The organism is Ruegeria sp. CDSA193 (assembly GCF_059611885.1).
This window is the reverse complement of the sequence record NZ_JBXWPN010000001.1, coordinates 56,272-112,661: the sequence shown is the minus strand read 5'-3', so window position 1 is coordinate 112,661 and position 56,390 is coordinate 56,272. Positions and strand designations below refer to the sequence as shown.

Annotated in this window: 56 protein-coding genes and 2 tRNA genes (2 of these 58 only partly in view); 25 read left to right on the top strand and 33 right to left on the bottom strand. The window is 55.5% G+C overall.

The genetic code is table 11. The features are described 5' to 3' along the window. A protein-coding gene (locus AC2FLG_RS00570; RefSeq protein WP_496704592.1) for a YicC/YloC family endoribonuclease crosses the window boundary here: on the bottom strand, positions 1-214 show its 5' portion. Its footprint begins 677 nt before the window's first position; the window shows 214 of its 891 coding nt (coding positions 1-214); its start codon is at positions 212-214; its stop codon lies beyond the left edge, outside the window. 243 nt (positions 215-457) lie between these two features. On the opposite strand from AC2FLG_RS00570, the gene AC2FLG_RS00565 reads away from it, so the two are divergent. Then, positions 458-1,132, top strand: a complete 675-nt coding sequence (locus tag AC2FLG_RS00565) for a PAS domain-containing protein (protein WP_282021242.1) — start codon at positions 458-460, stop codon at positions 1,130-1,132. A gap of 73 nt (positions 1,133-1,205) precedes the next feature. Here AC2FLG_RS00565 and AC2FLG_RS00560 read toward each other — a convergent pair whose 3' ends face one another. After that, positions 1,206-2,576, bottom strand: coding sequence for a class II 3-deoxy-7-phosphoheptulonate synthase (locus AC2FLG_RS00560; RefSeq protein ID WP_142633778.1), 1,371 nt, complete (start codon positions 2,574-2,576; stop codon positions 1,206-1,208). 169 nt (positions 2,577-2,745) lie between these two features. Between AC2FLG_RS00560 and AC2FLG_RS00555 the strand changes: the two genes are divergently transcribed. Beyond that, entirely contained in the window at positions 2,746-3,750 is a 1,005-nt protein-coding gene (locus tag AC2FLG_RS00555) for a GlxA family transcriptional regulator (protein ID WP_496691228.1), read from the top strand. On the opposite strand, the gene AC2FLG_RS00550 is transcribed toward AC2FLG_RS00555, so the two are convergent. Continuing rightward, positions 3,747-4,844: a PQQ-dependent sugar dehydrogenase gene (locus tag AC2FLG_RS00550; RefSeq protein WP_496704591.1), complete on the bottom strand. Its 1,098-nt coding sequence runs from the start codon at positions 4,842-4,844 to the stop codon at positions 3,747-3,749. The two genes, AC2FLG_RS00555 and AC2FLG_RS00550, sit on opposite strands and share 4 nt — an antisense overlap. Before the next feature lie 153 nt (positions 4,845-4,997). Between AC2FLG_RS00550 and AC2FLG_RS00545 the strand changes: the two genes are divergently transcribed. The 7 genes from AC2FLG_RS00545 (at position 4,998) to AC2FLG_RS00515 (ending at position 11,047) form a co-directional block, all read left to right on the top strand. Then, complete coding sequence (locus AC2FLG_RS00545; RefSeq protein ID WP_142633772.1) at positions 4,998-6,179, top strand: ABC transporter substrate-binding protein; 1,182 nt, start codon at positions 4,998-5,000, stop codon at positions 6,177-6,179. Positions 6,180-6,309: 130 nt separating this feature from the next. Then, positions 6,310-7,098, top strand: coding sequence for an ABC transporter ATP-binding protein (locus tag AC2FLG_RS00540; RefSeq protein ID WP_271947144.1), 789 nt, complete (start codon positions 6,310-6,312; stop codon positions 7,096-7,098). Further along, the gene (locus AC2FLG_RS00535) at positions 7,095-7,925 is read left to right on the top strand and encodes an ABC transporter ATP-binding protein (RefSeq protein WP_496704589.1); all 831 of its coding nucleotides are present in this window, start codon (positions 7,095-7,097) and stop codon (positions 7,923-7,925) included. The genes AC2FLG_RS00540 and AC2FLG_RS00535 overlap by 4 nt, the downstream gene beginning before the upstream one ends. A gap of 2 nt (positions 7,926-7,927) precedes the next feature. Continuing rightward, positions 7,928-8,299 (top strand): hypothetical protein, encoded by a 372-nt coding sequence (locus tag AC2FLG_RS00530; RefSeq protein ID WP_496704587.1) that lies wholly within the window; start codon positions 7,928-7,930, stop codon positions 8,297-8,299. Beyond that, positions 8,299-9,309 carry a branched-chain amino acid ABC transporter permease gene (locus tag AC2FLG_RS00525; protein ID WP_496704585.1) on the top strand — a complete coding sequence of 337 codons (1,011 nt, stop codon included), beginning with the start codon at positions 8,299-8,301 and terminating at the stop codon, positions 9,307-9,309. Before AC2FLG_RS00530 ends, AC2FLG_RS00525 begins: the two co-directional genes overlap by 1 nt. Then, the gene (locus AC2FLG_RS00520; RefSeq protein ID WP_496704583.1) at positions 9,306-10,619 is read left to right on the top strand and encodes a branched-chain amino acid ABC transporter permease; all 1,314 of its coding nucleotides are present in this window, start codon (positions 9,306-9,308) and stop codon (positions 10,617-10,619) included. The genes AC2FLG_RS00525 and AC2FLG_RS00520 overlap by 4 nt, the downstream gene beginning before the upstream one ends. Before the next feature lie 176 nt (positions 10,620-10,795). Then, complete coding sequence (locus AC2FLG_RS00515) at positions 10,796-11,047, top strand: hypothetical protein (protein WP_142633761.1); 252 nt, start codon at positions 10,796-10,798, stop codon at positions 11,045-11,047. Positions 11,048-11,083: 36 nt separating this feature from the next. Here AC2FLG_RS00515 and AC2FLG_RS00510 read toward each other — a convergent pair whose 3' ends face one another. After that, the gene (locus AC2FLG_RS00510; protein WP_496691226.1) at positions 11,084-12,625 is read right to left on the bottom strand and encodes a helicase HerA-like domain-containing protein; all 1,542 of its coding nucleotides are present in this window, start codon (positions 12,623-12,625) and stop codon (positions 11,084-11,086) included. 433 nt (positions 12,626-13,058) lie between these two features. Between AC2FLG_RS00510 and AC2FLG_RS00505 the strand changes: the two genes are divergently transcribed. Next, positions 13,059-13,676, top strand: coding sequence for an invasion associated locus B family protein (locus tag AC2FLG_RS00505; RefSeq protein ID WP_282027399.1), 618 nt, complete (start codon positions 13,059-13,061; stop codon positions 13,674-13,676). A 40-nt stretch (positions 13,677-13,716) separates the two neighbouring features. Here the strand turns inward: AC2FLG_RS00505 and AC2FLG_RS00500 are convergent, their stop codons facing one another. Genes AC2FLG_RS00500 through AC2FLG_RS00485 form a run of 4 tightly spaced genes read right to left on the bottom strand, consistent with a single transcriptional unit; the run spans position 13,717 to position 17,891 of the window. Then, the gene (locus tag AC2FLG_RS00500) at positions 13,717-14,925 is read right to left on the bottom strand and encodes a beta-ketoacyl-[acyl-carrier-protein] synthase family protein (RefSeq protein WP_271947157.1); all 1,209 of its coding nucleotides are present in this window, start codon (positions 14,923-14,925) and stop codon (positions 13,717-13,719) included. Between the two features lie 9 nt (positions 14,926-14,934). Then, positions 14,935-15,192 (bottom strand): acyl carrier protein, encoded by a 258-nt coding sequence (locus AC2FLG_RS00495; protein WP_142633752.1) that lies wholly within the window; start codon positions 15,190-15,192, stop codon positions 14,935-14,937. A gap of 32 nt (positions 15,193-15,224) precedes the next feature. Next, a complete protein-coding gene (lpxD, locus tag AC2FLG_RS00490; protein ID WP_271947158.1) occupies positions 15,225-16,316 on the bottom strand; it encodes a UDP-3-O-(3-hydroxymyristoyl)glucosamine N-acyltransferase in 1,092 nt (363 codons plus the stop codon). Between the two features lie 36 nt (positions 16,317-16,352). Further along, entirely contained in the window at positions 16,353-17,891 is a 1,539-nt protein-coding gene (locus AC2FLG_RS00485; RefSeq protein ID WP_496704581.1) for a L,D-transpeptidase family protein, read from the bottom strand. 421 nt (positions 17,892-18,312) lie between these two features. On the opposite strand from AC2FLG_RS00485, the gene mepK reads away from it, so the two are divergent. Next, positions 18,313-18,882, top strand: a complete 570-nt coding sequence (mepK, locus tag AC2FLG_RS00480) for a peptidoglycan L,D-endopeptidase MepK (RefSeq protein ID WP_142633747.1) — start codon at positions 18,313-18,315, stop codon at positions 18,880-18,882. A 165-nt stretch (positions 18,883-19,047) separates the two neighbouring features. Here mepK and AC2FLG_RS00475 read toward each other — a convergent pair. From AC2FLG_RS00475 to iscR, 9 genes are all read right to left on the bottom strand, one after another. Continuing rightward, positions 19,048-19,124, bottom strand: a tRNA-Arg gene (locus tag AC2FLG_RS00475). 66 nt (positions 19,125-19,190) lie between these two features. Next, positions 19,191-20,411: a cysteine desulfurase gene (locus tag AC2FLG_RS00470; protein WP_496700390.1), complete on the bottom strand. Its 1,221-nt coding sequence runs from the start codon at positions 20,409-20,411 to the stop codon at positions 19,191-19,193. A 14-nt stretch (positions 20,412-20,425) separates the two neighbouring features. Next, positions 20,426-20,992 carry a YIP1 family protein gene (locus AC2FLG_RS00465; protein ID WP_142633743.1) on the bottom strand — a complete coding sequence of 189 codons (567 nt, stop codon included), beginning with the start codon at positions 20,990-20,992 and terminating at the stop codon, positions 20,426-20,428. Next, positions 20,989-21,474, bottom strand: a complete 486-nt coding sequence (locus AC2FLG_RS00460; protein ID WP_496704580.1) for a YIP1 family protein — start codon at positions 21,472-21,474, stop codon at positions 20,989-20,991. Before AC2FLG_RS00460 ends, AC2FLG_RS00465 begins: the two co-directional genes overlap by 4 nt. Continuing rightward, complete coding sequence (gene sufD / locus AC2FLG_RS00455) at positions 21,474-22,754, bottom strand: Fe-S cluster assembly protein SufD (protein ID WP_271947165.1); 1,281 nt, start codon at positions 22,752-22,754, stop codon at positions 21,474-21,476. The genes AC2FLG_RS00460 and sufD overlap by 1 nt, the downstream gene beginning before the upstream one ends. Next, on the bottom strand, positions 22,754-23,509 hold the full coding sequence (sufC, locus tag AC2FLG_RS00450) for a Fe-S cluster assembly ATPase SufC (RefSeq protein WP_142633737.1): 756 nt from the start codon (positions 23,507-23,509) through the stop codon (positions 22,754-22,756). The genes sufD and sufC overlap by 1 nt, the downstream gene beginning before the upstream one ends. A 70-nt stretch (positions 23,510-23,579) precedes the next feature. Then, positions 23,580-25,100 (bottom strand): Fe-S cluster assembly protein SufB, encoded by a 1,521-nt coding sequence (gene sufB / locus AC2FLG_RS00445; RefSeq protein ID WP_142633735.1) that lies wholly within the window; start codon positions 25,098-25,100, stop codon positions 23,580-23,582. A gap of 18 nt (positions 25,101-25,118) precedes the next feature. After that, positions 25,119-26,198, bottom strand: coding sequence for a cysteine desulfurase family protein (locus AC2FLG_RS00440; RefSeq protein WP_496704579.1), 1,080 nt, complete (start codon positions 26,196-26,198; stop codon positions 25,119-25,121). 48 nt (positions 26,199-26,246) lie between these two features. Beyond that, positions 26,247-26,705, bottom strand: coding sequence for a Fe-S cluster assembly transcriptional regulator IscR (gene iscR, locus AC2FLG_RS00435; RefSeq protein WP_142633731.1), 459 nt, complete (start codon positions 26,703-26,705; stop codon positions 26,247-26,249). A 178-nt stretch (positions 26,706-26,883) separates the two neighbouring features. On the opposite strand from iscR, the gene AC2FLG_RS00430 reads away from it, so the two are divergent. Genes AC2FLG_RS00430 through AC2FLG_RS00420 form a run of 3 tightly spaced genes read left to right on the top strand, consistent with a single transcriptional unit; the run spans position 26,884 to position 28,936 of the window. After that, a complete protein-coding gene (locus tag AC2FLG_RS00430) occupies positions 26,884-27,537 on the top strand; it encodes an alpha/beta hydrolase (RefSeq protein ID WP_142633729.1) in 654 nt (217 codons plus the stop codon). Next, the gene (locus tag AC2FLG_RS00425; protein ID WP_142633727.1) at positions 27,537-27,782 is read left to right on the top strand and encodes a hypothetical protein; all 246 of its coding nucleotides are present in this window, start codon (positions 27,537-27,539) and stop codon (positions 27,780-27,782) included. Before AC2FLG_RS00430 ends, AC2FLG_RS00425 begins: the two co-directional genes overlap by 1 nt. Next, the gene (locus AC2FLG_RS00420; protein WP_496701054.1) at positions 27,779-28,936 is read left to right on the top strand and encodes an HD domain-containing protein; all 1,158 of its coding nucleotides are present in this window, start codon (positions 27,779-27,781) and stop codon (positions 28,934-28,936) included. The genes AC2FLG_RS00425 and AC2FLG_RS00420 overlap by 4 nt, the downstream gene beginning before the upstream one ends. 54 nt (positions 28,937-28,990) lie before the next feature. Here AC2FLG_RS00420 and AC2FLG_RS00415 read toward each other — a convergent pair whose 3' ends face one another. Further along, positions 28,991-29,122 carry a hypothetical protein gene (locus AC2FLG_RS00415; protein WP_271947174.1) on the bottom strand — a complete coding sequence of 44 codons (132 nt, stop codon included), beginning with the start codon at positions 29,120-29,122 and terminating at the stop codon, positions 28,991-28,993. A gap of 175 nt (positions 29,123-29,297) precedes the next feature. Here AC2FLG_RS00415 and AC2FLG_RS00410 point away from each other — a divergent pair, with 175 nt between their 5' ends. Both AC2FLG_RS00410 and typA read left to right on the top strand, forming a co-directional pair. After that, a complete protein-coding gene (locus AC2FLG_RS00410; RefSeq protein ID WP_142633723.1) occupies positions 29,298-29,633 on the top strand; it encodes a DMT family transporter in 336 nt (111 codons plus the stop codon). Between the two features lie 76 nt (positions 29,634-29,709). Continuing rightward, on the top strand, positions 29,710-31,527 hold the full coding sequence (typA, locus tag AC2FLG_RS00405) for a translational GTPase TypA (RefSeq protein WP_271947178.1): 1,818 nt from the start codon (positions 29,710-29,712) through the stop codon (positions 31,525-31,527). Positions 31,528-31,717: 190 nt separating this feature from the next. On the opposite strand, the gene AC2FLG_RS00400 is transcribed toward typA, so the two are convergent. Next, the gene (locus tag AC2FLG_RS00400; protein ID WP_496704578.1) at positions 31,718-31,888 is read right to left on the bottom strand and encodes a hypothetical protein; all 171 of its coding nucleotides are present in this window, start codon (positions 31,886-31,888) and stop codon (positions 31,718-31,720) included. Here AC2FLG_RS00400 and AC2FLG_RS00395 point away from each other — a divergent pair. Further along, a complete protein-coding gene (locus AC2FLG_RS00395; RefSeq protein ID WP_496704577.1) occupies positions 31,887-32,615 on the top strand; it encodes a hypothetical protein in 729 nt (242 codons plus the stop codon). The two genes, AC2FLG_RS00400 and AC2FLG_RS00395, sit on opposite strands and share 2 nt — an antisense overlap. 78 nt (positions 32,616-32,693) lie before the next feature. Here the strand turns inward: AC2FLG_RS00395 and AC2FLG_RS00390 are convergent, their stop codons facing one another. The 4 genes from AC2FLG_RS00390 to recA all read right to left on the bottom strand — a co-directional run bounded on the left by AC2FLG_RS00390 (position 32,694) and on the right by recA (position 37,889). Next, entirely contained in the window at positions 32,694-33,308 is a 615-nt protein-coding gene (locus AC2FLG_RS00390) for a transglutaminase-like cysteine peptidase (protein ID WP_496704921.1), read from the bottom strand. 376 nt (positions 33,309-33,684) lie between these two features. Beyond that, positions 33,685-33,972, bottom strand: a complete 288-nt coding sequence (locus tag AC2FLG_RS00385; RefSeq protein WP_142633718.1) for a DUF1330 domain-containing protein — start codon at positions 33,970-33,972, stop codon at positions 33,685-33,687. A gap of 4 nt (positions 33,973-33,976) precedes the next feature. Continuing rightward, a complete protein-coding gene (gene alaS / locus AC2FLG_RS00380; RefSeq protein WP_496704576.1) occupies positions 33,977-36,649 on the bottom strand; it encodes an alanine--tRNA ligase in 2,673 nt (890 codons plus the stop codon). A gap of 175 nt (positions 36,650-36,824) precedes the next feature. Then, complete coding sequence (gene recA, locus AC2FLG_RS00375; protein WP_142633714.1) at positions 36,825-37,889, bottom strand: recombinase RecA; 1,065 nt, start codon at positions 37,887-37,889, stop codon at positions 36,825-36,827. 192 nt (positions 37,890-38,081) lie between these two features. On the opposite strand from recA, the gene AC2FLG_RS00370 reads away from it, so the two are divergent. Further along, entirely contained in the window at positions 38,082-38,675 is a 594-nt protein-coding gene (locus tag AC2FLG_RS00370; RefSeq protein WP_281972075.1) for a sulfotransferase family 2 domain-containing protein, read from the top strand. Positions 38,676-38,679: 4 nt separating this feature from the next. Here AC2FLG_RS00370 and AC2FLG_RS00365 read toward each other — a convergent pair whose 3' ends face one another. The 3 genes from AC2FLG_RS00365 to guaB form a co-directional block, all read right to left on the bottom strand. Beyond that, positions 38,680-40,971 carry a hybrid sensor histidine kinase/response regulator gene (locus AC2FLG_RS00365; protein WP_496704575.1) on the bottom strand — a complete coding sequence of 764 codons (2,292 nt, stop codon included), beginning with the start codon at positions 40,969-40,971 and terminating at the stop codon, positions 38,680-38,682. A gap of 106 nt (positions 40,972-41,077) precedes the next feature. Beyond that, positions 41,078-42,235: an RsmB/NOP family class I SAM-dependent RNA methyltransferase gene (locus AC2FLG_RS00360; protein ID WP_496704573.1), complete on the bottom strand. Its 1,158-nt coding sequence runs from the start codon at positions 42,233-42,235 to the stop codon at positions 41,078-41,080. 78 nt (positions 42,236-42,313) lie between these two features. Then, complete coding sequence (guaB, locus tag AC2FLG_RS00355; RefSeq protein ID WP_281972072.1) at positions 42,314-43,762, bottom strand: IMP dehydrogenase; 1,449 nt, start codon at positions 43,760-43,762, stop codon at positions 42,314-42,316. A 217-nt stretch (positions 43,763-43,979) separates the two neighbouring features. On the opposite strand from guaB, the gene AC2FLG_RS00350 reads away from it, so the two are divergent. Beyond that, entirely contained in the window at positions 43,980-46,025 is a 2,046-nt protein-coding gene (locus AC2FLG_RS00350; RefSeq protein WP_496704571.1) for an ASKHA domain-containing protein, read from the top strand. A 24-nt stretch (positions 46,026-46,049) separates the two neighbouring features. Beyond that, positions 46,050-46,907 (top strand): class I SAM-dependent methyltransferase, encoded by an 858-nt coding sequence (locus tag AC2FLG_RS00345; RefSeq protein ID WP_496691211.1) that lies wholly within the window; start codon positions 46,050-46,052, stop codon positions 46,905-46,907. A 1-nt stretch (position 46,908) separates the two neighbouring features. Here the strand turns inward: AC2FLG_RS00345 and AC2FLG_RS00340 are convergent. The 4 genes from AC2FLG_RS00340 to AC2FLG_RS00325 form a co-directional block, all read right to left on the bottom strand. Beyond that, positions 46,909-46,982 (bottom strand) — tRNA-Gly (locus AC2FLG_RS00340). Between the two features lie 132 nt (positions 46,983-47,114). Continuing rightward, a complete protein-coding gene (locus AC2FLG_RS00335; protein WP_271947214.1) occupies positions 47,115-48,176 on the bottom strand; it encodes a methyltetrahydrofolate cobalamin methyltransferase in 1,062 nt (353 codons plus the stop codon). A gap of 9 nt (positions 48,177-48,185) precedes the next feature. Next, the gene (locus tag AC2FLG_RS00330; protein ID WP_496704919.1) at positions 48,186-49,112 is read right to left on the bottom strand and encodes a methylenetetrahydrofolate reductase; all 927 of its coding nucleotides are present in this window, start codon (positions 49,110-49,112) and stop codon (positions 48,186-48,188) included. A 26-nt stretch (positions 49,113-49,138) separates the two neighbouring features. Then, positions 49,139-49,435 carry a virulence factor gene (locus AC2FLG_RS00325; RefSeq protein ID WP_142633696.1) on the bottom strand — a complete coding sequence of 99 codons (297 nt, stop codon included), beginning with the start codon at positions 49,433-49,435 and terminating at the stop codon, positions 49,139-49,141. A 241-nt stretch (positions 49,436-49,676) separates the two neighbouring features. Here AC2FLG_RS00325 and AC2FLG_RS00320 point away from each other — a divergent pair, with 241 nt between their 5' ends. Together AC2FLG_RS00320 and AC2FLG_RS00315 are read left to right on the top strand one after the other, a co-directional pair. Then, the gene (locus tag AC2FLG_RS00320; RefSeq protein ID WP_142633694.1) at positions 49,677-50,789 is read left to right on the top strand and encodes a Ppx/GppA phosphatase family protein; all 1,113 of its coding nucleotides are present in this window, start codon (positions 49,677-49,679) and stop codon (positions 50,787-50,789) included. Then, a complete protein-coding gene (locus AC2FLG_RS00315) occupies positions 50,789-51,505 on the top strand; it encodes an RlmE family RNA methyltransferase (protein WP_142633692.1) in 717 nt (238 codons plus the stop codon). The genes AC2FLG_RS00320 and AC2FLG_RS00315 overlap by 1 nt, the downstream gene beginning before the upstream one ends. 2 nt (positions 51,506-51,507) lie before the next feature. On the opposite strand, the gene AC2FLG_RS00310 is transcribed toward AC2FLG_RS00315, so the two are convergent. After that, positions 51,508-51,693: a hypothetical protein gene (locus AC2FLG_RS00310; RefSeq protein WP_142633690.1), complete on the bottom strand. Its 186-nt coding sequence runs from the start codon at positions 51,691-51,693 to the stop codon at positions 51,508-51,510. Between the two features lie 120 nt (positions 51,694-51,813). Further along, entirely contained in the window at positions 51,814-52,677 is an 864-nt protein-coding gene (locus AC2FLG_RS00305; RefSeq protein ID WP_142633688.1) for a YihY/virulence factor BrkB family protein, read from the bottom strand. Positions 52,678-52,851: 174 nt separating this feature from the next. Here AC2FLG_RS00305 and AC2FLG_RS00300 point away from each other — a divergent pair, with 174 nt between their 5' ends. Continuing rightward, positions 52,852-53,913 carry an AI-2E family transporter gene (locus AC2FLG_RS00300; RefSeq protein ID WP_496695524.1) on the top strand — a complete coding sequence of 354 codons (1,062 nt, stop codon included), beginning with the start codon at positions 52,852-52,854 and terminating at the stop codon, positions 53,911-53,913. Between the two features lie 59 nt (positions 53,914-53,972). Then, positions 53,973-55,385, top strand: a complete 1,413-nt coding sequence (gene cls / locus AC2FLG_RS00295) for a cardiolipin synthase (protein ID WP_496691207.1) — start codon at positions 53,973-53,975, stop codon at positions 55,383-55,385. Here the strand turns inward: cls and AC2FLG_RS00290 are convergent. Continuing rightward, positions 55,382-55,816: an ion channel gene (locus AC2FLG_RS00290; RefSeq protein ID WP_271947221.1), complete on the bottom strand. Its 435-nt coding sequence runs from the start codon at positions 55,814-55,816 to the stop codon at positions 55,382-55,384. The two genes, cls and AC2FLG_RS00290, sit on opposite strands and share 4 nt — an antisense overlap. A 160-nt stretch (positions 55,817-55,976) precedes the next feature. Between AC2FLG_RS00290 and AC2FLG_RS00285 the strand changes: the two genes are divergently transcribed. Beyond that, positions 55,977-56,390: the 5' portion of an ABC transporter ATP-binding protein gene (locus AC2FLG_RS00285; RefSeq protein WP_496704569.1), read on the top strand. Its footprint extends 234 nt past the window's final position; 414 of the gene's 648 nt are visible here — the first part of the coding sequence; it begins with the start codon at positions 55,977-55,979; its stop codon lies beyond the right edge, outside the window.

Genomic DNA, 56,390 nt, shown 5'->3' with positions numbered 1-56,390 from the left:
CCTCGCGGCTCAGCTTGAGCGAAAGCGTCACATTCCCCCGGCCCAGGCTTTTCGAAATCCGCGAACGAAGCGCGGCTTCGAGCCCGGTGAGCCATTCAGGCACCCGCAGACGCATATCCAGCCCTTTGCCGTTTACGCTGCGCAACTCCCAGGTCCAGCTATGTGGACCATGTGTTCCCTTGCCCGAGGCAAATCCGGTCATGGATCTGATCATGCCTGTCTTCTCCGCTTTGCCCGCCCAGTGTTCTTGTCCGCACCTAATGCCATCCTCGTGTGCAGGGCAAGAGTTTGCTGAGAATGACAGCGTCGGACAGAGGTTAACCATTCATTAAAGAATTACTCCAAAATTGACTCAACCCGTGCCAATCTCGTCTAGGCAAGTACCGACAAGGCGCAAAAGCTCCCGGTATCTTGCATTTTATGAAAATGACGGTCGATTGCAGTTAGGGTGATGAAAATGAAGATCTTTTTCGGTAACGGTTCCGGGACTAAATTTGGAAAGATCGTCGCAATGGATCGTTTTGACAGTGGGCGCAGTCTATCGCCCATACAACAGGCCGAAGCGTACTGGACAGCCTTGCTGTCCGGCGATGGTGTTCCTATGCGATCTCAGATCGACCCGCGCGGGCTTGAGAATATCCTGCCTAACACCTTCATCCTTGAACGCATTGCACCCGGTCTGGCCCGGTTTCGTCTGGCCGGCAGTCACTTGAACACACTGGCGGGTATGGAGGTTCGGGGAATGCCTCTGACCGCTTTTTTCGAACCCAGCGCGCGAACTCAGGTTACCGAAATCCTTGAACAGGTTTTTGCCGGTCCTGCCATTGCTGAACTTGAATTGGCCTCGACCGGTGGGTTTGGGCGCACGGATCTTCAGGCGCGAATGATCCTTTTGCCGCTGAAAAGCGATTTGGGCGATGTCAGCCGTGTTCTTGGCGTTATGGTCAGTGACGGGGCGATTGGGGCAACCCCCCGGCGCTTTGATGTAAGCCATTATAAACTGCGTGCTGTGTCAGAAATACAGGCGCCGCAACAACCGGTTCAGCCTGTTGTCGAAGGATTTGCCGAAGAACAACAAGAGTACAAACGTCCCGGATCTCACCTTCGATTGGTCGTATCACGGGATAAGTAACGAGTAACGCGTGTTAAATGTAAAGAAGGCGGGCCTATTAGACCCGCCTTTTTAAAATCGTCTGACCAAGTGGTTAGGAGGCTGCGCGTTTGCCGCGGTTCCGGCGCAGATCTGTCAGTTCTTCCGCAACAAGGAAGGCCAGTTCCAACGATTGCGACGCGTTCAAACGTGGATCGCAGGCTGTATGGTAACGGTCTGACAGATCTTCTTCTGTTACAGCGCGTACACCTCCAGTGCATTCGGTCACGTCTAGCCCCGTCATCTCAAAATGCACACCGCCGGGGATCGTGCCCTCGGCCTGATGCACACCAAAGAAGTCGCGAACTTCGCGCAGCACGGAATCAAAGGGCCGGGTCTTATAGCCGGTGGCCGATTTGATCGTATTGCCGTGCATTGGGTCACAGACCCAGGTCACCTTGGCGCCCTCTTCCTTGACGGCTTTGACCAGACGCGGCAGATGCTCTCCCGCCTTGCCTGCACCAAACCGCGCGATCAGGGTCAGACGCCCTTCTTCGTTTTCCGGGTTCAGTTTGGCCATCAAAACTTTGAGGTCTTCGGCAGATGTCGTCGGACCGCATTTCAGACCGATCGGGTTCAGAACGCCGGAACAGAATTCAACATGCGCGCCATCAGGTTGACGGGTACGGTCGCCAATCCAGATCATGTGGCCGGACCCGGCCAACCAGTTGCCCGATGTAGAATCAAGACGGGTCAGCGCCTCTTCGTATTCAAGCAGCAGACCTTCGTGGCTGGTATAGAATTCAACCGACGAGAATTCATGCGTTGTGTCCGCGGTGATGCCCGCAGCCCCCATGAAATCAATCGAATCCTGAATTCGGTCAGCAATTTCAGAGTATTTCTGAACATCCTGGCCATCGGCAAAGCCGAGTGTCCACGAATGCACATGGCTCATATCGGCGAAACCACCGGTCGAAAAGGCACGCAACAGGTTCAATGTTGCCGCTGCCTGCGTATAGGCTTGCAACATCTTGGACGGATTCGGAATCCGCGCCTCGGGCGTGAAATCCAGCTCGTTGATGATATCGCCGCGATAGCTGGGCAGCTCAATGCCATCCACCACCTCTGTTGGTGCGCTGCGCGGTTTGGCGAACTGTCCAGCCATACGGCCCACTTTGACCACCGGCACCTTTGCGCCATAGGTCAGAACCATGGCCATCTGCAGCATCACCTTAAAGGTGTCGCGGATCGCATCCGCGCTGAATTGTTCAAAGCTTTCAGCACAGTCGCCGCCCTGCAGCAGGAAAGCCTCACCCCGCCCCGCAGCACCAAGATGTTGCTTGAGCCGACGTGCCTCACCTGCAAACACCAGCGGCGGATACTGCGAAAGCTGAGCCTCGACTTTTGCCAGCGCGGCTGCGTCGGTATAGTCTGGCATCTGAACCCGGGGCTTGTTGCGCCAGTTCGTTTTTTGCCATTCGGTCATAGCTTTGATCTCCGCTGAAGTATTCAAGTCGCCTCTATACAAAAACGTTTGATGAGAGGCCATATACGATTTGGACCTCTTGACGTCGCAAACAAGCTTTGATCATGGTGGCGGTCAAATCTGTCGCCGGACGTAGGGTCAAACGGCGCCGAATCAAGGACACCTCGCCATGCAAGAGCAACGCCAAGTTGTCACGGTGGAAACCACTGCGGCCAGCCCTCGTCATTTCGTGTTTGTCCTGTTGGACAAATTCTCGCTGCTGTGTTTCGCATCCGCGCTGGATAGCCTGCGCATCGCAAACCGCATGGCCGACAAAGAGCTTTACAGTTGGAGCCTGTCTGGCGAAGGCGGCGAGACGATCAAATGCTCCGCCGGGACCGAGTTCAAACTGGACGCTGATCTAGCCGAGCTGCAGCGCGATGACGTCGTGCTGATCTGCGGCGGTGTCGATGTTCAAGCCGCTACCACCAAGAAAATTCTGAACTGGGTCCGCCGCGAAGCACGCCGGGGATTGCGCATTGGTGGGCTGTGTACGGCAGCTTATACCTTGGCCAAGGCCGGTTTACTGGATGGCAAGCGTGCGACAATTCACTGGGAAAACTCAGACAGTTTCACCGAAGAATTTGATGAGGTCGAACTGACCAAATCCGTATTCCAGATTGACGGAAACCGGATGACAACAGCCGGTGGCACTTCCTCTATCGACCTGATGCTGAAAATCATCGCCGAGGATTTCGGGGAAGACCTTGCCAACGCGGTGGCCGATCAGTTGATCTATTCCTCGATCCGCACCGATCAGGACACCCAGCGTTTGTCGACCCCAACACGGATTGGGGTACGCCATCCCAAGCTGAGCCAGGTCATCCTGATGATGGAGAAAAACATCGAAGAGCCGATCTCGCCTTCGATTCTGGCCAAAGAGGTCGGCATGTCCACGCGGCAGCTAGAGCGTCTGTTTCGCCGTTACCTCAGCCGGTCGCCTAAACGCTATTATATGGAGCTGCGCCTGCATAAGGCCCGGAACCTGCTGATGCAGACCGACATGAGCGTGATCAACGTGGCGCTAGCATGCGGGTTTGCCTCGCCTAGCCATTTCTCGAAATGCTACCGGGCGCACTACAACACCACGCCCTATCGTGAGCGCGGTGCGCAAAGCGGGCGCTTGTCTGTTTAATCGCTGGGGGTCATGCGAAAGACAGCGCCCTGCCCGACGGAAATAAACCAGATTGATCCATCCGGTGCCTCGACAATGTCGCGGACGCGTTCCGTCTGAGGGCCCTTGATCTGCTCGACCTCAGTCAATGGAGTGCCTTCAAGCCGAGCAATGTAGTCGAATTTGAGCGACCCGACGAATAGATCACCCTTCCATTCGGGCCAAAGCTTGCCTGAATAAATCAAAAGGCCGGATGGGGCGATGGAAGGGTCCCAATAGAATTCAGGCTGCACCATCCCCGGTTTCGCCGTCCCCTCGCCGATTGTTTGTCCGGAATAGTGCTTGCCATAGGAAATCACCGGCCAGCCATAGTTCCGCCCCGGCCGGATTAGGTTCACTTCATCTCCTCCCTTGGCTCCATGTTCCGATACCCATAGATGCCCCCGTGCATCCAGCCCTGCACCTTGGGGATTCCGGTGGCCATAAGACAATATCTCAGGCTGAATTCCGGGTTGTCCGACAAATGGATTATCAGCCGGCACCGAGCCGTCCCGGTTCACACGGATCACCGAGCCGTTGTGACTCGATCGATCCTGGGCGGTCGGGCGATCACCACGATCGCCGATAGTGACAAGTAATGTCCCGTCCCTTGCCTCGACAATACGAGAGCCAAAATGACGCCCAGAATCCCCACCATTTTCAGCTTCGAAAATCGTGCGCAGATCGGTCAGCTTTGATCCGTCTTCGGACAGGCGCGCAATCGCAAGTGCAGTGCCTGCCCCCTTTGGTTGAGGCTTGGAATAGGTCAGGAAAACCTCACGGCTTTGCGAAAAATCCCTGGCAACGGTTACGTCCAGCAAACCGCCCTGCCCCTTTGCAACCACATTGGGAGTGCCTTTGACGCGAACTATGTTTCCCTCCGACACGAACAGAAGATCACCGTCGCGCTCAGTTACCAGAAAGGACATGTCAGGCAGGATGCCGACTGCCCAGGGCGTATCGAGCCCCTTCACCATCGCCGTCACACGCGCCGATCCGGAGTTGGTAGTTAGCGATTCTGCCCCTGCCAACCCTGAAACAACAGATAAGATGAAGATCAAAGCTAGTCTAAACATCTCGTTCTCCTTACCGAAAACACCGCGCCGGGCACATCTGAACAACTAGAACTGTGCGCCACAAAAACACGTTTGCGTTAGGACTTTTCTTTTTCGAACAGCTTGCCTAGGGTCGTGCCCAGAACGAATACGTTCACAACTGGGAGTAACCATATGAAAAAGCTGCTTACAGCAACTGCAGCAACCGCCCTTCTTTCGGGCGCAGCTATGGCCGAAGACGTCACATTGGGTGTTCTGTTCGGCTTTACCGGACCGATTGAATCGCTGGCACCCGCTATGGGTTCAGGCGCCGAGATGGCGATGGCCGAAGTCACCGAATCCGGCAAATTGCTGGATGGCTCTACCGTCACTGCATCGCGCGCTGATACCGGCTGTATCGACAACGGCCTGTCCACCTCGAACGGTGAACGCATGATTGCCGACGGCGTTGCCGGCATCATTGGCGGTGACTGCTCTGGCGTGACCGGAGCGATCCTGCAGAATGTCGCGATCCCGAACGGGATGGTCATGATCTCGCCCTCGGCCACCTCGCCCGGTCTGTCGACCATGGAGGATAACGGCCTGTTCTTCCGCACCGCCCCGTCGGATGCACGTGAAGGTCAGGTGATGGCAGATATCCTGAATGATCGCGGGATCACTTCAATCGCACTGACCTACACCAACAACGACTATGGCAAGGGTCTGGCAGACGCGATCCAGTCCTCGTTCGAGGCATCGGGCGGCGAAGTCACAATCGTGGCAGCGCATGAGGATGGCAAAGCGGACTACTCGGCCGAAGTTGGCGCGCTGGCCTCGGCCGGTGGCGACATTCTGGTTGTAGCCGGGTATCTCGATCAGGGCGGATTGGGCATCATTCAGTCGGCGCTGGACAGCGGTGCATTCGACACGTTCGGCTTGCCCGGCGGCATGATCGGTGACTCGCTGCCCGCAAATGTCGGCCCCGACCTGAACGGCTCGTTCGGTCAGATCGCCGGTTCAGGTGGTGAAGGTGCTGAAAAGTACTTTGCCATGGCCGAAGCCGCCGGTTTTGACGGATCGTCGCCCTATTCGCCTGAAAGCTATGACGCCGCAGCGCTGTTCATGCTGGCGATGCAGGCCGCTGGTTCGACCAACCCGGCCGACTACGGCAGCAAGATCCTAGATGTTGCCAACGCTCCAGGAGAGAAGATCTATCCGGGTGAGCTGGCCAAAGGTTTGGAACTGTTGGCCGCTGGTCAGGACATCGACTATGTCGGCGCGTCCGGCGTTGAGCTGATCGGCCCCGGCGAAAGCGCAGGTTCGTATCGCGAGATCGAAGTCACCGACGGCGAAAACAAGACCGTCAACTTCCGTTGATTTTGACCTAAGAAGACCTGAAAATAAGCAGCCCGGACCTTGTGTCCGGGCTGCTTCAGTGAAAAAAGACCGCACCTCTTCAATGAGGGTGTGAAAACAAGAACGCCGAAAACGGCGGCTAGGGGAAAAGATGATCGTCGTCGAGGACGTGCATAAGCATTTCGGCGGGTTTCATGCGGTGGATGGGGCATCGCTGGAAATCCAGAAGGGTTCGATCACCGGCCTGATTGGGCCGAACGGGGCCGGAAAGACAACTCTGTTCAACGTGATCGCGGGTGTGCTCCCGCCCACCTCTGGACGCGTGTTCATGGATGGCGAGGACATAACCGGCTTGCCACCACACGATCTGTTTCACAAAGGTCTGCTGCGCACTTTTCAGATCGCGCATGAATTCTCCTCGATGAGCTGTCGCGAGAACCTGATGATGGTGCCCGGCGCGCAATCCGGGGAATCACTTTGGAACACCTGGTTCGGCCGCAAACGCATCGCTAATGAAGAGCGCGCGTTAAAGGCTAAGGCTGATGAGGTGTTGGAGTTTCTGACCATCGAACATCTGGCCGATCACAAGGCCGGTCAGGTCTCGGGCGGGCAGAAAAAGCTGCTGGAACTTGGCCGTACCATGATGGTCGACGCCAAGATCGTGTTTCTGGACGAGGTCGGCGCGGGTGTGAACCGCACCCTGCTGATGACCATCGCCGACACAATCCTGCGCCTGAACAAGGAACGCGGCTATACGTTTGTAGTCATCGAACACGACATGGATTTCATCGGCAAAATCTGCGACCCGGTCATTTGTATGGCCGAGGGCAAGGTTCTGGCCCAGGGCACTCTGGACGAGATCAAAGCCAATGAGCATGTGATCGAAGCCTATCTGGGCACCGGCCTCAAGAACAAAGACAAGCTGGAGGCCGGGGCATGAGCGATAATCCTTATCAGGATGACCACGGCAACAAGGATGCCTCGATCACCAATACACACGGCATGGGCACGATGACGCCCGCACATCGCAAAAGCGGAAAGACGCACCGCGTCGAAGGTGGCCCATTCCTGATCGGCGACACCATGACCGGAGGCTACGGCAAGGGCCCGGATATCCTGCATGATTGCACGATTTCAGTCGATGCCGGTGAAATCGCTGTAATCGTTGGCCCCAACGGCGCCGGTAAATCCACTGCAATGAAGGCCGTGTTTGGGATGCTGGATGTCCGCGCGGGATCTGTGCGACTGGACGGAGAAGACATCACCAACCTGTCGCCCCAGGATCGGGTGATCAAGGGGATGGGCTTTGTTCCTCAGACCTCGAACATCTTTACGTCGATGACGGTGGAAGAGAACCTTGAGATGGGTGCCTTTATCCGCCGTGATGATTTTTCCGACACGATGGAGCAGGTCTATGACCTCTTCCCCATCCTCCGCAACAAACGCAACCAGGCAGCCGGAGAGCTGTCAGGCGGTCAGCGCCAACAGGTTGCCGTGGGCCGCGCGCTGATGACCCAGCCCAAAGTGCTGATGTTGGACGAACCGACTGCTGGTGTCTCGCCCATCGTGATGGATGAGCTGTTCGATCGGATCATCGAGGTCTCGCGCACCGGGTTGCCGATCCTGATGGTTGAGCAGAACGCTCGTCAGGCGTTGGAGATCGCAGATAAGGGATATGTGCTGGTTCAGGGGCGGAATGCCTATACCGGCACGGGCAAGGAACTGCTGGCCGATCCAGAGGTTCGTAAGAGTTTCTTGGGGGGGTGAGGATGTATAAGACAGTTTGCCTAGCACTCAGCCTTCTTTGTACAAATGGCGCATCAGCATCGATATTGAATTGTCGCTTTGAGAATCGTTGCTCGTCACTCACAGGCGAGTGTGGCAACGAGCCACTAAATATTCTCGCTGACTTTTCCGGTGGATCGCTCGAAATACTTGAAAGCGGCAACACGTTTTCAGCGATGATTGTAGCGGATCGAGTGATGCCATTTCGCAGCCTTGCCGTGGTCGATGGGCATGGCGCTATAAGCATCCTTTCCGTCCACGAAGACAACTCAGCGGTCTACACCTACCAAACAGGGTTGCATTTGGCAGGGGCTATTTGGTCCTCAGCCAGCGGAAATTGTAAGGACGCAAACTAATGGACTTCCTCAACGCCGTTGTGGCGCTCTCCAACTTCGTCCTTGTTCCCGCAATTGCCTATGGCAGCCAATTGGCGCTGGGCGCGTTGGGGGTGACGCTGATCTATGGCATCCTGCGATTCTCGAACTTTGCCCATGGCGACACGATGGCCTTTGGTGCGATGATCGCCGTGCTGGTCACATGGGGCCTGCAGGCCGCCGGGGTCAGTTTCGGGCCGTTACCGACTGCTCTGCTGGCCCTGCCCTTTGCCATTCTGGGCTGTATCGTTCTGGTTCTGATCACGGATCGGCTGGTTTACCGTTTCTACCGGGAACAAAAGGCCAAACCGGTCATTCTGGTGATCGTCTCGATGGGCGTGATGTTCATCATGAACGGGCTGGTGCGGTTCATAATCGGGCCGGATGATCAAAGGTTCTCGGACGGTGAGCGGTTCATCGTTTCAGCGCGGGAATTCAAGGCAATGACCGGGCTGCGTGAGGGGTTGGCGATCAAGACCTCTCAGGGCATCACCGTGGTTGTGGCCGTAGTCGCCGTGGCACTTTTGTTCTGGTTTTTGAACAAAACCCGCACCGGCAAGTCGATGCGCGCGTATTCGGATAACGAGGATCTGGCGCTGCTGTCCGGCATCAACCCTGAACGTGTGGTGATGATCACTTGGATCCTTGTCGCGGCGCTGGCGACAACTGCGGGTGTGCTTTACGGGTTGGACAAGAGCTTTAAGCCCTTTGTCTATTTCCAGCTTCTGCTGCCGATCTTCGCTTCGGCCATCGTCGGCGGCCTCGGCAACCCGCTGGGCGCTATCGCGGGCGGGTTCATCATCGCGTTTTCCGAGGTGACGATCACCTATGCGTGGAAAAAGGTGCTGACCTATCTGGCACCGGAAAATCTGGAGCCATCGGGATTGGTCCAATTCCTATCCACCGATTACAAATTCGCGGTCAGCTTTGTTATCTTGCTTATCGTGCTTCTGTTTAAGCCCACAGGTCTGTTTAAGGGGAAAGCAGTATGACCGAGACTGTCAAAAATACGCTGCTTTTCGTGGTTGTTGGCGGCCTGATCCTGTTGACCGGATTCACGCAAAGCTGGAATTCGGCAATCCTGATCCTGAACATGGGGTTGATCTCGGCCATCATGGCGCTTGGGGTGAACTTGCAATGGGGCTTTGCGGGCCTGTTTAACGTTGGTGTTATGGGCTTTGTTGCGCTGGGCGGGCTGGCAGTTGTGCTGGTCTCAACCCCGCCGACACCCGGCGCGTGGTCATCCGGAGGATACGGGATCGTCCTTGCGTTGCTGTTGGGGGCTGCGACCGTCGTTGCGGCGGTTCTGGTGGCAACAAAAATGCCGAGGGGCCGTGTACAGACGATTGCCATCGTAGCCATTCTGATCGCCGGGTTTTTCATTTACCGTGCGGTGTTTGACCCCAGCGTTGCTGGTGTCGAAGCCATTGACCCAGCCGTTGCGGGCAACCTTGGCGGGTTGAATTTGCCGGTTCTGCTGGCCTGGCCCGCGGGCGGCGTGCTAGCCGCCGGTGCCGCGTGGCTGATCGGCAAAACAGCCCTTGGCCTGCGCTCGGACTATCTGGCGATTGCGACGCTTGGGATTGCCGAAATCATCATCGCAATCATGAAAAACGAGGACTGGCTGGCCCGAGGTGTCAAGAATGTCTACGGCATCCCACGCCCCTCGCCCGTGGTCGGCTATGAGGTTGAGCTGCAGCAGGATCCATCCTTCATTGCCCGTGCCGATTGGTTTGGGCTGGACCCTGTCATCGCCTCGACCCTGTCGGTCAAGCTGGGCTATTCCCTGCTGTTCATGGTTGTTCTTCTGATCCTGCTGTGGATGGCCCAGATGGCGCTGCGCAGCCCCTGGGGCCGCATGATGCGCGCCATCCGTGACAACGAGGTTGCAGCCGAGGCGATGGGTAAAGATGTCACCCGCCGCCATTTGCAAATCTTCGTTCTGGGCTCTGCCATCTGCGGTATCGCGGGCGCGATGATGACAACGCTGGACGGGCAGTTGACGCCGGGTACCTACAACCCTCTGCGCTTTACATTTCTGGTCTGGGTCATGGTGATCGTGGGCGGATCGGGCAATAACTTTGGTGCTGTGCTGGGCGCATTCCTCATCTGGTTCCTGTGGGTCCAGGTCGAACCGATTGGGTTGTGGATTATGAACCTGATCACGTCCGGAATGCCCGATGGCAGTGCGCTCAAGACGCATCTGATCGACAGCGCGGCCCATATGCGACTGTTCACGATGGGGTTGATTCTGCTGATTGTTCTTAGATTCAGTCCAAGAGGGCTGATCCCCGAGAAATAGGGCCACAGAACCTCCAATATATGGAACCGCGTCAAGAAATTGGTGCGGTTTCTTGCTTTTGAGTGAGGAACTTACTAGAGCAACTCATCGGCCTGACAAGTTTCACAGTCGTGTTCACCAAATATTTGCCTTTGTGCAGACTACTACCATTTGCCCGCAGGGAATAGAAAACACCGATGAAAACCACTCTTACAAAGACACTCATTCTGTTGCCGGTTCTTGCCTCTTTGACCGCATGTATTCCGTCACCAAAAGATCTGGAAACCACTCCGGTCAAAGTCCAGACCCCCAAGGGCGTGGTAACATGCCAGCTCTACCGGCAGAACCGCGTGGATTGGGACCGGGCAATCGACTTTCCGGCAACAAAAATGTCCGTCCCCGAGGCTGATGCATATTGCAGACAAGAAGGCCAACGCCGCCTGAAGTGACCGTTGTGAGGCCGGGCAATCAGCCCGGCCCGCCATTCAACGATTACGAAATAACCCGCCCAGAATGCCTCGGACGATCCTGCGCCCGGTTGTTCCCTTAAGCTCTTTAATGACGGCCTCGCTCATGGCGGTGGCAAAGGTGTCTTTCTTTCGCACGATCCGCGAAGAAGACCGCGTTACTTTGCTACCTGAGTATCGGCGAGCCGTGGCAAATTCGCGTTCTGCAATCGATTGAGACTCAAGCTGTTCTTCTGCCTCGGCTGCGGCCTGTGCTGCGGCATCAGTCCGCGCCTGGAGTATCTCAAAGGCTGATCTGCGATCTATGCGGGTTTCGTATTTGCCTTTCATCGGAGACGCATTCATTACCATTTGCCGTTCGGCAGCGGTAATCGGCCCCAACTGTGACCCAGGGGGACGGATCAAAGTGCGTTCGACGATGCCCGGAACCCCTTTCTTTTGCAGCATGGATGTAACCGCCTCGCCCACGCCAACCTCACGGATGGCGGCCTCAGTATCAAAGGTTGGATTCTCGCGGTAGGTTTCGGCCGCAAGGCGAAGGTTTTTCCTGTCTCGGGCGGTGAAGGCTCGCAAAGCATGCTGTACCCGGTTACCCAACTGACCCAGAATGTCTTCTGGGATGTCTGCCGGGTTTTGCGAGATGAAATAGACCCCTACGCCCTTTGATCGGATAAGGCGGGCGACCTGCTCGACCTTGTCCACAAGCACTTTGGGCGCGTCTTCGAACAACAGATGCGCTTCGTCAAAGAAAAATACCAGCTTGGGTTTGTCCGGATCGCCGACTTCGGGCAACTCTTCAAACAGTTCGCTCAGCAGCCATAACAGGAACGTCGCATACAGACGAGGTGATCCCATCAGCTTGTCAGAGGCCAGGATGTTCACCATGCCATTCCCGTTGGCATCGGTGCGCATAAGATCGGCCAGTTCCAGGGCAGGTTCGCCAAACAGATTGGTGCCCCCTTGATTTTCAAGAACCAACAACCGTCTCTGGATGGCACCGATCGAGGCGGTTGAGACATTCCCATAGCGCAGTGAAAGATTTGCTCTGTTCTCTCCGATCCAGACCAACAGGGCTTGCAGATCTTTCATATCCAACAGGGGCATACCTTCTTCATCGGCAACCCGAAATGCAATGTTTACAATGCCTTCTTGTGCTTCGCTCAGGTCCATCAGCCTGGACAACAACAAAGGTCCCATCTCGGATACTGTGGTTCGAACCGGATGGCCTTGCTGACCGAACAGATCCCAGAAAGTGACCGGGCAAGCTGCATATTCGTAATCCGTGAATCCGATGGTTTCGGCACGCTTCTGAAATGCCCCATGTAGCTTGTGACTTTCACTGCCCGCCAACGCCAAACCAGACAGATCACCTTTGACGTCAGACAGAAACACCGGCACCCCGGCCTTGGAAAACCCCTCGGCCAGGATCTGAAGCGTCACGGTCTTGCCAGTGCCGGTCGCACCGGCAATCAGGCCGTGGCGGTTGGCGTATTTCAACGACAACGTCTGCGGTTGGCTATAATCCGCGCCACCACCGCCAAGAAATATGTTCTCACTCATATGCTTAAGGCCCTGTTTCCTACCGATCTCCGCCCAGCATACAAAGTTAACCTTTGGCTGCGATAGTTTTCTGGTTGTTCGTGTATGAGAATTCCGCGGTCAACAAACTTCCTCCCTGTCGACTGGCCGCGCGTTCACGCGCGGCCCTTTTTCCACCATAGCTTCATAATTAAATTTTCAGGTTAGCAGTTGACCACCGCGCCGCCCTCTCGTAACGTCTGCTCATAATTAAGTCGGCCGGTCCGACGGGGAGAAAAATTCATGAAAGGGAGCCGCTCCACCGGCTCCCTTTTATCTTGGCTACACGTGTTGCCCACGGGGCCTCAGGCGAGATTCCGATCACTTCTGTCTTTTTACGCTGCATAATGCCTGACACTGCGCGCCAGTGGTGCTAGACCCGGCGAAAAGCCACATCAACAATCACGAGGCAATTATGTTCAGGACACCGATAAAGCTTGTTGCGGCAGCTTTTCTTTTCAACGGCGCCGCCCTGGCGCAAGAGACCACCGACACGGCAGAACCTGCCACCGAATCCCCTACGACCGAGCAGGTGGACAATGGTCTCGACCTGGGGCAGCCGGTCGATGAAACCGTCAAGGTCGGACAGCGCTATGACAAAGAAAAATTCGGCGACTGGAGCCTGAACTGTTTGAAGATGAACGCGGGCAAAGATCTGTGTTCGCTGCTGCAAGTCATAAATGGCCCGCAAGATGTGCCTATGGCTGAGTTTTCCATGTTCCGCCTACCCGAAGGCGGTTCGGCTGTAGCCGGAGCAAATATCTTGGTTCCGCTTGAAACCCTGTTGCAAGCGCAGCTGACCCTCTCAATCGACGGGGCGCCTGCCAAACGCTACAACTATTCGTTTTGTAACCCTGTTGGCTGTGTTGCCCAAATCGGCCTGACCCAAGGGGATATCGACGCAATGAAGCAGGGTAGCAAGGCGACTTTGACCATCGTTCCAGCGCCCGCGCCGGATCAGGTGATCGAACTTGACCTGTCTTTGTCCGGGTTTACTGCAGGCTACGACATTGTTGATGTCGCAACCAACTGAAGACTACATTTCGAGAAAGCCGTTTAACCCAGCGGCTTTCTCAAACCCGCTTCAAGGCAAGTACTGCGTTCAGACCTCCGAAAGCGAAAGCGTTGCTTAGCGCAACCTCGACTTTCGCATCGCGTGCCTCGTTGGGCACAACGTCCAAAGCACATTCCGGATCTGGTTCTTCGTAGCCAATCGTCGGTGCAATCACCCCATCTCGCAGGGCCATGATACAGGCCAAAAGCTCTACCGCGCCGGTTCCGCCAATCAAGTGACCATGCATCGACTTGGTGGATGAGATCAAAAGTTCGTCCGCATGCGGGCCGAAAACGCCAGCTACAGCGGCACATTCCGTTTTGTCATTGGCCGCAGTACCTGTGCCATGGGCGTTGATATAACCCACCTGATTGGCATTCAGGCCAGCATCAGACAACGCCCCTGACATCGCACGGGCTGCGCCCTGCTTGCTGGGCATTACAATGTCTGATGCATCCGAGGTCATCGCGAAACCAACAACTTCGCACAAAATTTCTGCCCCACGCGCCTTCGCGTGTTCGTATTCCTCGAACACGAAGATGCCCGCTCCCTCTCCTTGCACCATACCGTTTCGGTTGGCGCTAAAGGGACGACAGGCATCCTTGGACATCACCCGCAGCCCTTCCCAGGCCTTAACGCCACCAAAGCACAACATGGATTCTGAGCCGCCGGTGATCATCGCAGGGGCCGCCCCGCTGCGCACCATCTGAAAGGCTTGCGCCATCGCATGGTTCGATGAGGCACAAGCAGTCGATACGGTAAAGCTGGGACCTTTGAGGTTATGTTCCATCGATACGTGGCTTGCCGCCGCGTTGTTCATAAGTTTAGGAACAACAAATGGATGGACCCTGTTCTTCCCGTCCTCATAGACTGAACGGTAGTTGTCGTCCCAGGTCGAAACGCCACCACCTGCTGTTCCCAGAACCACGCCAGATCGTGCAGCCAACTCACCGTGGAATTCGATCCCGGACTGATCTATGGCCTCTTTGGCCGCGGTCAAGGTAAACTGGGTAAACCTGTCATACAGAGTCATCTGTTGGCGGTTGAACCGACCCTCGGCTTCAAACCCCCGGACCTGCCCACCGATCTTGATCGCCAACCTGTCGACGTCTCGAAATTCAAGTTCCGAAATGCCACAACGGCCTTCCCGCATCGCCTCAAGCGTATCTGGAACTGAATGACCAAGCGAATTGATCGTGCCTGCCCCGGTTATTACTACCCGTTTCATTTGCTTGGGTCAGACCTTTTCTGCCACAAGCTTTTCGATCCCAGCAATGATCGCGGCGACATTTGAGATGTCAAAGTCACTGGCCGTTGGTTCATTGGCATTGAACGGAACGGTAATGTCGAACTCTTCTTCGATGGCAAAGATACTCTCAACCAGCCCCAGGCTGTCGATCCCCAGATCTTCGAGCGTACTTTCGGGCGTCACATCCGAAGGCTCCAACACGGCTTGTTCGGCAATGATGGCAATGACGCGGTCGGTGATGCTCATATCGATCCTCTGATTATCACGTTGAATGTGATTTAATCGCTCGGAGGCTGTTTGGAAACAGCCTTTTTCAACGCCTCCACGTCACGAAGCATCCGCGGCAATCTGCGCTGCGCCTTATAGACATCAGTAAAGGTTTCCATCTTCACAGCCGGGTAGCCCATCAACACACGACCGGCAGGTACGTTTGACAGGATTTTGGTACCACCGCCGACAATCACCCCGTCGCCAACGAAAATATTGTCCGAGACGCCTGATTGCCCACCCAGAACCACGTTATTGCCAAGCTCAACTGAACCGGAAATACCAGACTGACCACACAGCAGACAGTCATTACCAACGCGCGTGTTGTGGCCGATATGGACCTGATTATCCAGTTTTGTGCCATTCCCGATGCGAGTATTACGAATGGTCCCGTTGTCGATCGTACAATTCGCGCCGATCTCGACATCGTCGCCAATTTCCACAGAACCAAGTGAATGAATGCGCAGCCAGCTTTGCGCGCTGGCGTCTCCTGCATCCCCCAAGGTCTTGCGCGCGTTCTCTACCCCCGATACTTCGGGCGTAACAAAACTGAACCCGTCGCTACCGATCCTTGCACCTGGTTGCGCGATAAAACGATCCCCGATCTGCACACGGGCACCAATGCTGACCATTTCGCGCAGAACCGCGTCTTCGCCCAACACAGCATCCATGCCTATGACGCAATGCGGTCCGATATTCGCCCCTCTGCCAACCCGGGCCCGTGCACCAATGACTGCCAGAGGGCCGATTGAGACCCCATCTGCCACATCCGCAGTTGGGTCGATGACTGCCGAAGGGTGAACCCCGGACCCAAAGCCCTGCCCTTTATCCAGCATGGAGGTGATCCCGGCCATCGCCATGCGCGGTCGTCGAACGAATATTGCTGCCTTAAGGCCCAACGCCTGCCAGTCAGCACCTTCCCAAAGGATGGCGACCTGCGCCGAACCCGATCCCAGATCCTCGGCATATTTCGGCGACATCGCCATCGCCAGATCAGTGGCAGTTGCATCCGACGGTTCAGCAGCAGCATGTACGACCAGGCTGGCATCGCCCTGGAACTCAGCGTCAAGGGCATCTGCGATTTGTTGAACTGTATATTTCATGTGGGGCTTCCCGGAACTAGGACCTGCCCCCGGTGATTACCCCTGAACGTCCGGCAGGGCCACCCCTGCTTTCTGCAGAGCATTCCAGATTTTCTGATCACGGCCATAGACGTCGCGTCGGTACTGTACCTCACCTTTCGGGCCAATAAAGGCAGTGCGGTAAATCAAGTGGACAGGAACATGCTGCTCAAGTTTCACAGTAGTCTCTTTTCCAGTTGCGAGAATCCGATGGAAAAATGCCTTTGGGTTTTCTTCTTGCTTCGCCAACAGTGCGTAAGCGAATTCGAAAGGCTGAGCCAATCTGATACAACCATGCGAGAAGGCACGAGATTCCCGAGCAAACAAACTTTTCTGCGGTGTATCATGCAGATAGATGTTGTGCTTGTTGGGGAACATGAACTTCACCAGCCCCAGGGCATTGCTTTTGCTGGGCGGTTGGCGCATCGCAAAAGGAAAGTTGCTTGCGGTGAACTGAGTGAAATCTACTGCCCCGCGATTGACCTGGCGACCACTGCGATCGGTAATCTGAATATGCCCAACGGCATTTGGGTTGGACTGCAGCTGCGGCAGGTATTCCTTGGTGATGATCGAGCGTGGGACATACCAGCTGGGGTTAATGACCATATGTTCCATCTTGTCGGAAAACTCGGGGCTCCGACGATCATGGGTGTTCTTGCCGATCACAGCGCGGGTTTCAAAGGTAATAAAGCCGTCATCAACAATCTTGGCTGAGAAATCAGCCTGATTGACCAGAATGTGGCGTTCACCGCGCTCGCGCGGCAACCAGCGCTCACGCTCCAGCGCGACATAGACGGCCTTCAGACGTTCTGAGGCAGTGCGGTTCAGTTCAGTAATTGTGCCCGGACCCGCGACGCCGTCTGCGGCAAGACCATGTGCGATTTGAAACCGCTGAACGCCTGCCAGCAAGGCATCGTCAAAAACAGGGCTGGCTGTTGGGTTCATAAAACCCATTTCAACCAGTCGGTTACGCATCGCTATTACGGCGGGTCCAGTATCTCCCAGTTCGAGCTTAGCCTGCGGAACAGTAGTTCCCCAACCGCCTTGGCGAACCAATTCTTCCAGCGCAAGTTTCTGCTTCATCAAAGCCCGATACTGGGTCGAGCTTGGCGCCAACTGATCGAAATAGGCTGCATCCTCCGAGGTCGTCAGTCCACGCAGATGCCCTGCTGTCGAGGTCGGCTCGACCTTCCTGACTAATCCATCGTCTATATCGGATGGTCGTAAAAGGCCTGTCCTCATGTCCTGAGCATAGGCTGCAAAAACGCGTGTCAACTCGACCTCGACGGCCCCAAGCTCACGCGCTGATTTTGCTGATTGAAGTCGGTCAACCAAGCCCTGCGCATCATAGGCGTTCGCGGGTAGCCCGTGTAATTCGACCGCAGAAAGCCCCTCAATCAACCGTTGACGACGTTCAGCATGTGCAGCCGTGTCGCCAACCCAAACAGGCACGAATCCTCTTTCACGGTAGAAATCGGCAATCTCAGACCCGGAAGGTGCAAATTCGGCAACCGCCATCTGGAATGCGGTGTCAGGCTTGGCCTCAGTGTTCGCCATCGCCGAAGACGTTAGAAAACATGCGGCCAAAGCAATACCGGTGCTTGCACGAAGAACAGAGAACATTTGGAGCCCTTGAATTTTCAATATAATACGCCGTTTCAGGCAATGCCGAACAATTATGGTTTTGCTTGAAACCCATTGTCTATTCACAAATGCATCAATTTCGTGCTTATACCCAAGCGTGATGCTTGTTTGCATCGGACAGATTTCGGCGACGGCCTAAGACGTTGGATCTTTGCCATTTTGCACCACCTGCGCAAAAAACTGCCGAAAATTCCCCCTTGAAAAGATGAATTTGAAAGACTTCTTGGCCGCCCTTCACGAGTGTGTCATAAATCCCTCATCTGGGATGGGAATAAATTAATACAGCGCGCGTAACATCGTGTGCAGGCAGGAACAGTACGGGACGAAACACAAAATGACGACGAGCAGTTCCTCGGGTTTGACCCGGCGTGCTTTATTGGGCGCATTCGCAGCTACAGCAGTTGTAGCAACTCCAACCTACTCCAATGCAGCAGGATTCCTTCGTGGCGGTGGTGATATTCGCCGTATTCGCATGTATTCCGGACGCACTGGCGAGCGGATCGATATGATCTATTGGGTTGACGGTAAATACATCAAAGACGCGGTCAAAGAAGTGAACCACTTCATGCGCGATTGGCGCACCGACCAGGCCAAAGATATGGACCTCCGCACGATCGACATCATGGCGGCGTCGCATAATCTGTTGGATGTCAACGAACCCTATATGCTGCTGTCGGGCTATCGCTCGCCGCAGACCAACGCGATGCTGCGGTCACGGTCGCGCCGTGTTGCCAAGAATTCGTTGCACATGAAAGGCCAGGCAGCCGACCTCCGCCTGTCATCTCGTTCGGTCTCGCAAATGGCCAAAGCGGCGATGTCTTGCCGTGCTGGTGGTGTTGGCAAATACCACCGCTCGAACTTCGTGCATATGGATTGCGGTGTGGTAAGAAGCTGGGGCGGTTGATCCGCCCCGCCCGTCGTCAAGAGAAGTTTGTCGGTCACGTAACCGTTTGAATGAGCAGATTTATCTGCCATTGAGGAGGTGCCATTCTACTCAGGCAGCCTCATAAATCCTGCGCAAACCGGCTGTTGCAGGTGATCTTCAATACGAGCCCAAATATTCAAGAAATGGCGCACCTGAGAGGATTCGAACCTCTGGCCTCTGCCTTCGGAGGGCAGCGCTCTATCCAGCTGAGCTACAGGTGCCTGAGCCGTTAGCTAACCTTGTTCCGGGCCGGGTGCAACTGAAAATCGACCCGGATCAAACAGGTTTCACGCGAACAGATCATGCGCAAGTTCAAGCGCTTCGATCAGGGTATCGACCTCATCTTTCGAGTTATAGAGACCAAAACTGGCGCGGCATGTCGCGGTGACTCCGAGGAAATCCATCAATGGTCCAGCACAATGGTGCCCGGCCCGAACGGCGACGCCCTTCTTATCCAAAATCGTCGAAATGTCATGCGCGTGGCCTGCACCGTCCAAAGTGAAGCTAAAGATCGCCGCTTTGTCCGGCCGTGTCCCCTGAAGCTGAATCCAGTTCAGCCCTGCAAACCTCTGCATCGCATAGTCTCTGATCCCGGCCTCATGAGCAGCAACGTTGTCCATCCCCAAATCCATCAGATAGTCCAGAGCGACGCCCAGTCCGATGGTTTGCACTATGCCAGGAGTTCCCGCCTCGAATTTCATCGGTGGATCATTGTAGATCACCTGATCCTTGCTGACCTCTTTGATCATGTCACCGCCACCGATAAACGGGCGCATTTCGGCCATCCGGTCAGATTTGATGTAAATCGCTCCCGATCCCGATGGGCCATAAAGCTTATGCCCGGTGATGGCGTAGAAATCGCAGCCGATATCCTGGACATTGACCGGCATATGCACGGCGCCTTGACTGCCATCCACCAGCACCGGGACGCCTTTGGCATGGGCGCCTTCGGTGATGGCTTTGACATCCACAACCGTGCCCAACACGTTCGAACAATGGGTCACCGCGACCAGCTTGGTTTTTGGACCGATGGCATCAATGACAGCTTGCGGATCAAGCCCACCATCCGCATCCACATCCACCCATTTCAGCACCACTCCCTGACGCTCGCGCAGGAAATGCCAGGGTACGATGTTTGCATGATGCTCCATCACACTCAGGACGATCTCGTCCCCTGCCTGAAGACGCGGCATCGCCCAGCCATAGGCGACCAGATTGATGCCTTCGGTCGTGCCCGAGTTCAGAACAATCTCATCTTCATCCGTTACGCCCAGAAATCGGGCAATAGTTCCACGAACGGATTCGTATTTCTCGGTCGCCAGATTGGACAGATAGTGCAGCCCGCGATGCACATTTGCATATTCTTCGGTATAAGCCCGCGTCACAGCGTCAATGACAACCTGTGGCTTCTGAGCTGATGCTCCATTGTCCAGATAGGTCAGCGGCTTGCCGTTTACCTCTCGGGACAGGATCGGAAAGTCAGCGCGAATTTTCTGCAGATCGAACATCGTATTTTTCTTCCCTAGACCGGGCCGCTGGGTGTGAACATGAGGACAAATGAGATTGAAATCAGTGCGGATAACAGAATGACCCCAAAAGATTTCAGCATCGAGTTGAACTTATGAGCTTCATTCAGGAAATGCATTGAGACGTAAAGGCTGACAAGTGCGGTCGCCAGCAAAAACATGACCATCATAAATGGAACAACCATCGAAACGATCAGCGTTACCGACATCGCTGCTATCTGAAGGAATTGCAGCCAGATCGTCAGGATCAGGATATCTTTGAATGTCGCAACGCCCCCGATAGTACGACCAACAAAAAGAAGAGCCACCACGCTGAGCAGCATCGCGCCTGACGAACGCAGAAGGTTCAGAATAACAGGATCAGAAACGGGAAGCGGTTCACCCTGAGGGACAGGAACCATCTGTTCGATACCAATTTGGATGGCACCGTTCAAAACGACGGCCAGAAAGAATGCCAGCCAGACAACTTCACGCCCGGGACGCAGATCCAGCAACCGTCTTGCCGCTTCGGCAGGGTTGGTCAGGGTCAGAACAGCAATCTGACTCAGCACGGCCGGATTCATTCCGCATACCTTTGCGCTTGCCTAAGGCCCGAAAACCAGAACCACAGGAATACGACAAACCAGACCAACCCGACAGTGGTCATGGTTGTCCCCTGACCGATAAAACCAGCGACAAGGCCGTTCAGCAAAATCAACGGCGTCGAGGATAGCAACGCCCAGAACAGAGCTAACCTTGCGCCATAGGCAGTCCCCTTTCCGCCGAACAGACGCGCCGCACCGTGGGACACGAAGGCCAGAAGGTAGAAGAACAGCGGCAAGATAATGACGGTTCCAAGCAAGGCACCGCCCAACAGCATGTTAAGCTCGAGGTCTTCGAGATGCGCCTGTCGGGACAAACGTGGCAGTTGCGCAATGAATGCCACCACGCAGAACGCCATTACAAAGACCAAAGCGCGGTCCTCACGTTCGCCCAAATCCAAAAGCCGGCTTACAACCCGGCCTGGTCCACGGTATGTGGCCACTATATCCGACGTTACCGGCATCAGCTTCGCCGAGAAAGCCAGCCTTCAAGGCGGTCAACCATAGCCTCCGCAAGGCCTTCATCCTCGATCTCTTCCACAGCCTCGGCCAGGAACGACAAGGTCAGCAAATTTGTTGCCTCTTTGACGGGCACACCCCGAGACCGCAGGTAGAACAGAGCCGTTTCATCAAGCGCACCTGATGTCGAACCGTGCGAACAGACAACGTCATCGGCATAGATCTCAAGTTCGGGCTTGGCGAGGAACTGACTATCATCATCCAGTAGCAAAGACTGGCTGATCTGATACCCATCTGTTTTCTGAGCGCCCTCTTTCACAAGGATCTTGCCCTGAAACACGCCGGTCGCGCCGTTCCGCAGCACCTTCTTGAACACCTGGCGGCTTTCGCAACCAACCGCGTCATGGGTGACGAACACCGTGTCGTCATGGTGAAAATCGCCATCTCCGACGCAGGCACCGGCCACATGCGCCACCGCATCATCGCCGGTCAATTCGATCACCTGTTCGTTCCGGGTCAGAACACCGTTCATGGTCAGGGTGAAGGATTTGTAGACCGAATTGGCACCCAACCGTGTAAACATATGCGTCGCCGCACGACGCTCGTGGTCACGACCCTGGGCCCGCACATGGTGCAGCGAGCCACCATCGGCAATGTCAATTTCCATACATTTGTTGAAACGCGATGCCGCCGGCCCGTTTTCGAGAATGGTAACCTCGGCGTCAGTTTCGACCCGCACTACGTGATGCAGGATCGCATCCGAATCCTCGGACGCATGGCGATAGATCAGGCTGATCGGTTTCGATGGCTTACCGGTCACATGGATGGCCACTCCGTCTGATGCAAATGCGGTGTTCAATGCGGCCAGCGGGCGCTGAACCGGGACTTGTCCATTTGCTTCGAGAACGCCGTACAAGTCTTTGGCCCAATGGATATCTTTGCAGCAAATATCTTCAAGCCGGTCGATCGAAACACCTTCGAGCGTCAGATCATCGGACTCTTCGGGATTGAACACTCCGTCAACGAAGACAATCTTCAAGCGGTCGAATTCATCGAACATTTGCGGCTCGTCCGACTCGAACAGCGCCGCATGCGCTGCATCAGCCGATACGAGCGTATCGGGTTGGGTGTATTTCCAGTACTCGTCGCGCCGGCTGGGCAAGCCCATTTGGCGCACACGAGCAATCGCATCCTCGCGCGCAGCGCGAGTACATCCAGCATCGGGCAACGACAGGACGGCCAGCCGCTCCTCCGTCGCAGTCTGTTTTGCTTGGGGCAACGCCATCAGTTCACCTCGGCCAAAATGTCGGCATAACCGTTGTTTTCGACCTCAAGTGCCAACTCGGGACCGCCAGTTTTCACAATCCGCCCATCGGCCATGATATGCACGACATCAGGTTTGATGTGGTCCAGAAGGCGCTGATAATGCGTGATAACAAGGAAACCACGCGCTTCGTCGCGCAGCGCGTTCACGCCCTCGGCAACCAGTTTCATCGCGTCTACATCCAAACCGGAATCTGTCTCGTCCAGAATGCACATTTTGGGCTCGAGCATGGCCATTTGCAGTATTTCGTTGCGCTTTTTCTCACCGCCAGAAAAGCCAACATTCACAGGGCGCTTCAGCATATCCGCATCGATCTTTAACGATTTGGCCTTGGCGCGCACCTCTTTCAGGAAATCGGCTGCCGAAAGCTCTTCTTCCCCACGGGCCTTGCGCTGTGAATTCACAGCGGTGCGCAGAAAGGTCATGTTGCCAACGCCCGGGATTTCAACTGGATATTGGAACGCCAGGAAAACACCAGCTGCTGCGCGCTCTTCCGGTTCCATCTCGAACAGGTTCTCACCACCAAGGGTCGCCGAGCCTTCGGTCACTTCATACCCATCCCGACCGGACAGCACATAGCTGAGCGTCGATTTGCCCGAGCCATTTGGCCCCATGATCGCATGTACCTTGCCAGCCTCAACCTTCAGGTCGACACCTTTGAGGATTTGCTTGTCTTCTTCTTCAAGTTTGACGTGCAGGTTTTTGATTTCCAGCATGTTTATTTCCTTTGGCGTATCGCAAGAGGGTCATGCCCCCTGTATGTTCTGAATTCAGGGAAAGTCGGGATTAACCCACAGATCCTTCGAGACTGATGGCCACCAACTGCTGGGCCTCCATCGCAAATTCCATTGGCAGTGCCTGTAGCACGTCCTTGCAGAACCCGTTGACAACAAGGGCCACGGCCTCTTCCTCGTCCATTCCGCGCTGACGGCAATAGAACAGCTGATCATCATCGACCTTCGACGTCGTCGCTTCATGCTCGACGCGCGATGAGTTGTTCTTGACCTCGATATAGGGCACCGTATGCGCCCCGCATTTGTCACCGATCAGCAAGCTGTCACACTGGGTGTAATTGCGGCTGTCCTTGGCTTTCGGATGCATCGAGACCAACCCGCGATAGGTGTTCTGCGCCTTGCCCGCGCTGATCCCTTTCGAAACGATCCGAGACTTGGTGTTCTTGCCGAGGTGGATCATCTTGGTGCCAGTGTCGGCCTGCTGATAGTTATTGGCAATCGCGATCGAATAGAACTCACCCTGACTTTCATTACCGCGCAGGATGCAGGACGGGTATTTCCATGTCACGGCAGAGCCGGTCTCCACCTGCGTCCACATCACCTTTGACCGGTCGCCGCGGCAATCCGCGCGCTTGGTCACAAAGTTATAGATGCCACCCTTGCCATTCTCATCCCCGGGGTACCAGTTTTGAACGGTCGAGTATTTTACCTCGGCATCTTCCTCGATAATGATTTCGACCACGGCAGCATGCAGCTGCGCAGTGTCGCGCTGAGGCGCAGTACAGCCTTCCAAGTAGCTGACATAGCTGCCTTTATCGGCAATGATCAGGGTACGTTCAAACTGACCGGTGTTCTCCGCATTGATGCGGAAATAGGTGCTCAGCTCCATCGGGCAGCGTACGCCCGGCGGGATGTAGACAAATGACCCGTCCGAGAACACGGCCGAGTTCAGCGTGGCATAGAAATTATCGGATACCGGAACCACGGTGCCCAGGTATTTCTTGACCAGCTCGGGGTGTTCCCTGATCGCTTCAGAGATCGAGCAGAAGATCACACCTGCCTTTTTCAGTTCGGCCTGAAAGGTTGTGCCAACGGACACCGAGTCGAACACCGCATCCACGGCCACCTTGCGGCCCTCAGCAGGCATATCCTCAGCACCTTCGACGCCAGCCAGAATCATCTGTTCTTTCAGTGGGATACCGAGCTTTTCGTAAGTGGCCAGCAGCTTCGGATCCACTTCATCCAGCGATTTCGGCTTTACCTCCATCGATTTCGGACGGGCATAGTAATACTGGTTTTGAAAGTCGATTTCGGGATAGCTGACCATCGCCCATTTCGGCTCTTCCATCTTGGTCCAGCGTTCGAACGCGGCCAGACGCCATTCGGTCATCCATTCCGGTTCTTCATTCTTGTCCGAGATCAGACGGACGATATCGGGGTTCACGCCTTTTGGGGCGTATTCCATCTCGATATCGGTGTTCCAGCCGTATTTATAGGTTCCGGCCTCGCGCACCGCATCAACGGTTTCCTGATCGACACCTTCTTTTACCTGAGTCTGGTCCAAAGCGGCCATGACTTATCCTCCGTCAGATCACGCGGCGCGCGCGCGATGCTTTTTCTCTTTTTCCAGCCACGTATCCGCGAAACGCAGCACATCATCTTCTGTTGTCCAAGGGCCGAGCGATACGCGAATTGCGCTGGCTGCCGTTACTTCGTCATATCCCATTGCCGTCAGAACTCGGCTGGTCTTTACCTTGCCACTTGAACAGGCCGAACCTGCGCTGATCGCAAATCCAGCCAGATCCATCTGCATAACCTGCGTCTCCCCTTTCCATCCGGGAGTTGCAAAACACAAAGTGTTGGGGAGTCGCTCCTGATCTTTCCCGACAAAAATAGTCGCTTTCGATCCGGCCTCAAGAGCGTTCTCTAGAATATTTCTAAATTTAGCAACATTTTCCCAAACACCGTTAGCCAGATCTTTCACTGCGGCCTCGGCAGCGGCACCAAAACCCGCGATTCCAACAACGTTTTCCGTCCCGGAGCGCCGGCCCATTTCCTGCCCGCCACCAACCGCAAGCGGGTTGATGTCCAGCCCTTGTTTTAGGATCAGAGCGCCAACACCCTTAGGACCGCCGATTTTATGCGCCGAAAGAACCGCCATATCCGCATCGCTCCAGGCGAAGGAAAAGGGAATACGGCCAACAGCCTGCGTAATATCCAGCAACAACCAATCGGCGCGCCGTGCGCCATAGGGCCACTGACCTTCGACCTTTTTCGGTGGCAAGGTAACGATACCTGTTTCCGAATTCGCCAACCCCATTGCTAAGATGTGACCAGGTCCTAACGGGCGTTCGTTGCAGTTCGATAGATCAAGATGCGACCAAAGCGCGTCATGCGCCGTTGCATCAACGAACACATCGCAATTATTCGGTCTATTCTGCAGGGCCCGAGCCGCTTCGGTCGCACCAGAGGTGAAAATAACTTCCTGCGGTCGGCACCCGACAGCTTCGGCCACCTGCGACCGTGCCCGCTCCACCATGGCCTTTGCCGCTCGTCCTTCAGCGTGAACTGAGGAAGGGTTACCGATCTGATCCATTGCCGTGATCATCGCATCGCGCGCTTCGGGGCGAATTGGCGTTGTGGCGTTATGATCAAGGTAAACACGATTCATGGATGCACCTTTTGGCAGCCAAAGGGACTTGGACAAAGCAAATTCATCTTACTCGTCCACGACCGCGAACAGATTGGGAACAGCCGGACAGGGCGCCAAGTCGTTCCTGATCACATCAGAAAGCCGCGTTTGATGCAGAAACACATAAACATGGGCACTTAGCCCTTCCCACAATCGGTTGGTCAGCGATTGCGCACGACTGCCCGATGAGGCCCCCGATGCCCCTGCCCCCTTTTTCAACGCGTCTACAGTTTCGTCGACGGCGGACAGAATTTCGACTACACGGATTTCCGACGCAGGGCGCGCCAACCGATAACCTCCGCCCGGACCGCGCACTGACGAGACAAGCTCGGCCCGGCGCAACTTTACGAACAGCTGTTCAAGATAAGGCAACGAGATGTCCTGCCGTTCGGAAATTTCGCTCAGCGTTACCAGTCCGTCAGAAGACTGAAGAGCGATATCAGCCAAGGCCACCATCGCGTAACGACCCTTGGTCGAAAGCTTCATTCTCATTCCCTTATGGCAGTTAACGCGCGAAATCATTGACGCCGCCGCTGCCAGTGCGTATCTCCGACTGACAGCGCCCTTGCGCCGACTATCACAATTAGAACCGTTCTAAGGTGTCCGACGATTATCGTCAAGTATTTCCGGACACCCAGAAGAAAAAGACAGGACCTATGCACACATGCCCGAGGTGATTTTTCCCGGACCCGAAGGCCGCCTGGAAGGCCGCTACCACCCGCAAAAGGAAAAAGACGCACCGATCGCCATCGTGTTGCACCCGCATCCTCAATTTGGCGGGACCATGAACAACAAGGTCGTCTATAATCTGCACTATGCGTTCTACAACATGGGTTTCACCGTGTTGCGGTTCAACTTTCGCGGTGTTGGCCGCAGCCAGGGCGAATATGACCAGGGCGTAGGCGAGCTGAGTGATGCGGCATCGGCACTGGACTACCTGCAGTCGATGAACAACAATTCGAAACACTGCTGGGTCGCAGGGTTCTCGTTCGGAGCCTGGATCGGGATGCAACTGCTTATGCGCCGCCCTGAGATTACCGGTTTCATCAGCGTTTCTCCGCCAGCCAACATGTATGATTTCTCGTTCCTGGCGCCCTGCCCCTCTTCGGGTCTGATTATCAACGGATCCTCTGATCGGGTAGCCCCGCCTGCAGACACCACTGCATTGGTTAACAAGCTGCATGAACAGAAGGGCATCACAATCACCCATAACGAAGTTGAGGGTGCTGACCACTTCTTTCAGGATCGCCACATGGATACGCTGATCACTGACGTAAGTGACTATGTGAAACGGCGGCTGACAGAGAACACGCGCTAATGTCCGACACGATCATCAGGCTTGCTTCCAAGCTGGCCGAAGACACAATGAAAGTGATGGACGAAACAGGAAACGACCGCTTCTTCATGGAAGTTGGCGAAGTGATCGGGGCGTCCTCACAAACATTGGAAGAAGCATTCCTGACCGAGATCCGTGTCCGGATGGCCGAACGTAAGGCCCGCAAGTTTGTCGTCGAAAAATTGACCGAACATCGGTCAAAACTGAAAGCTATAGAAAAACAATGACGCAAAGACTGTCCGCGCAAATCGACTTTCTTAAACGCGCGGACAGGTTGAAATCTGTCAATCGTGCCAACGCCTTGTTGGATCAGTCTCGCCCAGAGAACGCGGCTGAGCATAGTTGGCAACTGGCGCTTTGGGCCCTGGTTTTGGAACCGGTTGCCGGGCCAGACGTGAATATCGACCGCGTGATCAAAATGCTACTGCTGCATGATCTGGTCGAAATCATCGTAGGCGATCACCCGATTCACCTGAAAACAGATTGGAAAGCACTGGAATTGGCGGAACAAACAGCTGCTGAAGAGCTGTTTGGCATGCTGCCTGCTGATCAGGCCACGACGTTTCTGGCTCTTTGGCAAGAATTCGAGGCCGACACCACTCCGGACGCGAAATTCGCCAAGATTCTGGATCGGTCGCAACCGATGTTTCAGGTGCTGTGTGCAGAACGGCCAAACCCAGAGCATTTAGCTGTCGTGAATGACAACCTGAAACAAGGTCGCGCTGCCTATCTGCAACAAGCTTTCCCGGACGCATATAATCTTGCCCAAGCACTGCTGAATGGAGGCAAACTCGAAACCTCCGAGCTTTCTTTGCGTTTGGGTTTCTTGTCCGAAACTGACCAACTCAAATCGGTTCAGCGCGCATCGCGTCTGCTCTATGATGACCGGTTTGAGAATTCAGCCGAACATTCCTGGCACATCATGCTTTTTGCCTGGGTCCTGTCCGAATATGCAGCCCCTTCCGTTTCTGTAAACCGCGCCCTCAGAATGCTTTTGCTGCACGACATTGTTGAAATTGACGCCGGTGATCACCCAATTCATGGGCAGGTCGACCACGCGGCACAAGCCGCCGAGGAACTTGCTGCGGCGCAAAGGTTGTTTGGAATGCTCCCAGAGGTGCAAAATCAAGAATTCATGTCGATCTGGCAGGAGTTTGAACAGGCCGAAAGCCCCGATGCCTGTTTCGCCAAAGCGATTGATCGCTTCCAGACCCCGGTTGGCAACCTCGAGACAGGAGGCGGTTCCTGGATTGATTACAACGTCACATACGAACAAATCCACAGCCGTGTCGGCACGGTGATTATTCCCGGTGCACCAGCCCTGTGGGCATGGCTGGATCCGTTACTTCGGGGTTACTTTTCTGAGACTGCAGAAAGCTGAAAACACAGCGGAAAAAGGAGCATAACACCCCTTTTTCCTGTATTCGGCAGTCGCTTAAACCGATGTACCAATCAATCGCTCAACATTTCGGGCTGCTTTTGTTTCGACGGACCCCCCGCCAGCAAGCCACCCAAGCGCAACAATAAGTGCCGAAAGAGCGATGACGTATTTTGCAAATTTCGTCATGGCGATACTCATAAAAAAAACACGATAAAACGCGGACAAAGTATCACATTGCCGAAAATCCACATAGTCGGGTAATCCTGACCCCTGACGGATGCCAGAAAACTCCTGCTATCGCTTGCGGGTATCGGTCATTTCGTGCTCAACCCAATGCAACCTTATTGAATGCGAGACCACCGTGCCCAAAGCATATCTTCTACTGCTGTTGGCAGTTGTTGCCGAAACGATTGGTACAACTGCACTTCAGGCCAGCCAGCAATTCAGCCGGTTCTGGCCGTCAGTGCTTGTGGTTGTTGGCTATGGAATTGCCTTTTATCTGATGGCCCTCACGCTCAAATACATGCCGGTTGGTATCGTCTATGCAATCTGGTCCGGCCTTGGAATCGTGCTGATTGCCATCATCGGTTTCATTGTCTTTGGTCAGAGGTTGGATTTACCCGGGATCGCTGGACTCAGCATGATTTTGGGTGGAATACTAATCATACACCTCTTTTCCGGTACAGCAGGACACTGACGATCGGTTAGGGCTGGCATATTTCGCCGAGCCGCGTTATGCGCGCGTCAACTTCCCGTTCAAAGGCTGACCTCTCATGGACCTGCGCAATATCGCAATCATCGCTCACGTGGACCACGGCAAAACAACGCTGGTCGATGAGCTGCTAAAACAATCCGGTGCGTTCCGGGAAAATCAGGCTGTCGCAGAACGCGCCATGGACAGCAATGACCTCGAGCGTGAGCGTGGTATCACCATCCTTGCAAAGGCCACTTCGGTGGAATGGAAAGGCACGCGGATCAATATCGTCGATACGCCGGGCCACGCCGATTTCGGCGGCGAGGTTGAGCGCATCCTTAGCATGGTCGACGGCGTTGTCCTGCTGGTCGATGCTGCCGAAGGTCCGATGCCGCAGACCAAATTCGTGACCTCCAAGGCGCTGGCGCTGGGTCTGCGTCCGATTGTGGTGCTGAACAAAGTCGACAAGCCCGACGCCGAACCAGACCGCGCGCTGGACGAATGCTTTGATCTGTTCGCAAACCTTGGTGCGGATGACGATCAGCTTGATTTCCCTTCAATGTACGCCTCAGGCCGGTCGGGCTGGGCAGATATGGAGCTGGAAGGACCCCGCAAGGATCTGTCAGCACTGTTCGACCTGATCGTTGACCATGTCCCTGCTCCCAAACAGATCGAACGCAAGGACGAACCCTTCCGGATGCTTGCCACGACACTGGGCAGCGACCCGTTCATCGGCCGCATTCTGACTGGCCGTGTCGAAAGTGGTACGCTCAAGGCAGGTGACACCCTCAAGGCGCTCAGCCGGGACGGAACACTTATCGAGAACTTCCGCGCCTCAAAAATCCTGGCTTTCCGCGGTTTGGGGCAGCAACCCATTGATGTGGCCGAGGCGGGCGATATCGTCACCATCGCAGGTATGAGCAAAGCGACCGTGGCAGATTCGCTTGTTGCCCCACAGGTCGAAGACGCTCTGCCCGCGCAGCCGATCGACCCGCCAACCATCACAGTGACCTTTGGTATCAACGATTCGCCCCTTGCCGGCCGAGACGGTAAAAAGGTTCAGTCCCGTGTCATTCGCGACCGTCTGATGAAAGAAGCAGAATCAAACGTCGCCATTCGCATTACCGACACGCCGGGCGGTGAGGCCTTCGAAGTTGCGGGACGCGGCGAATTGCAGATGGGTGTTCTGATCGAAAACATGCGCCGCGAAGGGTTCGAGCTAAGCATCTCTCGCCCACAGGTCCTGTTCCGCGAAGAAGACGGACAGCGCCTGGAGCCCATCGAAGAAGTCACCATTGACGTGGATGACGAGTATTCTGGCTCGGTCATTGAAAAGATAACAGGTGTCCGCAAAGGTGAATTGGCCGAGATGCGGCCTGCTGGTACAGGCAAAACCCGCATCATCGCCCATGTGCCGTCACGCGGGTTGATCGGTTATCACGGTGAATTCCTGACAGATACACGCGGTACTGGCGTTTTGAACCGTGTGTTCCATGACTGGGCACCGCACAAAGGACAAATTCCGGGCCGCCGCGCAGGCGTTCTGATCTCGATGGAGAACGGACAGGCAGTTGCCTATGCCCTTTGGAACCTCGAAGAGCGTGGCCGCATGTTTGTTGGCCCTCAGACCGATGTATATCAGGGTATGGTTATCGGCGAGCATTCGCGCGACAACGATCTTGAGGTTAACCCTCTGAAGGGGAAAAAGCTGACCAACGTCCGGGCCAGCGGATCGGATGACGCTGTGCGCCTGACACCCCATATTCAGTTCTCGTTGGAAGAGGCGATCGCCTATATCGACGATGACGAACTTGTTGAAGTGACCCCGAACGCAATCCGTCTGCGCAAACGCTTTCTGGATCCGCACGAGCGCAAGCGTATGGCAAGATCTGCCTGATCATTGCAGTGATGCAGTTCACAGATTGGAAACAATAACACAATCGTGACATATTTGCGCACACGCGTATTAAGGCCCATCCTGGAAGGCTCGCTCTCAAAGCGGGCCTTCTTTTTGTTTTACCTACACTTTCTTCTTTAAGTTGTTTCACTTTTAACATTCACAATTTTAGGAAACTTGTAATTCTGGCTCAAAAGGGATGTATTTGTGTCCAAAGTATGGCACCTGTTTGCCTGCCAAGTTTTGAGTAATGAGTATCAAGGAGTAGCGCCATGCGCATTAAGTCTCGCTTACTTTCAATAGTATTTGTTTCAGCAACATTCCCAGTTATTTCAGCTGCATCCGCATCAGCTTCAGACATGTGTACAATACGAACAGCCAAACAGTCGGTATCGACTGAAACGCTTTGTGCATGTTCTGTTGTAGACGCCCGGATGCTGCGCTATTTGCAGCGACGCTCAGATTTCGAGGACATCTTGTCCCGTACATTGGAGAGTTGCCCAGCTTTTGCAGCAGTTCTGACTGACTTTCCAACCGCATCTATTCTCGGAAATGAGCAACGATCAGGAGACGGCCCTGCTGATGAAAATGGCGGTGGTGGTTCAGGCGGTGGCGGTGGCGGCGGTGGTACCGGCGGCGGCGGCGGCGGTGGTACCGGCGGCGGCGGCGGCGATGGTGACGACGGCGACGATGGTGACGACGGCGACGATGGTGACGACGGCGACGGTGGTGACGGCGGCGACGGTGGTGACGGCGGCGACGGCGGCGACGGTGGTGACGGCGGCGACGGTGGTGACGGCGGCGAAGGTGGCGACGGCGGCGACGGTGGTGACGGCGGCGAAGGTGGCGACGGCGGCGACGGTGGTGACGGCGGCGAAGGTGGTGACGGCGGCGAAGGTGGCGACGGCGGCGACGGCGGCGAAGGTGGCGACGGCGGCGAAGGTGGCGACGGCGGCGAAGGTGGTGACGGCGGCGAAGGTGGTGACGGTGGACCCAAGGGCAACCGTTCTGGCCATAGCGACGGAACCAATCCAGGCGGCCAATCTCAGAACCCGAACGGTACCAACAATCCGGGCAACCCCAAGTAAGCTAATTTAGTACTACAGAAAATGGCGAAGCTGCTGCTTCGCCATTTTTGCATTCTAACCAGCTGAGATTAGCTTTCCTCAGCTTCTGCCGAAGACCCCGACCCATTTACTGGGCCGCCGAGGGTCCTGCATCCGCAGAAACAGATATCGCGTCGCCGACCAGGGTTTGATGCGGTTGGTTACGTTATCCAGAACCAGATCGCCATTGACCGAGCGATAAACCAAAACCGCATGAGAATTTCGCTGCGTATCCAGGACAGTTGCGATCAAAAGTTTGTTCGGATCTACGCCCGCACGGATAAGATCCCTTTTCTTCAACAGAGCAAAGTCTTCGCAATCCCCACCGCGCGAAGTCGGCAGTGCCCAACGTTCCCGAGTTCTATATTGGGCTTGGTCAGTAACCGAGCGGGTGGTTGCGTTTACCTGCCGGTTGACCTTTTTGATGATCTGCATCTCTTGCTGGCTCGACATTGAATTCGAAGCCTTGCTGGAACATGCCCAAGAGTATTGACGGCACAGTTGCCGCGCTCCAGACGGCGGGGGCGATGATGCGACTGTGCGGATGAAGTTGCCTTCCCGCGCTTGCGCATCTGGTGCCACAACCGAGGACCCCAACGCCAATGCGAGGATTCCTAAAGTTCTACCAAAACCAGTCCAGATCCGCGCATTAACGGCCCTAAATTCCGTACCCATGGTCGCCATGCCTGTCCCTCGATCCGTGTTTTCCCTGCGATTGCCGCAAAACAGGACCATATTCCGTTTTCCGAAACTATCGGTAAACACGCCTAATTGTGCAATCTGTCTCAAATCTTGCAACGAAAAGAGGCGGAATTCCGTCATTGAAAATGGCATTTTTGGGTAAGAATCTGGCGCTGCTCGCCACATTCGAAACACGAACCCCTTGGCAGGCCCGACATCAAGACCTGTTAACTACTTGTAAATAATATATTTATGGGATTTCAGGTCGACGCTTGCCGCAACGTCACAATTGGGCGGCCATCTTTTGGCTGAAAACCGCCCAATGAATAAGCTGACAGGGGTATTAAATCCCTGATCGCACGGGGTGATTCTAATCTGTGATCTCTACGACCACCAATTCCCGCTCACTTGCACCACGCGCGTGATCCAGTGCTTGCTGATATTCCACCGAATTATAACACTCTACAGCGGCTTCCAATGAGGGGAATTTGGCGACAACGTTGCGCGGCCGTTCTTTGCCTTCCAACTGCACGTATCGCGCAGCACGCGCGATAAACGCACCACCGTGTTTGGCAATCGCAGGCCCGGCGAGCTCGGCATATTTTCCATAGGATTCGGCGTCAGTAACACTGACATGTGCAATCCAAAGTGCGGACATTTTGTTAACCTCCAAGAATATTCTTTGCAGCCTTGATCGCGGCATCAGCATTCGAAGCGTCCTTGCCACCACCCTGCGCCATGTCAGGGCGTCCACCGCCACCTTTTCCACCAAGTTCAGCAACCGCCGCCCGAACCAGATCCACGGCCGAGATTGCATCCGTCAGATCAGCTGTGACACCGGCCGCGACGGCTGCTTTGCCGCCCGTATCCGCTATCAGCAACACAGCACCCGATCCAAGTCGGCTTTTGTGTTCGTCGATCAGCGCGGGTAAGTCCTTGCCAGATACGCCAGTAAGGGACTGAGCCAAGAACGAGATACCGTTTACCGTTTTGGCCTCAGCGCTACCGCCCTGCCCCGAACCACCAGCCATCGCGAGATCGCGGCGCAGCTGCGCAACTTCATTTTGAAGGGATTTACGTTCATCCAACAGAGCTTTGACACGAGATACAACGTCATCCGGTTGCGCTTTCAGTTCAGATGCGATCTGCCCCAAACGTTGGTCCTGGTCGGTCAGGTAAACCATGGCTTCGTCACCGGTAAGCGCTTCGATCCGCCGGACACCGGCACTGCTGGCGCTATCCCCCAATACAACAAGCGCGCCAATATCACCGGTCTGGCGAACATGCGTTCCACCACACAGTTCGATCGACCAGGTCTCACCATCCTGGCCTTTGCCAGTTGGCGCTTTGCCCATCGAAACCACGCGAACTTCGTCGCCGTATTTCTCACCGAAAAGGGCCTGCGCACCCAGTTCCCGGGCATCATCTGGTGTCATGATCCGGGTCTCGACGGTCGAGTTCTGGCGGATGAAAGCGTTGACCGAGCGTTCAACTTGCCGAATTTCCTCGGGGCTCATCGCCTTCGCGTGGCTAAAGTCGAACCGCAGCCGGTCAGCCGCATTCAAAGAGCCGCGCTGCGCAACATGGTCACCCAGTGTTTCTCGCAATGCTTCGTGCAGCAAATGTGTGGCCGAATGGTTGGCCCGGATGGCGGTGCGGCGAACATGGTCTACCTCAAGCTCAACTGCGTCTCCCTTGGACAAGGTACCGTGATCGACCGTGACCCGATGCGCATAGATTTTGCCATCTGCAAATTTCCGGGTGTCCTCGACCCGCGCGACATCATCACGCTCTTCCAGACGACGAATTTCGCCGGTGTCTCCTATCTGACCACCGGATTCACCATAAAACGGGGTTTGGTTCACAACGACCCAGCCGGAACAACCTGTCTCGATCTTGTCGACCAAAGCGCCATCCACGACCATTGCCGCGACCTGTCCTTCAGCCTTTTCTGTATCGTATCCAAGAAAATCCGTAGCGCCCGCGATATCCAGAACGTCAAACCAAACGGCTTGGTCCGCTGCTTCCCCCGATCCCGCCCAGGCAGCGCGTGCCTTGGCCTTTTGCTCGGCCATCGCCGTATCAAACCCGTCGGTATCAACCGTCCGGCCTTTTTCACGCAGTGCATCTTGTGTCAGATCAAGCGGAAAACCGTATGTATCATACAGCTTGAAAGCGGCCTCTCCAGACAGTGCCGCACCCTCTGGCAGGTCAGAGACCTCGTCATCCAACAACTTCAGGCCGCGATCCAATGTTTGCTTAAAGCGGGTTTCTTCCAGCAACAGCGTCTCTTCGATCAGCGACTGAGCCTGGCCAAGTTCGGTGTACTGAGCACCCATCAGTTGGACCAATGTCGGCACCAGCTGATACATCACCGGATCCTTCGCACCCAACAGATGCGCATGCCGCATCGCACGACGCATGATCCGCCGCAGCACATAGCCGCGCCCGTCATTGCTGGGCATTACCCCGTCTGCAATCAGGAACGAGGTCGACCGCAGGTGATCCGCAATCACGCGGTGATGTACGTTCTGATCTCCATAGGGATCGACATTGGTGGCACTCGCCGAGGCCTCGATCAGGGTCTTGAACAGATCGGTGTCATAATTGTCATGGCTTCCTTGCAATAGGGCACCAATCCGCTCCAGCCCCATCCCGGTGTCGATAGACTGCATGTCGAGCTCGACCATCGAGCCGTCTTCGAACTGTTCGTTCTGCATGAAAACGATGTTCCAGATTTCGATGAACCGATCACCGTCTTCCTCGGGCGAACCCGGAGGGCCGCCCCAGATATGATCCCCGTGGTCGTAGAAAATCTCGGTGCAGGGACCGCACGGGCCGGTCGGTCCCATCTGCCAGAAATTGTCACTGGTTGCGATACGGATGATCCGATCTTCGGGGACGCCCACCTTTTTCCAGATATCGAACGCTTCGTCATCGGTGTGGTAAACCGTTGTCAGAAGGCGGTTTTTATCGACACCGAATTCCTTGGTGATCAATTCCCATGCGAATGGAATTGCTTCGGGCTTGAAGTAATCGCCGAACGAAAAATTGCCCAACATCTCAAAGAATGTGTGGTGACGCGCAGTATAGCCGACATTGTCTAAGTCGTTGTGCTTGCCACCGGCCCGAACACATTTCTGTGCTGTCGTCGCGCGCTGATAGTCACGGGTTTCGACACCGGTGAACAGGTTTTTGAACTGCACCATACCCGAGTTGACGAACATCAATGTCGGGTCGTTGCGTGGCACCAGGGGACTGGATGCCACTACTTCGTGCCCCTGTTTGGCAAAGTAGTTCAAAAAGGTCGATCGGATTTCGTTCAACGTTGACATAGGGCTCTCTCGGCGCGCAATCAGTTTGTTTCAAAAAGGGTTTATCCGCCTCCCCCGGGATAGTCCACAGGCGAGCGTCGCAGAACGGAACAAGGCGGCCCTGACGGACCGCCTTGTTCGGAATATGGTTCGTTCTTAGGAAAGAGCTGCGAAAATCGCTTTCTTCCCGAACCACTTATGCCTCGAGGATATCATCCTCTTCCGCGCCGGGCGGCACATCGAATTCCAGCCCATGTGCCGCGCGAATCTTGTCCTCGATCTCAAACGCGATGCGGTTGTTGTCGCGCAGATACTGCTTGGCATTCTCACGCCCCTGCCCGATCCGCTCATCACCATAACTGAACCACGAACCCGATTTCTCGACCACACCGGCCTTGACGCCCAGATCCAGCAGCTCGCCCATTTTACTGATGCCTTCGCCATACATGATGTCGAATTCAACTTGCTTGAAGGGCGGTGCCACTTTGTTTTTAACGACCTTCACACGGGTCTGGTTGCCAACAACCTCATCCCGGTCCTTGATCGCACCGATCCGACGAATATCCAAACGGACCGAGCTGTAGAATTTCAGGGCGTTACCACCGGTGGTGGTTTCCGGGCTGCCGAACATCACGCCGATTTTCATCCGGATTTGGTTGATGAAGATCACCATACAGTTCGAGCGGCTGATCGAACCCGTCAGTTTACGCATTGCCTGGCTCATCAGCCGGGCCTGCACACCAACGCTGCTGTCGCCCATATCGCCTTCGAGTTCAGATTTCGGCGTCAGCGCCGCGACCGAGTCAACCACGACCATGTTAACCGCGCCCGAACGGACCAGCGTATCGGTAATCTCAAGCGCCTGTTCGCCAGTGTCAGGTTGCGAAATCAGCAACTCGTCCAGATCGACGCCCAGTTTGCGCGCATATTGCGGGTCCAACGCATGTTCCGCATCGACAAATGCGCATACACCGCCATGTTTCTGCTGTTCTGCGATGCAGTGCAGTGTCAGCGTTGTTTTGCCCGAACTTTCCGGGCCATAGATTTCAACGATCCGGCCCATCGGCAGGCCGCCGATTCCCAGAGCGATATCCAGACCCAGAGATCCGGTCGAACTGGCGTCGATGTCCTGCTTGGAATCCTCGCCCAGCTTCATGATCGAGCCTTTGCCGAACTGCCGTTCGATCTGTGCCAGCGCGCTGTCGAGCGCCTTTTGCTTATCTGCGTTTTTCTTGTCGCTCATCGTCAGAAGATCCGCCATTGTCCTGTCGCCTTCCCTTTTGTCACACCCTTGAACGGGCGGCAATCGCTGCTTTGTTCGCCTCTTGTTCCTTATGGGACCAAAAAGAGAACATTTCAACTAAAACTTACATTACTTACTGTTCTGCAATTGTATTAAGGAGTCGTTTACGCCAATCTGAGCTGGAGATAATTACTGCCGATGGACGAATAAATGCTTGTTTTTTATGAAGAACGCCTTGCGTTTCTGGCTGTCCCAAAAACCGGCAGCACCGCTTATCATACGGCTTTGCGGGACCGTGCCGATCTGGTTGTCACCGATCCGCCAGATCTGAAACACGCACCTGTCCGCCGGTATGATCGGTTTTTCCAGAACATTTTCCGTAAAATGTACGATACTGAGATGGAAATCATGGCGGTTGTTCGTGAACCGGTCGATTGGCTGGGCAGTTGGTACAGGTTTCGCGGCCGCCAAGAGCGTCTTGACCACCCGCATTCAACACATGACCTGAGCTTTGATGATTTCATCCAGGCCTATATGCGCACACCCCGACCTGAATTTGCCGATGTCGGCAGTCAGAGCCAATTTTTTCGCACCCGCAACAACGGGCGTGGCGCCACCCATGTCTTCAAATATGAAAACCAGGACAAAATTCTCGATTTCCTGCAAAACCGCTTGAATATGGATATCCGGCTGCAACGCGAAAACGTGTCACCCACACGAGACCTAACACTGGGCGCAGAGACATTGACCAAGTTCCGCAACACACACTCCGCGGAATTCGATTGCCACGCCTCGGCACTTTGAAACCCTAATTGATCTGCTGAAAAACAGCTTCGGTCAGTTGGTTTAGTGAAAATGGTTTGGGCAGGAAAGTTGAATCGGAAATCTCTGGTCCGGAATCGCCAAACGCACCCTCTGTGTATCCAGACATGAATATGACCCGGACATCTGGCCTGCTCTGCTTAGCCATACGAACCCAGGTCGGACCATCCAATCCGGGCATGACCACATCGGTGACGAATGCGTCAACATTCAATGTGCCATCTTCGAGAAGCCTCAGAGCCTCTTCTCCCGAATCGGCCTCGAGCACAGTGTAGCCTTTCAACCTCAGTGCGCGGGTAGCAAAGGCCCGAACCGGGGCTTCGTCTTCGACCAGCAGCACGACACCCTCACCCTGGCGAACCGTTGGATTCTCAGGGGATTGCGCAGGCGCTGCCTCGGTTTTTTTGGGGGCGGTTGAAACCGGCAGGTACACAATAAACTCGGTCCCTCTCCCCTGAATGCTGTCGACAAAAATAAAACCGCCGGTTTGCTTTACAATTCCGTAGACAGTCGACAGGCCCAAACCTGTCCCCTCACCCGTGCGTTTGGTTGTAAAGAAAGGCTCGAACACTTTCTGTAGCTTATCGGGGGCAATCCCCGTACCGCTATCAATGACTTTGACGGTGACGTATTCACCAGGTTGTACCGTAGCGCGATCCCTTGTGAAGCGTTCTGTCAGCACGACCACTTCGGTTTCGATCCTGACCTCACCACCTTCAGGCATTGCATCGCGGGCATTTACGACAAGGTTCATCAACACCTGCTCTAGCTGGCGTTTATCCGCACGAACCGCTTTCAGAACGGGATCGTGGCTGAGTGTCAGCTTAATCTTTTCTCCGACCAGACGATTTAGCAGATGAATAAGGTCTGAGATCGTATCTCTGAGATCCAGGATTTCCGGCTGCAAAGTCTGTTTGCGCGAAAAGGCCAGCAGTTGGCTCACCAAAGCTGCAGCACGGTTTGCGTTCTGATTGATTTGTACAAGATCCCCGTAGTCAGGGTCATTCTGGTCGTGCCGCAAAAGCAGAAGATCGCAATGTCCGGAAATCGCCGTTAGCAAATTGTTGAAATCATGCGCTACACCCCCAGCCAGTTGGCCAACGGCCTGCATTTTTTGTCCCTGCACAAATTGCGCCTCTAAAGTCTTGAGTTCGGTAGCATCATTCAGAACCGCAATCAGTCTGACTTCTCCCTCGATCAGCACACGTTTCAATGTGACCTGTACGAATATCTCGCGGTCTTCCCGTGTCAGCCTCAGGAATTCAGATCGTGGAACGGCGCCCTCATTTGAAGCCTGCGTCAGCCAATCCAGAACCGGATACCCCAGACCATGCATGATATGCACAACATTGGATTCTCCGGGCTCTATGTTTCCGACAAGACGCGTTGCCAGCCTGTTGGCCTCAAGGATGCTCCCGTCGGGAGACAGGGTCATTACCGGGACCGGAAGATCCACAAATGACGCGCCAATTCCACTTTCCTGTGCACGATCAAGCGGTAGAACAAGCAAATCGCGCGTGGTTCCCGACCGAGACAGTTCGGCCATCGTAGCCGGAATTGGCCCCTGTGCCGTCTGTACCTGCACAACCTCACCCAATTCGGGCTGCGTGCCAGTCAGAACCTGTGCAAGGTTGTCGGGTCGTTGCCCCAGGATTTGTTCCGCCGCCCCGTTGATCCGCAGCAATGCTCCGTTTCTGCCTTCAGTCAAAATGGGCACAGGCACAGCATCCCACTGACCTGTTCCATCCAGATGAAACCGCCAAAAGAAAAAATTATTCCCAACACCGAGAACAGAAATCGGTACGGTTGTCTCCAAAGTGACAACGTCTTCTCTTGCACGGCCATGGATCTCGGCCAAAGACTGCAGGCGCAGCAGAATTGCCGACGGGTTGGCAAAAATAGACTTTAGACCTTCATCCAGCCGGTTGCCGGGAAAAACATGGAGCTGAGCCCGGGCATGAGAATTGCAAATCAGAACATCACCCTGTGCATTGGCAATCGCGCAAGGGTACAGCTCTTCTTCGGCAAAAACCTCCATAACCCTAAGCTCTCGACGTACCGAGTCGTCGGAAATCAGCGCCCTCACCACGACCAACAGTGATGCAGCAAGCAAAGACACACCTGCCACCACAAGGCCGAGATTCCAGGCTTGGGGAATGATTCCTGCCAGCGGCAGCAGTGAGAGCAACACCCCTAGCGCAACCAATGGTGCTAGACGCAAACCGCTTGGTGAATTTCGTAACTTTGGGTCAGAATAGAAATCTGCGGTATCGGACATTAACTACTCAACTTGCCGGGCTAGGTGTAACCCAACGCAAAAGGGTTAACGCCCACTTAACTAACAAAGTGAGCAATTCTCCTTTAGGTTGCTATTTGTCCGACGACTACCGCGTCAAGTGTGACGTGAAAAACCCGTCAGTACCGTGTGATACATACCACGTTTTGCGAAACGTCTCGGTCCATTCGGGGTGCGCCGCCACGAAGGCATCGACCAATTTACCGTTTTCGACCTCGAGCATGGAACATGTTGCATAGGCAAGAACACCCGCTGGCCCCACCAAAGGCGCGACATCATCAAGGATCGTCCGCTGTGTTTCCGTAAGCCGGTTCAGTCCATCTTGTGTAAGAGACCATTTTCCCGCCGGGGCGCGACGCCAGGATCCGCTGCCAGAACAGGGGGCATCCGTCAGCACAATGTCGAATGGTGCCTGCGCAGAGATCTCGTCATTGGTCAGAAGTGTTATCTGTGCACCCGCTCTCTCGGCCCGGGCGGGCAAATCACGCATTCGCGCCGCATTAACGTCATGCGCGAACACATCTACACCGCGATGCGCGGCCAAGGCCAAGGCTTTGCCGCCACCGCCGGAACAATAATCCAGAACCCGCATTCCGGGGTTTAAGTCTAATGATTCAACCACGGCCTGGCTCGCCGCATCCTGCAGTTCGACTAACCCATCAGTATAGGCACGGCTTCCTGAGATTTTCCGCTCGCCCTCGACAACTTCGAGTGCGGCCGAACAAGCGGGATGTGGCCTCGCTTGGATGCCGTCCGCCAGCAAGACCGAGACCGCCTGATCGACACGTGACTTAACCAGATTGACCCGCAAATGAATCGGGGCCCGAGCTCGCAATGCCTCGGCCACTGGAAGAGTCAAATCACCCAAAGACTCTTGAAAGGTTGGCCAAAGCCATTCCGGTATGTCGTATTTCTGGGCGTCGGATTCACATGGTTTAGCCTGTTCGTGTTCTTCCAAACTGGCCGGAGCGTACCCTTCGCCATTGAATATCTGATCCAGATCGACTTCTTGCATGCGCATCGCGCCGATCATCAACCCCCGACCGGTTTCCGCCCCACCTGCCGCTGCAAATGACCTTTTGCACCGCAAAGCACCAAACACGTGGTCGCGAATAGCAGCCCTGTCTTTGGAACCGGCGAAACGGCTGCGCCGCGCCCAACCTGTCAGGGCCTTTTCGACCGGGGCACCCGAGAGAATCTGATCAAGAATTTCGATGGAGGCCTGAACACGTGCGGCGGGGGTCATTTCATTCTCCGATATGGTGCAGGGCAAAAACGCAAAGCGGCGCCTTCACCGGGGCGCCGCAGTTCAGGTTCCGGCAATTTACATCACTCGATAATTCGGGCTTTCGCGTGTGATTTGCACGTCATGCACATGGCTCTCCTTCAGGCCAGCCCCTGTGATTCTGACGAAGTTGCAGTTCTTTCGCATCTCTTCGACCGTGGCGCAGCCGGTATAACCCATGGCTGCGCGCAGGCCGCCGACCAGTTGATGCACAACCGCGCTGGCCGAGCCCTTGTAAGGCACCTGCCCTTCGATCCCTTCGGGCACCAGCTTGTCGCTGGCGGCATCCTTCTGGAAATAGCGATCCGCAGAGCCACGTGCCATCGCGCCTAGACTGCCCATGCCGCGATAAGATTTGAACGACCGGCCCTGATACAGGATCACTTCGCCCGGGCTTTCATCTGTTCCTGCGATCATCGAGCCAACCATGGCACAGGACGCACCCGCCGCAATCGCCTTGGCAAAATCGCCCGAGAATTTGATACCACCATCTGCGATAACCGGCACATCGCCGGCGGCCGCGGCGCAATCCATGATCGCAGTCAGCTGCGGCACGCCCACACCGGCCACCATCCGCGTAGTACAGATCGAACCCGGCCCGATCCCCACCTTGATGGCATCCGCGCCTGCGTCGATCAGCGCCTTGGTTGCGTCCCCAGTGGCGACGTTACCGGCAATGATCTGCACCTCGTTCGACAGGGTCTTGACCCGCTTCACCGCGTCCAGCACCCCTTGAGAATGCCCATGAGCGGTGTCTACAACGATAATGTCGACACCGGAATCCACCAGTTGTTCGGATCGTTCGAAACCAGAGTCACCAACCGACGTCGCTGCCGCGACTCGCAACCGGCCCAGCCGATCCTTGCAGGCCGTTGGGTTCAGCACCGCCTGTTCGGTATCTTTCAAAGTCAGCAGACCCGTCAGCTTGCCCGCCCCGTCCACAACCAGAAGCTTTTCGATCCGTCGCGCGCGCATCAGGCTTTTGGCCTCTTCCAGATCGGCGGGTTCCTGAAGCATCGCCAGATTGTCCGAGGTCATCATCGCGTGAACCGGCGTATCATCCGAAGTCGCAAAACGCATATCACGGTTGGTCAAAATACCGACCACGCGGCCTTCTTCGTCCACCACGGGAAAGCCGGTGAAGTTATAACGCTGCACCAACGCGTTGGCGTCCGCCAGCGTCTGATCCACCCGCAGTGTCACCGGGTTGTAAACAATACCGGATTCAAATCTCTTGACCCGTCGAACCTCTCGGGCCTGTTCTTCGATCGACAGGTTCTTGTGCACCACGCCGATGCCGCCCGCCTGCGCCATGGCGATGGCCATGCGCGCCTCGGTCACCGTGTCCATCGCCGAGCTGAGCAGCGGGATGTTCATGGTGATTTCCCGCGTCACGCGCGTGGTCGTATCCGCCGTGGCCGGCAGCACAGAAGATGCGCCCGGAACCAGAAGAACGTCGTCAAAGGTGAGTGCCTCACGAATCTGCATCTGTTAACCCCATGCAAAAGCCCGTTTGACGGTGACCCTATTGCATGGATTGCATCTAAGGAAAAGCCCCCGACATAAACTAGTTTTTACCTGCTGGTCGATGCTGCGACAAAAAACGACGCAACGCACACAAAACGTGCCGCTGAATGGCCTTTCCCTTTGCGTACAAAACCATATCTTGCCCGACATAGGCGCGAATATAAAAGGCAGGCCAATCATGACCACCGACCCTCTTGTTGTCTTTACCCCATCGGGCAAACGCGGGCACTTTCCCGTAGGCACTCCGGTTCTGACTGCGGCACGGCAACTGGGTGTGGATCTGGATTCCGTTTGCGGTGGACGCGGGATTTGTTCGAAATGCCAGATCACGCCAAGCTATGGCGAGTTTCCCAAGCACGGCGTGACCGTAGCCGACGGTGCACTAAGCGAATGGAACGCGGTTGAACAGCGCTATGACGACAAGCGCGGATTGAAACCCGGCCGCCGTCTTGGATGTCAGGCCACGGTTCAGGGGGATGTGGTGATCGACGTGCCACCAGAAAGCCAGGTGCACCGTCAGGTCGTACGCAAGGCCGCCACAGCACGCGCCATCACAATGGATCCGGCCACCCGGCTGTATTTTGTTGCGGTAGAAGAACCCGACATGCATTCACCAACCGGCGATCTGGAACGTCTGGAACGCGCTCTGCGCGAGCAATGGAACGTCGAGGCCGTTACGGCTGATCTTTCCTTGTTGTCCAAACTGCAGCCCATATTGCGCAAGGGTAAGTGGGAGGTCACCGTTGCGGTGCATAAAGGCCACAAGGACGAGGTCGCACGGATCGTGGAAATCTGGCCTGGATTGCACGAGAACGGACTTTTCGGTCTGGCCATCGACCTCGGCTCTACCACGATTGCAGCTCACCTGACCGATCTGGACACAGGCGAGGTCAAGGCATCTTCGGGCCTGATGAACCCCCAAATCCGCTTTGGCGAAGACCTGATGAGCCGCGTGTCCTACTCGATGATGAACCCCGGCGGCGACAAAGAGATGACCCGAGCCGTACGCGAAGCGATAAACGATCTGACAACATCCATCGCGGATGAGGCCGGGATTGACGCCAACCTGATTGTCGAAACGGTGTTCGTCTGTAACCCGGTCATGCACCATCTGCTGCTTGGGCTGGATCCGGTCGAACTGGGCCAAGCGCCCTTTGCCTTGGCTACGTCCGAAAGCATGTCTTTGCCCGCGCGCGAGATGGATCTGACCAACATGAACCCACGTGCGCAGGTCTACATCCTGCCCTGCATTGCGGGTCATGTGGGTGCGGATTGTGCGGCGGTTGCCTTGTCGGAAGAGCCCGGCAAATCCGAAGATCTGGTTCTGATCGTAGATGTAGGCACCAATGCCGAGATTTTGCTGGGCAATACCAGCCGGGTTCTGGCGTGCTCCTCACCGACCGGCCCGGCCTTTGAAGGCGCGCAGATCAGCTCTGGTCAGCGTGCCGCCCCCGGTGCGATTGAACGGATCGAGATTGATCCTGTCACTAAAGAACCCCGTTTTCGCGTCATTGGGTCCGAGAAATGGTCGGATGAAGAGGGTTTTGATCAAGACATCGCAACCACTGGCATCAGCGGCATCTGTGGATCAGGCATTATTGAAGCGGTGGCGGAAATGCGTATGGCGAGTTTGCTGGATGAAAGTGGCCTGATCGGATCCGCAGAACAAACGGGCACATCACGCAACGTCCCCGAGGGGCGCACCCATTCCTATCTGATCCACGACGCAAGCGCCGAAGGCGGCCCACGTATCACAGTCACTCAGGGCGATATTCGCGCGATTCAACTGGCGAAATCCGCGCTTTATGCAGGCGCGCGGCTTTTAATGGACGAAATGAACGTGGATACTGTCGACCGCATTGTTCTTGCTGGTGCCTTCGGCGCGCATATCTCGACCAAACATGCCATGGTTCTGGGAATGATCCCCGATGCGCCCTTGAACAAGGTCTCAAGCGCGGGCAACGCCGCCGGTACGGGCGCCCGGATCGCCCTTTGCAACATCGGGTCGCGGAGTGAAATTGAACGTGTAGTGCGCGAAATCACCAAGGTTGAAACCGCCATCGAGCCCAAGTTTCAGGATCATTTCGTGGCAGCGAACGCGATACCCCACAAAACCGACCCATTCCCGGAATTGGCACAGGTGGTCACCCTGCCCGCGCCCTCGTTCAACACCGGTGGTGGAGATCAGGAAAACTCTGGCCGCCGCCGTCGCCGGAGGTCATAGTCGCGGCAACCACGGAGGGGTACGATGCAGTCGGTGAATGAGGAACAGGCAGAATACTGGGGAAAATCCGAATCCGGAGCCAAATGGCTGACATATCAGGATCAGTTGGATCAACTGATGGCTTCGGTTCTGGACCTTGTGCTGGAGAATGCCCAGCTTAAACTAGGAATGCATGTGCTCGACATCGGCTGTGGCACTGGCGAAAGCTCTCTTGCAGCCGCGCGATTGGTCGGGCCGGATGGCGATGTTCTGGCCGCCGATATATCGCAAGCGTTTCTTGATCGTGCCAGCGCCCGAGCCTCGGAAAACGGGCTGAGCAACATCAGCTTCCAACATGCTGACGCGCAGATATTCGGGTTTCCTGCCAATCAGTTGGACGCAGCGATTTCACGGTTCGGCGTGATGTTCTTTGACGATTCGGTTGCTGCATTCGCCAATATCGCCCGCGCACTTAAACCTGGCGGGCAGATGACCTTTGCAGCTTGGGGGCCATTGGATGGCAACCCGTGGTTCAAAATACCCCATATTGCTGCGGTAAAACGCCTTGGGCAGCCGCCTCGGGTAGATCGTTACGCGCCGGGTCCGCTGGCGTTTCACGATCTGGATCACGTCACCGGCATGATGCAACAGGCGGGGCTGTCGGACATTCAGGCCCAAGCCATCTCCGTAAATCTGCCCGGCGCTGGCGGGTCAGAGGAAATAGCCGCCTTGTGCACCCGCGTCGGCCCCGCCGCGCGAACCATCGCGCATTTCGAAGGCACCGAACAGGACGCAGCAGCAATCCAGCACGAGGTCTGTCAGGAATTCGCCCAGTTCACATCCGAAACCGGCCTGCACATCCCGGCGGTGATAAACCTGTATCAAGCGCGTCGATCGAACTGAATGGAGCGGGTAGCGGGAATCGAACCCGCGCGTTCAGCTTGGGAAGCTGACAGGCTACCATTACATCATACCCGCCGCTGCTAGCTGAATATCACCGGTACAAGATCAGGTTCAAGCGGTTTTGATCCAAACCGTCAGGCTATTTGCGACGGCGAAGACAAAAAAGGCCGGATCAAAAGATCCGGCCAGAATGTTGTTTTATATCACTTATGCGCGACGGCGACGGCCACCGCCACGACGACCACCACCAGTGCCCTCGGCACCGGCTTCGCTGGGGGCTTTGTTGAACTTGATCCAAGCGCCGCCATGCGGATCGTTGTTGGTCAGCAGGTTGGCGGCGCGGATGGCCTCCATCTCTTTGCCCGCGCGCGGCAGGGTCGAGCCCAGACCAAACAGCTGGCAGAAGGTCTCATCATCCATGTCCGCAGGCAGGATGATGCCTTTGGCCTCAACCTCAGCCTTCTTCTCGGCCAGTTTCTTGGGACCAACCGGCAAGGCAACGGGGTTCATGATCGCTGAGGTCATGCCGGCGCCCATCGCCATCGGTAGGAAGGCGTTGTTGATACCATGGCGGTTCGGCAGGCCGAACGAGACATTGGACGCCCCGCAAGTGGTGTTCACGCCCAGTTCCTCACGCAAACGACGAACTAGAGCAAACACCTGCTGACCGGCAGTTGCCATTGCGCCAATAGGCATCACCAGCGGATCGACCACGATGTCATGGGCCGGGATGCCGAAATCAGCGGCCCGTTCGACAATCTTTTTGGCCACTTCGAACCGCACATCGGGGTCTTCCGAAATCCCTGTATCGTCATTTGAGATCGCCACCACAGGGACATTGTATTTCTTGACCAGCGGCAGAACCAGCTCCAGACGATCTTCTTCGCCTGTGACCGAATTCAACAGAGGACGGCCCTCTGCCGCCTCAAGACCCGCTTCCAGAGCTCCCGGAACTGATGAATCGATACACAGCGGCACTTCGACCAGCCCCTGCACCATTTCAACGATCTTGCGCATCAGCGGCGGCTCGGTCTCGTTCGGATTGGGGTTCGAGTTATAGACAACGCCCGCATTGATATCCAGAACGGTCGCACCGGCCGCAACCTGCGCGATGGCGTCCTTTTCGACGGTCGAAAAATCGCCTGCTTCCAGTTCCGCCGCCAGTTTCTTGCGGCCTGTCGGGTTAATCCGCTCACCGATCACGCAGAACGGTTCGTCAAAGCCCAGGACGGCGGTTTTTGTTTTTGATTCTACGACTGTACGGGTCATGTCCGATCCTTAGGAGTTTACAGGCTTTGCCGAGGCGCCGCCGTTGTTGATGGCCCAGTTGGCGTTGGTCTTGATGCCGCCAAGCGGGAAGAAGTGTACGTTTGTGATGTTGAAATCCGGGTTGGCCGCTTTGTGGTTGGCCAGCTCGGTGATCACATCCGTCGGCTCATAAGGCAGCAGCAGCTTGGACACGTCCATGGCGCGCTTTTGCAGAACCTTCAGCGATGGACCAACGCCGCAGGCGATGGCGAATTTGATCAGTGTTTGCAGTTTTGCCGGACCGGCGATGCCGATATGAACCGGAATGTCGATCCCCGCCTCTTTCAGGCTGTCGGCCCAGGCGATGATCGGTTTAGCGTCAAAGGCGAACTGAGTGGCCAGCGCCATTTCGGCATCTGTGGTCTCAGAGAACTTCTGTTTCCAACGCAGCGCGTCATCGACATTCTTGGTCGATCCGTCAGGGTCGATGTCCTTGTTGCCTTCAGGGTGGCCAGCGACGTGCAGACGCTTGAAGCCCGCTTTGTCGAACAGGCCGGATTCCAGCAGCTGCATCGAGCTGTCGAAATCACCATGAGGATTCGCGACACCACCGGCCAGCAACAGCGCCTGATCCACACCTGCTTCACCCTGGTACATGGAAATCCAGTTTTCCAGCGTCGCCGTGTCTTTAATGATCCGCGCCGGGAAATGCGGCATAACAGGATAGCCGTCCGCCGCGATGCGCTTGGCGGTCTTGACCATGTCTTCGATCGGAGTGCCTTCGATATGGGCAATATAGACGCGTGTGCCTTCAGGCAACAAAGCGCGAAAATCCTCGACCTTCTCGGCGGTGCGCGGCATCACCTCAATCGAATAGCCCTGCAGGAAGGCTTCGACGGTTGGATTTACCGGACCGTTTTCGGCGGCATCACGTTTCTTGAAGTTCAGCAAAGCCATAGCGGCCTCCCATATAGATTTCGAGCTCATGCCCAACCGTCATTGGCGATCAGAGCCTTGATACGGTCCTGATCATATTCCGTTTCCAAACGCACAGCCTGCTGTTCGGCAATTTCGGACGGATCGCCCTCAACCGCGAAAGGCGCGGCCTTGCGCCATTCGGCCAGATAGGCATCGCTATCCTTGGCGTTCACCTTCATGGCGGCGCGGTCAATGGCTTGCTCGAACCGTTCTTCCAACTGCCGTTTTGCGCCCCGGCGGCCCTTGCCTACGATGACTTGGGCGGGAATGTCGCGCCAGTATACGATGGTGACGTCAGGCATCTGCTTTGATTCCTCCTAACCAGATGGACCGGTTCTAAACTTCAATGTGGTCGCAGGTCGGTCGATTTTCGACACAAGGCGCATTTCAAACGACGTTTTCACCTACAACGGGATACACGGCTTGTAACGAATTGTTCCTATAAACCTCACCTCAAAATTCTCATCACTTTAATGAGTATCTTGCACGAACCAAAAGGCCGACCTATGGTCGGGGTAACTCGTAAATCGGAGGGCGTTGAAGATGGCGCCCAAGCGTCCCAAAGGTGCGGGCGCGTTCCCGAAGGCGGTCGAAAGCCCCGCGCCGGCAAGACCCGATCCTGATGCGCTTTATGCCGCGCTGGATTTGGGAACAAATAGCTGTCGCATGTTAATTGCCCAGCCCAAGGGCAGCGGGTTTCATGTGGTGGACAGTTTCTCTAAATCCGTGCAGTTGGGCGCGGGCTTAGAGCGGACGGGGCGTTTGTCTCGGTCGTCGATGGCGCGCACCATTCAGGCGTTGCGCATTTGCCAGCAAAAGCTGAAACGCAACAAGGTCAAGCGGATGCGTCTAGTCGCAACCGAGGCTTGTCGCCGTGCAAAAAATTCACGTGAATTCATTCGCCAGGTAAAGGGTGAAACCGGGTTGACGCTTGAGATCATCCAGCCCGAGGAAGAAGCGCGTCTGGCCGTAATATCCTGTGCCCCACTGGTGTCCACTAAGACAGAACAGTTGTTGGTTGTGGATATTGGCGGCGGTTCGACAGAGCTTGTCTGGATCGACATATCCTCGCTTCCGCGTCGGGATCGCCCGGCGGCGATTATGCGTCTGCATAATGGATTTCATACAACAGACAGCCCGTTTCCCGCGGCCAAGGTTGTGGATTGGATCAGTGTTCCCCTCGGCGTTGCGACGCTGCGCGATCAGTTCCATGACGTCGAAGATGATGCGGCGCGGTTTGCTTTGATGAGCTGGTTTTTCGAAGAAAACCTGGCCGATTTTGCGCCTTATAAGGATGAACAAGCCCGCGAAGGTTTTCAGATCGTCGGCACCAGTGGCACGGTTACGACAGTCGCAGCCTCACATCTGGGATTGAAGCGGTATGACCGGACCAAGGTAGACGGTTTGCGCATGACAAGCGATCAGATTGACAAAGTGATACGCGGGTATCTAGAACTCGGCCCACTGGGGCGGCGGAGAGATCCGCGTATCGGCGATGACCGCCAGGCCCTGATCATGTCCGGCTCGGCCATATTGCAGGCTTTGTTACGATGTTGGCCAACCGACCGTCTTTCAGTGGCGGACCGGGGGCTGCGCGAAGGCCTGCTTTATGCGCAGATGAGCGCGGACGGTGTATTGGAAGACGGACCGTTCTGATGGCGAAGACACCTACTGGCAAAAACAATTCGGGCCGCGGGCAGCGCGACCTGAAGGTTAAGGTCAAAACCGCCCGCGGGCGCAAAATCAGCTCGACCCGGTGGTTGGAACGTCAGCTGAATGACCCCTATGTCAAGCGTGCGCAGGTCGAAGGCTATCGTGGGCGGGCGGCGTTCAAGATTTTGGAACTGGACGATAAATTCCGCTTCCTGGTTCCAGGTGCGCGCATCGTCGATCTGGGTTGCGCCCCAGGAGGCTGGCTGCAGGTTGCGGTCCAGCGCGTTAATGCATTGGGTGAGAAAAGCGGTAAGAAAATCGGCACTGTTCTGGGTGTCGACATACAAGAGGTCGAACCGGTGGCCGGGTCCGAGGTTCACCAGTTGGACTTTATGGAGGACGATGCCGACCAGAAGGTCAAAGACTGGTTGGGTGGCAAAGCTGACGTGGTGATGTCAGATATGGCTGCTGCGTCCTCGGGGCATAAACAAACCGACCATTTGCGGATCATGGCCTTGTGCGAAACCGCCGCCTATTTCGCCTTTGATGTGCTTGAACAGGGCGGCACATTTGTCGCCAAAGTTCTGGCCGGAGGAGCCGAAGGGGATCTGCAGAAGATTCTGAAACAGAAGTTTGACAAGGTAGCGCATGTTAAACCACCGGCATCCCGCGCCGACAGTTCGGAAAAATTCGTTGTGGCAACAGGATTTCGCGGCTGAAGTTAATCTGCGAAGTCAGCCAGAGATCGCGCAAGGCGCTGTTCACGCAGCGAAGATATTGCGTTTCCTTGCAACAACAATGCCTCACCGTGACTGATATCCGTCGCCGGTTTGGCCCGTAATTCTTCAATCCGCCGGGTCAGCGACGATGGATTTTGCGATTTCGCGCTTTCGGGCAGTTTGGTCATGAGGCCTCACCTTGATGCGTACGGGGTCACAGTCCATGCAGTTTGGGTAAGAAACGTGCCGATTTCATGACGCAAACCGGGCTTTGAATTGCTATTTCACAACCCCAGCCACCCTGCCCTTCAGGTTTGTCCGTTACTTTGATCCTGCAAATCCATCAGCGCGCCGTTGAATTCAGCGCCCAGAATCAGGATGGCCGCGCATAGATACAGGAAAATCAACGCAGCCATCGCCCCCGCAAGACCAGCATAAGTAGCGCTGTACGAGGCGAACTGTCCGATATAGATCGAAAAGCCCCAACCGCCCATCGCCCACAGAGCGAGTGTCAGTACAACGCCCGGAAGGATTTGCCACAGCCGATGGCGGCGCGTCGGCAGCACAAGATGTGCAACGATAACCGTGCCCGCAGGAACCGCGACAGTAAAGGTCCAGCGCAATCGATCCACAGACAACCAGTCTGACACGTTAACATCCGTCTTTTCGGACACGAGGCGCGTGTAGACCGGCAAGACGACTTCGACGGCGGCGATGGCCAGAATGGCCGCCCCGCCAACAATCACCAATCCCAGGCACAGCAAGCGTGTCTTCCAGAATGGCCAGGCGTCATGATCATGATAGGCCTGGTTCATGGCCGCCCGCACCGCAACGACGCCGTTTGAGGCAAAGAAAATGGCCAGCAAACCGCCCAGGGTAATTACCCCCGAACCTGATTCCGCCAGGACCGAGCGCAACTCTCCCACAATCGGGCCGGCGACATCTTTTGGCCAGGCGCCAAAGATCAGTTCGATCAGCTCGTCCGTGACATAATCCTGAGACAGCGTACCAGCCAGTGCCACAGTGAACAGAACAAACGGAAACAGGGCCAGCATCAGGGACATGGCAACGTGGCTGCTCATGACCATGCCGTTTTTGGCCCCAAATCGCCCCAAGGCCAGCCAAAGGGCTCGAATTACTCTTCCAGTCAGGGGAATCAAACTTGTCGTCATCCGAAAACTCTACCCTGACTGTATTCGAACCAGAACCGGCAAAACCCGACTGGACGCAATTAACCAACTCCAAATGTTTGGTTGCATTGCATAATCCCTTTGTCCCGTGCAGGATCGAAACGGAACCTACACAAAGCCGGGCGAAAAATGCCAACCAGCGACCAGGACCCAAGCATGCCGAACAGGTTGCGCCTATCGGTTGTCCGCGACACCGCGATTGTCGTGTCACTGATCGTATTGGGGCTTTATGCAGGTTCCGCTTTTCTGATCCCGCTGACCATGGCCTTGCTGATCAACGTCCTGATCATCGCGCTGAGTGACCGGGTTATTGCGCTGACCAAGGCTCCGGTCTGGTTGGCTAACCTGGCTGGAGTGACCGTGGTTTTGGTCGGGTTGTTCATGATCATGTATATTCTGGGCAATCAGGCGACGCAGTTTGCACGCTCGATCAATACATACGAAAGCCAGTTCGACGAGGCCGTTAACCGCATAAACGACCTTGTGGGCAACGATATCACGGCCTTCATCAGGGACAATCTGGTCAACATTGATATGTCTTTCGTCGCCCGGATGTTGCTGGGCAGTGCGACGTCCTTGCTGAACCAGTTTTTCCTCATCAGCCTTTACGTTGCCTTCCTGATGGCCGAACGTCTGGCGTTCCGAAAAAAGATCCGTATGGCCGCCGGTGACCCTAAAACCGGTGCCGAGTTCGCTTTGGTTCTGGACGCGATTTCCTTTAGTCTGCAGCGTTATGTCGGAGTGAAGACCTTTATCAGCCTGATAACGGCTGGAATCAGCTATGTGGTCTTCAAAACCCTTGGTCTTGAGTATTCCGAGACATGGGCCGTGCTGACCTTTGCCTTGAATTTCATACCCTCGATTGGGTCAATTATTGCGGTTCTGTTTCCAGCCGCGATTGCACTGGTTCAATTTGAAAGTATCGGGCCGTTTCTGATCATAGTTTTCGGCTGTGGCACACTTCAGTTCATGATCGGTAATTTTCTGGACCCGGCCATGCTGGGCCGATCGCTGAACATGTCGACATTTCTGGTCATTCTGGCACTTATGTTCTGGACCACGGTCTGGGGTCTGATCGGAGCCTTCCTGAGCGTTCCGCTGACCGTCTGCATCCTGATCATCTTCAGCCATATTCCCGCATTGCGCCCGATCGCAATTTTAATGTCCCTGAATGGTGAACTCGGCGACGAAGGGCCGCCATCGGGGAATACAGTCTGAACAGGTCAATCCCCAATGCAACTTGAAACACTAAGGAAAATGCCAGGATCGAATCCTCCATGCTGACACTCTTTGTTTCCCTCTTTGTCCTATGTTTGTACCTGACCGCCGCGGTCTTTTCGATACGCGCGGCTCAAACAGCGCGCACACCGCAGGGTGCCGTGGGATGGGTGGTGTTTTTGATCTCGGCGCCGATAGCTGGCGTACCGCTGTACTTGTTTCTGGGACATCATCGTTTTCGCGGGTATCGCATGGCCCGAAAGCACGCTGAGACTGTTGTCGAAGGGATAAAGAGCTTTGCGGATTTTTCGCGCCCAGATCCGGGCATGATTACGATCAACCCACTCCCTTTCGAAGAGCTTGCGCATCTACCCATATCACGCGGCAACGGTGCAGAATTGCTTGTCGATGGGCAGGCAACCTTTGACGCTATCTTTCAGGCTATCGACGCGGCTCAGGACTATGTGCTTGTCCAGTTCTACATCGTGCGTGATGACGGATTGGGGCGGCAACTGCAAAGCAAACTGATCGCCGCCGCAGAGCGCGGTGTGCAAGTTCGCTTTATGACCGACGCCGTGGGCAGTTATGGCCTACCGACAAGCTACATCACGTCGCTGCGCGCGGCGGGAATTCACGTTGCCGGTCAGCATGAAAAGCGCCATCCAGGACAGCGATTTCAGCTAAACTATCGCAATCACAGGAAAACGGTGATCATTGACGGTGAAATCGGCTTTATCGGCGGCCACAATGTCGGCGACGAATATCTCGGTCAGTCCGCAAAGTTCGGACATTGGCGGGACACACACATAAGGCTGACTGGACATATCGTGCGCCAACTACAACTGATCTTTACAGAGGACTGGTACTGGGCGCATCAAGAAGACCTGATAGATCAACTGGCCTGGGCGGGTCAGGAATCTGATCAGGACATGAACGCCCTTCTCGTCGCCACAGGTCCGGGGGACGAAACCGAAACCGGCGCCATGATGTTCTTTTCTGCAATCACGGAAGCAAAGGAACGATTGTGGATCGCATCCCCCTATTTCGTTCCTGATATCGACATCATGACCGCACTACGCCACGCTGCAATGCGCGGGGTAGATGTTCGCATTCTGGTTCCCGACGTGATTGATCACCGCTTACCTTGGCTGGCGGCCTTTGCCTATTTCGACGAGATCAGGGAATGCGGCGCGCGGGTCTACCGGTACACCAATGGGTTCATGCATCAAAAAGTATTTCTGGTGGACGACACTCTGACCGCTGTTGGCACCACCAATCTGGACAATCGTTCTTTCCGCCTGAATTTTGAGGCGATGGCCCTGTTCTTTGACAAGGACGCGGCCCATGCGGTTCACAACATGCTGCTGATGGACTTTGAATCCAGCTATGAGCTGGACAAAACCTTGCCCGAACAACCGGCCTATATTCGGTTCGGCTCGCCTCTGGCGCGGTTGTTCGCACCAATCCTTTAAAGGATCGACTCTTCCTGCAGCACCCGCGACATGACCGCGACCAAAAAGGCTGTGGACAGCCCAAATGCCAAAAGCCCGGTGACCGAGGCAAAGGCACCAAAAATGCGCAGCCCGTCGTCCAGAACAATGTCGCCGTAGCCCAGCGTTGTGAACGTAACCAGAGAGAAATACAGCGCCGAGTTCCAGTCCGCCAGAACATCCCCAAAGACCCAGACAATCGCCCAAAGCCAGACCTGAAAGGTATGGATCATCACGATAAAAATCAGCGCGATAGTCAGCGGGCTTGCAATGGTGACGAACCTTTTGCTTTTTTCCAGTTTGATCGACATTACCCGGATGATCTGCATGCACCAGGTCAGCAGGGCAATTTCGATCAAAAAGCAGATACCCAAATAAACGCTTCCCCAGATAATCTGCTCGGATAAGGTCACCGGCGCCCATCCCCTCTGTTTTTAAGTCTCGTCACAATCGCTTCAAATGCAGGATTGGGCAACCCTGCGTCTGCGACGAATGGAAACGATAGCGCCATTGAACTGGACACCGCTTCGGTCGGCTGCAAATTGTGAGTGGCAGAATACAGGGCGCCTATGAATGCTGCTTACAATAACTGATGTCCAAAAATCATATGCAAACGGTCGACCGATTTTGAACGGAGTATCTCTGTCGTTAGACCATGGCCAAACGCTTGCCCTAACCGGGGAAAGTGGCAGTGGCAAAAGCACGCTTCTAAATCTCGCAGGTGCGCTGGACATATTCGATGCGGGCGAAATCTCACTGGGCGGAACCAACCTGTCCACACTAGACGATACCGGGCGCGCAGCCCTTCGGCGCGAGCGTGTGGCGCTGGTATTCCAACAGTTCAATCTGATCCCGTCGTTGACGGTCGGCCAAAACCTGTCCTTCCATGCCAGGCTTGCCAGTAAACATGATCCGGACTGGTGCGATCATCTTGCTGACAAACTGGGATTGCGGGACCTGCTGGACCGCTTTCCCGAGAACCTGTCA

Coding starts and splice junctions, on each gene's coding strand:
- AC2FLG_RS00365 (WP_496704575.1), bottom strand. CDS start 40,971: ATGTCCGATACCGCAGATTTCTATTCTGACCCAAAGTTACGAAATTCA.
- AC2FLG_RS00415 (WP_271947174.1), bottom strand. CDS start 29,122: ATGACGAAATTTGCAAAATACGTCATCGCTCTTTCGGCACTTATTGTT.
- AC2FLG_RS00505 (WP_282027399.1), top strand. CDS start 13,059: ATGTTCAGGACACCGATAAAGCTTGTTGCGGCAGCTTTTCTTTTCAAC.
- AC2FLG_RS00465 (WP_142633743.1), bottom strand. CDS start 20,992: ATGAATCCGGCCGTGCTGAGTCAGATTGCTGTTCTGACCCTGACCAAC.
- AC2FLG_RS00325 (WP_142633696.1), bottom strand. CDS start 49,435: ATGCCTGACGTCACCATCGTATACTGGCGCGACATTCCCGCCCAAGTC.
- AC2FLG_RS00545 (WP_142633772.1), top strand. CDS start 4,998: ATGAAAAAGCTGCTTACAGCAACTGCAGCAACCGCCCTTCTTTCGGGC.
- AC2FLG_RS00440 (WP_496704579.1), bottom strand. CDS start 26,198: ATGAATCGTGTTTACCTTGATCATAACGCCACAACGCCAATTCGCCCC.
- AC2FLG_RS00420 (WP_496701054.1), top strand. CDS start 27,779: ATGACGCAAAGACTGTCCGCGCAAATCGACTTTCTTAAACGCGCGGAC.
- AC2FLG_RS00390 (WP_496704921.1), bottom strand. CDS start 33,308: ATGGGTACGGAATTTAGGGCCGTTAATGCGCGGATCTGGACTGGTTTT.
- AC2FLG_RS00485 (WP_496704581.1), bottom strand. CDS start 17,891: ATGGCGAACACTGAGGCCAAGCCTGACACCGCATTCCAGATGGCGGTT.
- AC2FLG_RS00385 (WP_142633718.1), bottom strand. CDS start 33,972: ATGTCCGCACTTTGGATTGCACATGTCAGTGTTACTGACGCCGAATCC.
- lpxD (WP_271947158.1), bottom strand. CDS start 16,316: ATGAAATATACAGTTCAACAAATCGCAGATGCCCTTGACGCTGAGTTC.
- sufD (WP_271947165.1), bottom strand. CDS start 22,754: ATGGCGTTGCCCCAAGCAAAACAGACTGCGACGGAGGAGCGGCTGGCC.
- AC2FLG_RS00430 (WP_142633729.1), top strand. CDS start 26,884: ATGCCCGAGGTGATTTTTCCCGGACCCGAAGGCCGCCTGGAAGGCCGC.
- AC2FLG_RS00335 (WP_271947214.1), bottom strand. CDS start 48,176: ATGACCCGTACAGTCGTAGAATCAAAAACAAAAACCGCCGTCCTGGGC.
- AC2FLG_RS00540 (WP_271947144.1), top strand. CDS start 6,310: ATGATCGTCGTCGAGGACGTGCATAAGCATTTCGGCGGGTTTCATGCG.
- sufB (WP_142633735.1), bottom strand. CDS start 25,100: ATGGCCGCTTTGGACCAGACTCAGGTAAAAGAAGGTGTCGATCAGGAA.
- recA (WP_142633714.1), bottom strand. CDS start 37,889: ATGGCGGATCTTCTGACGATGAGCGACAAGAAAAACGCAGATAAGCAA.
- mepK (WP_142633747.1), top strand. CDS start 18,313: ATGACGACGAGCAGTTCCTCGGGTTTGACCCGGCGTGCTTTATTGGGC.
- AC2FLG_RS00500 (WP_271947157.1), bottom strand. CDS start 14,925: ATGAAACGGGTAGTAATAACCGGGGCAGGCACGATCAATTCGCTTGGT.
- AC2FLG_RS00300 (WP_496695524.1), top strand. CDS start 52,852: ATGCCGAACAGGTTGCGCCTATCGGTTGTCCGCGACACCGCGATTGTC.
- guaB (WP_281972072.1), bottom strand. CDS start 43,762: ATGCAGATTCGTGAGGCACTCACCTTTGACGACGTTCTTCTGGTTCCG.
- AC2FLG_RS00310 (WP_142633690.1), bottom strand. CDS start 51,693: ATGACCAAACTGCCCGAAAGCGCGAAATCGCAAAATCCATCGTCGCTG.
- AC2FLG_RS00530 (WP_496704587.1), top strand. CDS start 7,928: ATGTATAAGACAGTTTGCCTAGCACTCAGCCTTCTTTGTACAAATGGC.
- AC2FLG_RS00305 (WP_142633688.1), bottom strand. CDS start 52,677: ATGACGACAAGTTTGATTCCCCTGACTGGAAGAGTAATTCGAGCCCTT.
- AC2FLG_RS00515 (WP_142633761.1), top strand. CDS start 10,796: ATGAAAACCACTCTTACAAAGACACTCATTCTGTTGCCGGTTCTTGCC.
- AC2FLG_RS00425 (WP_142633727.1), top strand. CDS start 27,537: ATGTCCGACACGATCATCAGGCTTGCTTCCAAGCTGGCCGAAGACACA.
- AC2FLG_RS00350 (WP_496704571.1), top strand. CDS start 43,980: ATGACCACCGACCCTCTTGTTGTCTTTACCCCATCGGGCAAACGCGGG.
- AC2FLG_RS00360 (WP_496704573.1), bottom strand. CDS start 42,235: ATGACCCCCGCCGCACGTGTTCAGGCCTCCATCGAAATTCTTGATCAG.
- AC2FLG_RS00550 (WP_496704591.1), bottom strand. CDS start 4,844: ATGTTTAGACTAGCTTTGATCTTCATCTTATCTGTTGTTTCAGGGTTG.
- AC2FLG_RS00460 (WP_496704580.1), bottom strand. CDS start 21,474: ATGCCGGTAACGTCGGATATAGTGGCCACATACCGTGGACCAGGCCGG.
- AC2FLG_RS00565 (WP_282021242.1), top strand. CDS start 458: ATGAAGATCTTTTTCGGTAACGGTTCCGGGACTAAATTTGGAAAGATC.
- AC2FLG_RS00560 (WP_142633778.1), bottom strand. CDS start 2,576: ATGACCGAATGGCAAAAAACGAACTGGCGCAACAAGCCCCGGGTTCAG.
- AC2FLG_RS00370 (WP_281972075.1), top strand. CDS start 38,082: ATGCTTGTTTTTTATGAAGAACGCCTTGCGTTTCTGGCTGTCCCAAAA.
- AC2FLG_RS00320 (WP_142633694.1), top strand. CDS start 49,677: ATGGCGCCCAAGCGTCCCAAAGGTGCGGGCGCGTTCCCGAAGGCGGTC.
- alaS (WP_496704576.1), bottom strand. CDS start 36,649: ATGTCAACGTTGAACGAAATCCGATCGACCTTTTTGAACTACTTTGCC.
- iscR (WP_142633731.1), bottom strand. CDS start 26,705: ATGAAGCTTTCGACCAAGGGTCGTTACGCGATGGTGGCCTTGGCTGAT.
- AC2FLG_RS00345 (WP_496691211.1), top strand. CDS start 46,050: ATGCAGTCGGTGAATGAGGAACAGGCAGAATACTGGGGAAAATCCGAA.
- AC2FLG_RS00520 (WP_496704583.1), top strand. CDS start 9,306: ATGACCGAGACTGTCAAAAATACGCTGCTTTTCGTGGTTGTTGGCGGC.
- cls (WP_496691207.1), top strand. CDS start 53,973: ATGCTGACACTCTTTGTTTCCCTCTTTGTCCTATGTTTGTACCTGACC.
- AC2FLG_RS00470 (WP_496700390.1), bottom strand. CDS start 20,411: ATGTTCGATCTGCAGAAAATTCGCGCTGACTTTCCGATCCTGTCCCGA.
- AC2FLG_RS00510 (WP_496691226.1), bottom strand. CDS start 12,625: ATGAGTGAGAACATATTTCTTGGCGGTGGTGGCGCGGATTATAGCCAA.
- AC2FLG_RS00395 (WP_496704577.1), top strand. CDS start 31,887: ATGTGTACAATACGAACAGCCAAACAGTCGGTATCGACTGAAACGCTT.
- AC2FLG_RS00555 (WP_496691228.1), top strand. CDS start 2,746: ATGCAAGAGCAACGCCAAGTTGTCACGGTGGAAACCACTGCGGCCAGC.
- sufC (WP_142633737.1), bottom strand. CDS start 23,509: ATGCTGGAAATCAAAAACCTGCACGTCAAACTTGAAGAAGAAGACAAG.
- typA (WP_271947178.1), top strand. CDS start 29,710: ATGGACCTGCGCAATATCGCAATCATCGCTCACGTGGACCACGGCAAA.
- AC2FLG_RS00495 (WP_142633752.1), bottom strand. CDS start 15,192: ATGAGCATCACCGACCGCGTCATTGCCATCATTGCCGAACAAGCCGTG.
- AC2FLG_RS00400 (WP_496704578.1), bottom strand. CDS start 31,888: ATGTCTGAAGCTGATGCGGATGCAGCTGAAATAACTGGGAATGTTGCT.
- AC2FLG_RS00525 (WP_496704585.1), top strand. CDS start 8,299: ATGGACTTCCTCAACGCCGTTGTGGCGCTCTCCAACTTCGTCCTTGTT.
- AC2FLG_RS00315 (WP_142633692.1), top strand. CDS start 50,789: ATGGCGAAGACACCTACTGGCAAAAACAATTCGGGCCGCGGGCAGCGC.
- AC2FLG_RS00330 (WP_496704919.1), bottom strand. CDS start 49,112: ATGGCTTTGCTGAACTTCAAGAAACGTGATGCCGCCGAAAACGGTCCG.
- AC2FLG_RS00535 (WP_496704589.1), top strand. CDS start 7,095: ATGAGCGATAATCCTTATCAGGATGACCACGGCAACAAGGATGCCTCG.